The sequence below is a fragment of the Streptomyces sp. NPDC093984 genome (assembly GCF_044764595.1).
GTDB lineage: Bacteria > Actinomycetota > Actinomycetes > Streptomycetales > Streptomycetaceae > Streptomyces > Streptomyces cynarae.
In genome coordinates this window covers 1-51,027 of record NZ_JBIWIM010000023.1, presented here as the reverse complement: position 1 = coordinate 51,027, position 51,027 = coordinate 1, and the positions used below count along the sequence as shown (strand labels likewise).

At 68.7% G+C, this 51,027-nt stretch carries 30 protein-coding genes, 1 tRNA gene and 12 pseudogenes; 16 read left to right on the top strand and 27 right to left on the bottom strand.

Features of this window, described 5'->3' with window-relative positions:
* The 4 genes and pseudogenes from ACIRC0_RS37270 to ACIRC0_RS37255 form a co-directional block, all read left to right on the top strand.
* A pseudogene (locus tag ACIRC0_RS37270) lies at positions 1 to 198 on the top strand (carbohydrate ABC transporter permease); the annotation flags it as partial.
* 156 nt (positions 199 to 354) lie between these two features.
* Positions 355 to 2,569 (top strand): annotated as a pseudogene (locus ACIRC0_RS37265) (1,4-beta-glucanase).
* Between the two features lie 18 nt (positions 2,570 to 2,587).
* Positions 2,588 to 2,803: pseudogene (locus ACIRC0_RS37260) on the top strand (beta-galactosidase); the annotation flags it as partial.
* Positions 2,804 to 2,832: 29 nt separating this feature from the next.
* Positions 2,833 to 3,939 (top strand): ricin-type beta-trefoil lectin domain protein, encoded by a 1,107-nt coding sequence (locus ACIRC0_RS37255; RefSeq protein WP_403625796.1) that lies wholly within the window; start codon positions 2,833 to 2,835, stop codon positions 3,937 to 3,939.
* A gap of 557 nt (positions 3,940 to 4,496) precedes the next feature.
* On the opposite strand, the gene ACIRC0_RS37250 is transcribed toward ACIRC0_RS37255, so the two are convergent.
* From ACIRC0_RS37250 to ACIRC0_RS37200, 11 genes and pseudogenes are all read right to left on the bottom strand, one after another.
* On the bottom strand, positions 4,497 to 7,325 hold the full coding sequence (locus tag ACIRC0_RS37250; protein WP_403625793.1) for a glycoside hydrolase family 2 TIM barrel-domain containing protein: 2,829 nt from the start codon (positions 7,323 to 7,325) through the stop codon (positions 4,497 to 4,499).
* Between the two features lie 764 nt (positions 7,326 to 8,089).
* On the bottom strand, positions 8,090 to 9,445 hold the full coding sequence (locus ACIRC0_RS37245; protein ID WP_403625790.1) for a PHB depolymerase family esterase: 1,356 nt from the start codon (positions 9,443 to 9,445) through the stop codon (positions 8,090 to 8,092).
* A gap of 362 nt (positions 9,446 to 9,807) precedes the next feature.
* Positions 9,808 to 12,459 carry an RICIN domain-containing protein gene (locus tag ACIRC0_RS37240; RefSeq protein ID WP_403625787.1) on the bottom strand — a complete coding sequence of 884 codons (2,652 nt, stop codon included), beginning with the start codon at positions 12,457 to 12,459 and terminating at the stop codon, positions 9,808 to 9,810.
* 291 nt (positions 12,460 to 12,750) lie between these two features.
* Positions 12,751 to 12,942, bottom strand: a pseudogene (locus ACIRC0_RS37235) (glycoside hydrolase family 6 protein); the annotation flags it as partial.
* A 291-nt stretch (positions 12,943 to 13,233) separates the two neighbouring features.
* Positions 13,234 to 14,233: pseudogene (locus ACIRC0_RS37230) on the bottom strand (family 43 glycosylhydrolase); the annotation flags it as partial.
* A gap of 340 nt (positions 14,234 to 14,573) precedes the next feature.
* A pseudogene (locus ACIRC0_RS37225) lies at positions 14,574 to 14,897 on the bottom strand (alpha-galactosidase); the annotation flags it as partial.
* Positions 14,894 to 15,046: a hypothetical protein gene (locus tag ACIRC0_RS37220; RefSeq protein WP_403625784.1), complete on the bottom strand. Its 153-nt coding sequence runs from the start codon at positions 15,044 to 15,046 to the stop codon at positions 14,894 to 14,896. The gene ACIRC0_RS37220 and the pseudogene ACIRC0_RS37225, both read right to left, overlap by 4 nt.
* Before the next feature lie 15 nt (positions 15,047 to 15,061).
* Positions 15,062 to 15,190, bottom strand: a complete 129-nt coding sequence (locus tag ACIRC0_RS37215) for a hypothetical protein (RefSeq protein WP_403625781.1) — start codon at positions 15,188 to 15,190, stop codon at positions 15,062 to 15,064.
* A gap of 15 nt (positions 15,191 to 15,205) precedes the next feature.
* Complete coding sequence (locus tag ACIRC0_RS37210) at positions 15,206 to 15,922, bottom strand: cellulase B precursor (RefSeq protein WP_403625780.1); 717 nt, start codon at positions 15,920 to 15,922, stop codon at positions 15,206 to 15,208.
* Positions 15,923 to 16,058: 136 nt separating this feature from the next.
* Positions 16,059 to 18,428, bottom strand: coding sequence for a xyloglucanase (locus tag ACIRC0_RS37205; RefSeq protein WP_403625778.1), 2,370 nt, complete (start codon positions 18,426 to 18,428; stop codon positions 16,059 to 16,061).
* The gene (locus ACIRC0_RS37200; protein ID WP_403625775.1) at positions 18,425 to 18,718 is read right to left on the bottom strand and encodes a hypothetical protein; all 294 of its coding nucleotides are present in this window, start codon (positions 18,716 to 18,718) and stop codon (positions 18,425 to 18,427) included. The genes ACIRC0_RS37205 and ACIRC0_RS37200 overlap by 4 nt, the downstream gene beginning before the upstream one ends.
* Before the next feature lie 458 nt (positions 18,719 to 19,176).
* Between ACIRC0_RS37200 and ACIRC0_RS37195 the strand changes: the two genes are divergently transcribed.
* Positions 19,177 to 22,119, top strand: coding sequence for a glycoside hydrolase family 3 C-terminal domain-containing protein (locus tag ACIRC0_RS37195; RefSeq protein ID WP_403625772.1), 2,943 nt, complete (start codon positions 19,177 to 19,179; stop codon positions 22,117 to 22,119).
* A 206-nt stretch (positions 22,120 to 22,325) separates the two neighbouring features.
* On the top strand, positions 22,326 to 23,708 hold the full coding sequence (locus tag ACIRC0_RS37190; RefSeq protein WP_403625769.1) for a condensation domain-containing protein: 1,383 nt from the start codon (positions 22,326 to 22,328) through the stop codon (positions 23,706 to 23,708).
* Between the two features lie 277 nt (positions 23,709 to 23,985).
* Here ACIRC0_RS37190 and ACIRC0_RS37185 read toward each other — a convergent pair.
* The 7 genes and pseudogenes from ACIRC0_RS37185 to ACIRC0_RS37155 all read right to left on the bottom strand — a co-directional run.
* Positions 23,986 to 24,540: pseudogene (locus ACIRC0_RS37185) on the bottom strand (transposase); the annotation flags it as partial.
* Positions 24,531 to 24,653 carry a hypothetical protein gene (locus ACIRC0_RS37180; protein WP_403625766.1) on the bottom strand — a complete coding sequence of 41 codons (123 nt, stop codon included), beginning with the start codon at positions 24,651 to 24,653 and terminating at the stop codon, positions 24,531 to 24,533. The gene ACIRC0_RS37180 and the pseudogene ACIRC0_RS37185, both read right to left, overlap by 10 nt.
* A 76-nt stretch (positions 24,654 to 24,729) precedes the next feature.
* Complete coding sequence (locus ACIRC0_RS37175; RefSeq protein WP_403625763.1) at positions 24,730 to 26,160, bottom strand: glycoside hydrolase family 43 protein; 1,431 nt, start codon at positions 26,158 to 26,160, stop codon at positions 24,730 to 24,732.
* A gap of 843 nt (positions 26,161 to 27,003) precedes the next feature.
* Positions 27,004 to 28,650 (bottom strand): glycoside hydrolase family 27 protein, encoded by a 1,647-nt coding sequence (locus ACIRC0_RS37170; protein WP_403625760.1) that lies wholly within the window; start codon positions 28,648 to 28,650, stop codon positions 27,004 to 27,006.
* A gap of 87 nt (positions 28,651 to 28,737) precedes the next feature.
* Complete coding sequence (locus tag ACIRC0_RS37165) at positions 28,738 to 30,156, bottom strand: non-reducing end alpha-L-arabinofuranosidase family hydrolase (RefSeq protein WP_403625758.1); 1,419 nt, start codon at positions 30,154 to 30,156, stop codon at positions 28,738 to 28,740.
* A 156-nt stretch (positions 30,157 to 30,312) separates the two neighbouring features.
* Entirely contained in the window at positions 30,313 to 32,619 is a 2,307-nt protein-coding gene (locus tag ACIRC0_RS37160; protein ID WP_403625755.1) for a beta-L-arabinofuranosidase domain-containing protein, read from the bottom strand.
* Between the two features lie 190 nt (positions 32,620 to 32,809).
* Positions 32,810 to 34,774, bottom strand: a pseudogene (locus tag ACIRC0_RS37155) (family 43 glycosylhydrolase); the annotation flags it as partial.
* Positions 34,775 to 35,216: 442 nt separating this feature from the next.
* Here ACIRC0_RS37155 and ACIRC0_RS37150 point away from each other — a divergent pair.
* A complete protein-coding gene (locus ACIRC0_RS37150; RefSeq protein WP_403625752.1) occupies positions 35,217 to 36,575 on the top strand; it encodes a glycoside hydrolase family 43 protein in 1,359 nt (452 codons plus the stop codon).
* Here ACIRC0_RS37150 and ACIRC0_RS37145 read toward each other — a convergent pair.
* Positions 36,559 to 36,837 carry a hypothetical protein gene (locus ACIRC0_RS37145; RefSeq protein WP_403625749.1) on the bottom strand — a complete coding sequence of 93 codons (279 nt, stop codon included), beginning with the start codon at positions 36,835 to 36,837 and terminating at the stop codon, positions 36,559 to 36,561. The genes ACIRC0_RS37150 and ACIRC0_RS37145 overlap by 17 nt on opposite strands.
* 58 nt (positions 36,838 to 36,895) lie before the next feature.
* On the opposite strand from ACIRC0_RS37145, the gene ACIRC0_RS37140 reads away from it, so the two are divergent.
* Positions 36,896 to 37,234: a DciA family protein gene (locus tag ACIRC0_RS37140; protein WP_403625746.1), complete on the top strand. Its 339-nt coding sequence runs from the start codon at positions 36,896 to 36,898 to the stop codon at positions 37,232 to 37,234.
* A gap of 92 nt (positions 37,235 to 37,326) precedes the next feature.
* Here the strand turns inward: ACIRC0_RS37140 and ACIRC0_RS37135 are convergent, their stop codons facing one another.
* Both ACIRC0_RS37135 and ACIRC0_RS37130 read right to left on the bottom strand, forming a co-directional pair.
* Positions 37,327 to 37,521 (bottom strand): hypothetical protein, encoded by a 195-nt coding sequence (locus ACIRC0_RS37135; RefSeq protein ID WP_403625743.1) that lies wholly within the window; start codon positions 37,519 to 37,521, stop codon positions 37,327 to 37,329.
* A 478-nt stretch (positions 37,522 to 37,999) separates the two neighbouring features.
* On the bottom strand, positions 38,000 to 38,620 hold the full coding sequence (locus ACIRC0_RS37130) for a hypothetical protein (protein WP_403625740.1): 621 nt from the start codon (positions 38,618 to 38,620) through the stop codon (positions 38,000 to 38,002).
* Between the two features lie 238 nt (positions 38,621 to 38,858).
* On the opposite strand from ACIRC0_RS37130, the gene ACIRC0_RS37125 reads away from it, so the two are divergent.
* The 7 genes and pseudogenes from ACIRC0_RS37125 to ACIRC0_RS37095 form a co-directional block, all read left to right on the top strand.
* Complete coding sequence (locus tag ACIRC0_RS37125; protein WP_403625737.1) at positions 38,859 to 39,200, top strand: hypothetical protein; 342 nt, start codon at positions 38,859 to 38,861, stop codon at positions 39,198 to 39,200.
* A gap of 119 nt (positions 39,201 to 39,319) precedes the next feature.
* On the top strand, positions 39,320 to 39,583 hold the full coding sequence (locus ACIRC0_RS37120; RefSeq protein ID WP_403625734.1) for a hypothetical protein: 264 nt from the start codon (positions 39,320 to 39,322) through the stop codon (positions 39,581 to 39,583).
* A gap of 90 nt (positions 39,584 to 39,673) precedes the next feature.
* Positions 39,674 to 39,955, top strand: a pseudogene (locus ACIRC0_RS37115) (transposase); the annotation flags it as partial.
* Between the two features lie 847 nt (positions 39,956 to 40,802).
* Entirely contained in the window at positions 40,803 to 42,362 is a 1,560-nt protein-coding gene (locus ACIRC0_RS37110; RefSeq protein ID WP_403625730.1) for an alpha-L-arabinofuranosidase B, read from the top strand.
* Positions 42,363 to 42,509: 147 nt separating this feature from the next.
* The gene (locus tag ACIRC0_RS37105) at positions 42,510 to 44,066 is read left to right on the top strand and encodes an alpha-L-arabinofuranosidase B (RefSeq protein ID WP_403625727.1); all 1,557 of its coding nucleotides are present in this window, start codon (positions 42,510 to 42,512) and stop codon (positions 44,064 to 44,066) included.
* A gap of 699 nt (positions 44,067 to 44,765) precedes the next feature.
* A tRNA-OTHER gene (locus ACIRC0_RS37100) sits at positions 44,766 to 44,885 on the top strand.
* Positions 44,886 to 45,156: 271 nt separating this feature from the next.
* Positions 45,157 to 45,345 (top strand): annotated as a pseudogene (locus ACIRC0_RS37095) (transposase); the annotation flags it as partial.
* A 131-nt stretch (positions 45,346 to 45,476) separates the two neighbouring features.
* Here the strand turns inward: ACIRC0_RS37095 and ACIRC0_RS37090 are convergent.
* The 6 genes and pseudogenes from ACIRC0_RS37090 to ACIRC0_RS37065 form a co-directional block, all read right to left on the bottom strand.
* Positions 45,477 to 46,598 carry a Gfo/Idh/MocA family protein gene (locus ACIRC0_RS37090; RefSeq protein ID WP_403625724.1) on the bottom strand — a complete coding sequence of 374 codons (1,122 nt, stop codon included), beginning with the start codon at positions 46,596 to 46,598 and terminating at the stop codon, positions 45,477 to 45,479.
* Positions 46,568 to 47,278: a ThuA domain-containing protein gene (locus ACIRC0_RS37085; protein WP_403625722.1), complete on the bottom strand. Its 711-nt coding sequence runs from the start codon at positions 47,276 to 47,278 to the stop codon at positions 46,568 to 46,570. Before ACIRC0_RS37085 ends, ACIRC0_RS37090 begins: the two co-directional genes overlap by 31 nt.
* A 171-nt stretch (positions 47,279 to 47,449) precedes the next feature.
* Positions 47,450 to 48,037 (bottom strand): annotated as a pseudogene (locus ACIRC0_RS37080) (DNA-binding response regulator).
* Positions 48,007 to 48,645, bottom strand: a pseudogene (locus ACIRC0_RS37075) (DUF4118 domain-containing protein); the annotation flags it as partial. The pseudogenes ACIRC0_RS37080 and ACIRC0_RS37075, both read right to left, overlap by 31 nt.
* Positions 48,646 to 48,699: 54 nt before the next feature.
* Positions 48,700 to 49,194: a hypothetical protein gene (locus tag ACIRC0_RS37070; protein ID WP_403625719.1), complete on the bottom strand. Its 495-nt coding sequence runs from the start codon at positions 49,192 to 49,194 to the stop codon at positions 48,700 to 48,702.
* Between the two features lie 139 nt (positions 49,195 to 49,333).
* Complete coding sequence (locus ACIRC0_RS37065) at positions 49,334 to 49,801, bottom strand: NAD-dependent epimerase/dehydratase family protein (protein WP_403625716.1); 468 nt, start codon at positions 49,799 to 49,801, stop codon at positions 49,334 to 49,336.
* Between the two features lie 367 nt (positions 49,802 to 50,168).
* Here ACIRC0_RS37065 and ACIRC0_RS37060 point away from each other — a divergent pair, with 367 nt between their 5' ends.
* Positions 50,169 to 50,639: a TetR/AcrR family transcriptional regulator gene (locus ACIRC0_RS37060; RefSeq protein ID WP_403625799.1), complete on the top strand. Its 471-nt coding sequence runs from the start codon at positions 50,169 to 50,171 to the stop codon at positions 50,637 to 50,639.
* Positions 50,640 to 51,027: the final 388 nt, after the last annotated feature.

The following is a 51,027-nucleotide window of genomic DNA, read 5'->3' as shown; positions in this document are numbered from 1 at the left end:
AACGTGCTCATCCAACTGGTCCAGAAGAACACCGAGGCCCCCACCGGCCTCCAGCAGGCGGTGCGTACGGGGCAGCTCTCCGCACTCGGACTGCAGATGGCGGTCATGGTCCTCGCCCTGATCCCCGTCGCGGTCGCTTCTCCGTTTGTCCAGCGGCATTTCAAAAAGGGCATGCTCACCGGAGCCATCAAGGGCTGACGCCCTTGCCCCGGCCCGCGGCGTGAAGCCGTCGGTCGCCTATCCGTGGCTTCGTTGTGGCTGGTCGCGCCCACGCGGCGGAGCCGCACATCGATACCGCCCCGCGCCCCTGAGGGCGTCACCTTCCCCTCTGTCCCGCGCAAGACGAGGAAAGTCATGCACGCATTCCACATCAGCGGAAGAGCTGTACTCGCCGGGACCGCTGCCACCGCCACGGTCGTCACCCTGCCGGTCCTGCAGGGACGTGCGCAGGCCGCCGGTAGCGGCGCCGAGACTGCGGCCCCCGTCTACCGCTGGCGCAACGCCGTCCAGGGCGGCACCGGATTCGTCACCGGCGTCCTCTTCCACCCTTCCTGCCGCGGCCTCGCCTACGCTCGCACGGACATCGGTGGCGCCTACCGCTGGGACGACCGGACCGACCGCTGGATCCCGCTGACCGATCACCTCGGCTGGGACGACTGGAACCTGCTCGGCGTCGAGGCCGTGGCCGTCGACCCGGCCCACCCGAACCGGCTGTACCTCGCCCTCGGCGCGTACACGCAGTCGTGGGCCGGCAACGGGGCCGTGCTGCGGTCCGAGGACCGCGGTACCACCTGGAAGCGCACCGACCTCACCGTGAAGCTGGGCGGCAACGAGGACGGGCGGGGTGCGGGGGAGCGGCTTCTCGTCGATCCGCGGGACAGCGACACGCTGTGGCTGGGAACCCGGCACGACGGGCTGCTCAGGTCGACCGACCGGGGCGGCAGTTGGCAGGCCGTGAGCTTACCGGCCACACCGGCCGCCACCGGCCAGGGCGTCATGCTCCTGGTCGCCGCGGGCCGTACGGTCTACGCCGGCTGGGGCGACTCCGACGGCACCGCCGGCAATCCCAACCTGTACCGCACCCCCGACGGCACGACCTGGGAGGCCGTCCCCGGACAGCCCACCGGCACCGCGGCCAAGGTGCCGATCCGCGCCGCGTACGACAGACACACACGCGAGCTGTACGTCACGTACGCCAACGCGCCCGGCCCCAACGGCCGGTCCGACGGCAGCGTGCACAAGCTGCGCAGCACCAACGGCAAGTGGACCGAGGTCACCCCCGCCAAGCCGGGCGGCACCGCGAGTGACGGTTCGGCCGACACCTTCGGCTACGGCGGGGTCGCCGTCGACGCCCAGCGCCCCGTCACCGTCGTCGTCTCCACCAACAACCGCTGGGCCGAGGTCGACACCCTGTACCGGACCACCGACGGCGGCCGCACCTGGACGTCCCTGAAGGACAAGGCCGTCCTCGACGTCTCCGAGACCCCGTTCCTCACGTTCGGCGCTGGCAAGCCGAAGTTCGGCTGGTGGATCCAGGCGCTCGCTCTCGACCCGTACGACTCCCGGCACGTCGTGTACGGCACGGGCGCGACCCTCTACGGCACGCGCGACCTGAAGAACTGGGCCCCGCAGATCCGCGGCCTGGAGGAGGCGTCCATCCGCCAGCTGGTCTCGCCGCCGACCTGTGAGGCGCACATGCTCAGCGGGTCCGGGGACATCGGTGTGATGTACCACGAGCGGCTCACGGCGTCGCCGTCGCGCGGCATGGCGTCGAACCCGGTGTTCGGCACCTCCACCGGCCTGTCGCTGGCCGCGGCCAAGCCGTCGTACGTGGTCCGGGCGGGCTGGGGCAACGACGGCAACAGCGCCTACTCGGGCGACGGCGGCAGGACCTGGGCCCCCTTCGGGGCGCAGCCCGCCATCGCCAAGGACGCGCCGGGACCGATCGCAACCAACGCCGACAGCAGCGTGCTGCTGTCATCCTTCGGCACGGCGAACCCCGGATACGCTCGGCCGACAACGGCGCCACCTGGTCCGCGGTCGCCTCCTTCCCGAAGGGGTGCCGCCCCGATCGCGGACCCCGTCGACCCGACCCGCTTCTACGCCTTCGACACCACGACCGGCACGGTGTTCGCCAGCACCGACAGCGGCCGGACCTTCACCGCGCGGGCCACCGGCCTGAGCACGGGCGACAGCGAGTTCCAGCTGACGGCTGCTCCGGGGCCGCACTGGCGACCTGTGGCTCAGCCTCAAGGGGAACGGCCTCTACCGCTCGACCGAGGCAGGCGCGACCTTCGCCAAGGTCAGCAGCTGCCACGCCGCACACACCCTGGGCTTCGGCAAGGCCGCCAGGGGTGCTTCCTACCCGGCGATCTACATGGTCGGTGCCGTCGAGAGCTTCAACGCCGTCCACCGCTCCGACGACGAGGCGAAGACCTGGACGCGGATCAACGACGACCAGCACCAGTGGGGCTGGACCGGAGCCGCCATCACCGGTGACCCGCGCGTGTACGGCCGGGTCTACGTCTCCACCAACGGACGCGGAGTGCAGTACGGGGAGCCCGCCTGATACCCGACCTGGTCGAAGCTCGAACCTCACCCAGGCGCACGGGAGTTCGGCTGGCTGGGCAGGCTCCCGGAGCTGATGCAGGCAGGCGGCATCGGCGTGGTCCTCGCCAACCCACCTCGATCGCCCCGCCCTGGATGGGCCGGCTGCACGTGTTCGGAGAGCCGGATGCCGAGAGGGGCGTCGTCACGCATCACACCCTGGTACGGCCGGGCGGCGATCAGCCCCGCTGATTGAGCAATCACTCGCAGAACAGAGGAAACTGCATGAGAAAGTCTTGGATTCTACCCCTGATCACGCTTGTCGCTGTCGCGCTCGGGGTGACGGCCACAGGTGTGGCCCCTGCCTCCGCCGCCTCCAACACGCCCCTGCGGGTCATGCCGTTGGGCGACTCGATAACCTGGGGCGTGGGAAGCAGTACGGGCAACGGCTACCGCGCGCCGTTGTGGAACCGGCTCGCGGCGGACGGCCATCCGCTGGACTTCGTGGGCACGGTGCGGAACGGTTCGATGTCCGATCCGGACAACGAAGGCCACTCCGGGTACCGCATCGACCAGATCGCCGCGCTCGCCGACACCTCGCTGACCCGCTACCGGCCCAACGTCGTGACGCTGCACATCGGCACCAACGACCTCCAAGGAGCCTCCGAGGTCGACAGCGCCATCGCCCGGCTGAGGTCGCTGGTCAACCAGATCACCGCCGACGTCCCCGACGCCACCGTCCTCGTCGCCTCCCTGGTCGTGTCCACCAGCAGCTCGGAGGAGCGGTTCCGGGGCACCTACAACCAGGCCACCCGGCAAATCGTCAGCGACGCGCAGGCCGCGGGTAAACGCGTCGCGTTCGTCGACATGAGCAGTCTGACCACGGCCGACCTGGCCGACCCCCTGCATCCCAACGACTCGGGCTACCAGAAGATGGCCGACGCCTTCCACCGTGGTGTCCAGTCCGCGGACAGCGCCGGGTGGCTGAAGAACCCCGCCCCCGCGCCCGCCCACGTGCAGTCCGGCGTGGCCGGCAAGTGCATGGACGTCAACGGTGCCAACAGCGCCGACGGGACCGCCGTCCAGACGTGGAGCTGCGGCGACAGCGCCAACCAGTACTGGTCCGCCTACACCGACGGCACCCTGCGCTCCCTGGGCAAGTGCCTCGACGCCGCCGGCGGGGCCACCGCCAACGGCACCAAGGTGCAGCTCTGGGCCTGCCACAGTGGTGCCAACCAGGTCTGGCAGCCTTACAACGGCGGTTACCGCAACCCCGCCTCCGGCCGCTGCCTCGATGTTCCGGGCTCCTCCGCGGCCGACGGCACACAGCTCGTGCTGTGGGACTGCAACGGCGGCTCCAACCAGAAGTGGACCATTCTGACCGCCGGATGAACCCCGAGCCCGGGATCTGAGCCCTCTCCGGGCTCAGATCCCGGGAGGACACCGGTGCCGGGTCCCGCTGGGGACAGCACCGGCTGCGGTCGGCTCATGCATGGCAGGACAGCGAGGATAAGCATCGTACGACTGTGCGCAGAGTCGATCTCGGCGCGCTTGACCAGGTAGGCGTCGACTCTCTTCCAGGCGCAGTCGGCCCGGGGACCTCGACGGTCAAGGCGGTGTTGAGCGGAACGTCTCCAGGCCGTTCGCGACGCGGGGCCCGTCCGAGTTGCTCCCCGACGGCTCGCCATGAGTGTCGTTCCGCTTCGGGCCCACCGTCCTCGCGGCCCAGGGCGGCCTACAACAACCTGGTCGAACTCTGCCTGGTCGGCGTCCACCAACTCGCCAGGCACCGGGCTCCTCCTGGGCGGACCAGGCGCATATCGGCACTGGCCGTCACGGTCGTGGGAGCAGGCGCAGGCCTCGGGAAAGTGAGGTCGAGTACCTGTGTGCAGCGCCGGTCGGCAGGGGGCCGGCCGCATGGTGCGGCGTCGGCGAGGGGGGTGGAGGCGCTACTGGGAGAACGAGAAGTACAGGGTTCGACCGTAGTCGCCCGTCGCCGTGGTGGGGCCGCCGCTGGGGCCGAGCGCGGACGGTGCGTCGAACTTGGTGCCGATCGCCGGGATGGCGTCGAGGAACGACAGGTCTCCCTTCGGGAAGGGCGGCGCGGTATGGCGCGGGTCGGGTCCGAATCGGGGTGTGAAGAGGCGCAGGTAGAGGTTCTCGTCCTCGGAGACCATGGTGAGACGTCCGGCGGTGGTGTGCAGGGACGCCCAGCGGACGCCTGCGTGGTAGCCCTTGAACTCCGGGTACACCCAGCCGTCGGCACCGGTCGCGGTGTCGTTGTACTGCTTCGTCCAGACGTCCGTTGCGACGCCGCGCAGCCGGTTCTTCCACACCCTGTGGGGTCCGTGGCCGAGCCATGTCACGCCGGTCACCTGCGATTCGGGATGGTCGAAGCCGACGCCGAAGAGGTCGTGCTCGCCGGTGAGGTGGTAGCGGTAGTCCATCTGCAGCCAGCCGCTGGGGTGCAGATGCCACCGGACGTGCCGCAGCACGCCGGAGTACTCGGCCTCCACCGTGTAGCCGTTGCCGTCGGGCCCGTGCGTCAGGCCGGTGAGGTCGGCCGTTCCGGTGGTGGGCAGCGGGCCGCGAGACAGCGCGAAGTCCCTCCCTCGGTGGGTGACGCCGGCCAGCATGCCCGTCGTGGCGTCGAGCGTGACCGTGGTGTGGCGGGATGCGAGGGTGAGCCTGTCGTCCGCGAGCCGGCCGCGTACGGCTGGTCCCGGGCCCGTCCGTATCAGTCGTCGGGCCTGGTCGGCGGCGGATGTGATGGTCCAGGTCCAGCTGCGGATCTCGCGGCCGTCGGCATCGGTGACGGTGAGCGCCAGGGCGTCGGCGCGTCGCCAGCCGTACGGCAGGGGAAGGTGCAGTACTCCTTGCGCGCCGGGCTCGATGTCCGGCGCGGAGGCGGTGCCCTGAGCGCGTACCGTGTGGCCGTCCCGCCGCTGCGACGGGGTGCGGAAGTCCAGCAGCCGCCAAGTGAACTGGCAGGTACGGGTGTTGGTGAAGGCGTAGTGGTTGGTGAGGTGGATCCGTCCGTCGAAGTCGTCCGGCAGGCCGGAGGTGAACCGCTCCGGCTCGGCGAGTTGTACGGGAGACCAGATGTCCTTGATCGTGTAGAAGCTGGCCTCCTTCTCGCGGAAGGGGCCGAGGATGCCGTCGGGTGCGGCGTTGCCCGCCACGTCGATGGCGCCGCCGAGGTCGTCCCGCACGATGCCCTCGTCGACCAGTGACCACAGGAAGCCCCCGGCGGAGAGCCGTTCGCGGCCCATCAGCTTCCAGTAGTCGTCGAGCCCCGCGCCGGCGCCGCCGTCGTAGAGGCCGTGGAGGAACTCGGTGGGCATGAAGACGTCGTTGCCTTCCTGGAGGATGCGGCGCGTGCTGTCGTACGTCTCGTAGTGGTCGGTGTTGATGCCGCCGAAGTTCGCCCAGGGGTGGAGAACGGTGCGCTGCTGGGGGTCGTGGCGGGCGTAGTCGCCGTCGAGGGCGGTGTTCCAGCCGCCTTCGTTTCCGTTGTCCCAGAACAGGATCGACGGGTGGTTGACGTCACGGGTGACCATCTCGGCGACGAGGGGCCTGCCTGCCGCTTCGTCGTAGGACTTCTGCCAGCCGGCGAGTTCGTCGAGCACGTACAGCCCGAGTTCGTCGGCCAGGTCGAGGAAGTGCGTGTCCGGCGGGTAGTGGGACATCCGGACCGCGTTCATGTTCATCTCCCGCATCAGGAGGATGTCCTTGCGGCTGATGCGGGCGCTGGTCGCCCGGCCTGACGTGGGCCAGATGGTGTGCCGGTTGGCTCCCTTGAGGAGGATCTTGACGCCGTTGACGTACACGCCGTCGCCGGGGCGCACCTCGACGGTGCGGAAGCCGAATCTCTCGTCGACGCGGTGGACGGTGCGGTCGTCGCCGGCGCGGAGCGCGACCTCGACGCGGTAGAGGTGCGGTGTCTCCGCCGTCCACTGCCGGGGGGAGTCGACAGTGGTCCTGAGGGTCACCGTCGTGTCGCCGGGAGCGACGGCCGCGGTGAACGGGGCGCCGACCGGGCGCCCGGAGAGGTCGATGATCCGGGCGACGAGACGGTCGGCGGAACCGGTACCCGACAGATGGGCGTCGATCCGCAGCGTGCCGTCGGCGCGGGCGTCGACGGCGATGCGTTCGATGTGCTGGAGCGGGAACGCCTCGAGATGGACGGGGCGGTAGATGCCGCCGAAGTTCCAGTAGTCCCCGAGGCGTTCGGCCCGGTTGACGGAGTCGTCGGTGGACTCCTTGCTGACGGTCACCTCCAGGAGGTTGTCCTGCCCCGGATGCAGCTTTCCGGTCACCTCGTGCCGGAACCGGTAGAAGCCGCCGCGGTGGACGGGCCCGGCCGACTCGCCGTTGATCCACGCCTCGGTCTCGGTCATCGACCCCTCGAAGACGAGGAAGACGCGTCTGTCACGCCAGTGGGCGGGCGGCGTGAAGGTGTGCCGGTAGCGGCCTTTCTCCTCCGGGCGCAGATTCCACCCGTAGTTGTACGTGCCGTATCCGTGGAACTCCCAGTTGGACGGAACCGGGATGCTGCCCCAACTGCCGCTGCGCCGCCCGCTGGTGCACAGGAAGTCCCAGTCGACCGGGTTGTCGGCGTCCTCGCCGGACAGATACAGGCGCTCGGTGCGCGTGGAAGCGTCCGTTCCGTCGGCCGTCTCGACCTCGGCGGCCCGGGCCGAGCCCGTGGGAAGGCCTCCGGCAAGGGCCGCGCCGGCTGCGCCCAGGATCAGAACGCCACGGCGTGACAATTGCATGACATCTCCAGCCTTCAGAAACCATCAGGAGGGAACGGCGGGGACGTGCGCGTAGTCGACGGGTCCGGGTCGGCACACGGTCGTCGAAGCGCTTGCGTCGGCAATCCCGGAGATCAGAGCACATCCGCAGGGGCGATGACGACATTAGGAGTCGAATGAATCGAACACAAGGTGGCAGCAGCCGGCAGGTGCCTCGGAATCACATGGTAAGCGTCGGCACTGCAAGCCTTGGCGCGGCGAGCTTCAAGGGCGGCCCCGTGCCATCGACTCCAAGGTCAAGCAGGTCTACGGACCGGCCAAGCAGGGTCTCGACGACAGCCGAATGGTGACCCTCTGACGGCGGAGCAAAGTGACCCACCAGCTTCCTGCCCGGACGGCACTTCACCGGCCCGGACGACTTCAACCGCCAGCTTGCCGCCTGGCTGGCCGTCGCCAACCGCCGCGTTCACCGTGTGGGCACCCGTCCGGTCGACCGGTGGGAGGACCTGCATTGAAGCCCTGGTGTCGACCCCCGCCGGGGCCGGGGGGCGTGCCGTCCGGAGATTTGCGGGAGGGGGTGACGGCCGGCCGAGGGGCGGATTCGGTTCGCGAAGTGGCGCAGGGGCAGATGGTGTGCTGGGGCGGGCTGTCACGGTCTGGTACGGGTCGCTCGTCTGCCCGCGGTGCGCGGGCGGGAAGGAGAGCAGTATCGGGGGTGTGAGCTTGGAGGGCTTCTCGAAACCGAGGGTGGTTTCGAGAAGCCCTCTCAGCCCTGGGCGGTGGTGTCAGCCGAGGCGCCACTGCTGGTTGCTGCCCCCGTTGCAGTCCCACAGTTCGACCAGTGCGCCGCTGGCGGTGGAGGCACCGGTCACATCCAGGCACAGGCCTGACTGGACGCTGGTGATGGTGCCGTTGGAGTTGAGGTTCCATTGCTGGTTGGTGCCGCCGTTGCAGTCCCATATCGCGACTTTGGCGCCGGCCGTGGTGCCGGTCGCGTCGAGGCACTTCGCACCGCCGTAGACGGTGAGCTGCTTGGTCGACGTGCTCGTCCAGGTCTGGTTGGTGCCGTCGTTGCAGTCCCAGATCTGCGTCTGGGTGCCGTTGGTCTGCGAAGAGCCGGGCACGTCCAGGCACTTGCCGGAGCCGGTGGCGTGGACCGGACCTGTGGCGGTCCCGCCGGTACCGCCGGAGCCATCGAGTCCGAAGAAGGCGATGGCCCGGGCCGCCATACCACTGGCGGGCAGGACATGCTTGGCGCCCTGGATGCTGATCGCCTCGACCGGTGCCTGCGTGGTGGCGGAGCCGTAGCGGGTGCGGGTCCAGCCGGACTGCGGGGAGTCGGTGAAGACCGGAGTCTGGCTCACTCCGAGCACATTGGTCCACTGCTTGATCTCTTCACCGAAGTTCACGTAGTTCAGCGCTTCGTCCTCGGTACCGTGCCACAGCTGCATCCGCGGCCGGGCGCCGATGTACCCCGGGTAGGCGCCCCGGACGAGGTCGCCCCACGCCTGCGGGGTCTTGGTGATCTGGCCGGTGGCGCAGTCGCTGTTCCAGCCGGAGCCGTCGGTGGTGGCGAAGCAGCCGAACGGCACGCCCATGAACGCCGCACCGGCCTTGAACAGGTCGGGGTAGTCGCCGAGCAGGACATTGGTCGTCATCGCGCCGGACGAGGCGCCGGTGACGTAGACCCGGCCGGCGTCGGCGTTCATGTTCTGCACGGTGTATCGGACCATCGAGGCGATGCTCGTGGGGTCACTGCCCCCGTCATGCTTGAGCGCCTGGGGCGAGGAGACGTCGAAGCACTGCCCGCTGACGTTCGCGTCCGGGTAGACGACGATGAACCCGTACTGGTCGGCCAGGTGGGCGAACTCCGTGTTGGTGTAGAAGGTGGGCGCCGTGCCGGTGCAGTAGTGCACTGCCACCAGCACGGCCGGGCGTGCCGGAGCGTTGTCGGGCCTGTAGACGTACATCCGCAGGTTTCCGGGGTTGCTACCGAAGTTGGTCACCTCGGTCAGTGACGCGGCCGACGCGGTGGTGGCCGAGGCGCCGGTCAGTACGAGCGCCGCGATCAGCGGCGAGATCGCCATCAGCAGGGCTACCAGTACATCTGTGACGCTTCTCTTTTTGGACTTCCGGGACATGACGGTGTCCTTTCTGGAATCCGGCGCGGCCGGGGAATGGCCGGGTGGTGAAGCGCTTCGACGCTTCGACGCTTCCATTGTCCTGGGCTGTCAATGCCCGGCGGGAAGCAAGGCCGCGTCGCCTCCTCCTCTGTTTCAGCAAGGAATTCTCATTGACTCGAGTTATCAAGTGAAGCGCTTCGACACTCGCTGAATGCTACCGGCCGACCTTGATCGCTTTTTCAGGTGTGGACCATGACCGTGTTCGGGAACGCTGCGGTGAGCCGATCCGCCGCCGTCTGACCGCGACGGGAAGAGCCGTTGTCCTCAGCCATGGCGGGGCCGCCGGCCGTTGTGGCTGCGGCCCCGCTCGGGTGTGTGGGTCAGGACGGGTCGCCGTACTGGAGGCCGCGTCCGTTGGTGCCGACGTAGACGCGGCCGTAGGTGTCGGGGTCGCCGGTGATGACGCCGACGCCGCCGATGGCGCCCCACTGGTGGGCGTCGTCGTTGACGCGGAGCCAGGTGGCACCCTTGTCGGTGGAGCGGAAGACTCCGGTGACGTCCTTGACGGTGCCGATCAGGTACAGGGCCTGGTAGCTGGTGCCCGGCTTGGCCTTGCCGAAGCCGAGGGCGGAGGCGGACTGCACCGACCTGAGCGTGGTGAAGGTACGGCCGCCGTCGGTGGAGTGCAGCAGCCCCTTGCCGCCGCCGGCGATCCACAGGTCCCCGGCGACGCCGGGGACGGCCGCGAGCCGGCCGGCGGGCAGGTTGCCGGCGCGGGCGGTGAAGGTCGCGCCGCCGTCGGTGCTGGCGTAGAGGGTGCCGCCGGACAGCGAGTAGAACGTCCTGGCCGAGGAGCGGTCGGCGACGACCACGGCGCCGGTGCCCAGACCGCTGACCTTCGACCAGCTCGCGCCCTTGTCGGTCGAGCGGTACGGGGCCTGGCCGGCCTGGGTCCAGACGATGGTGGAGCCGTCCGCCGCGAGCGCGACATGGCCGCTGTCGGCGCTGCCCACCGGCTCCGTCTTGAAGCCGTTCCAGGTGCTGCCGCCGTCGGTGGAGTAGGCGCCGTCCTGCTCGCCGCCCCGGCCGACGCGGACCATCATCGAGGGCTTGGACTGGGCGAAGTCGATATCGGTGCTGTTGGTCATCATCGGGTTGTTCAGCCGGCCGGAGGGCACCTTGGTCAGGGAGTCGTGCCGGAAGCCGCCCTGGTCGCCCATGGCGGTGATGACGGAGGCGCCGCCGGGAGGGGCGATCGCGTCCAGCAGCGAGGTCTCCTCCAGCCCTCGGGCGCCCATGCTCCAGTGGCTGGTGCCGCCGCTGTCGGAGGCGTTGGCGTCCTTGCTGCGCAGGATGCCGTTGCCGGTGCCGTACAGCACGTGCCCGGAGTTGAAGGGATCGATGGCCAGGGCGGTCATCCAGTGCCCGGTGTGGGTGCCGACGTAAGGAGCGGCGGAGGCGCTGCGCACGGACTTGTCGGCCAGGGCCTTCCAGGTGGTGCCGCCGTCGGTGCTGCGGTAGATCTCGTCCTCGGGCCACCAGCGGCCGAGGGTGGTGACCATCACCGTGGAGGGCTTGCGCGGGTCGACGGCCAGACCGGAAAAGCCGTAGTTGCCCTGGGACGGGGAGATGTTCTTCCACGCCCCGCTGCCCGGCGCGTACTTCCACACCGAACCCGCCGTCACCCCGTTGGGTCCGAGGTTGTTGGTGTACGTCAGGTACAGCGAGCCGTCACCGGAGAGCACGCCGTGCTGCGGCAGCTGTCCGGTGGGCTGCCCGGCGACGGCATGCCAGGTGCTGCCGCCGTCGGTGGAGCGGTAGAGGGAGGTGGACTTGTCGGCGACGCCGACGTAGATCGTCTCGCTGCCGGCCGGGCCGTACGTCACGAAGGAGATGCCGGCGCCGCTGCTCGCCCCGTCCTTGACGGGGAACGAGGAGAGCTGGCGCCAGGTCTTGCCGTAGTCGGTGCTGCGCCACAGACCGTTCTTGCGGGTGCCCAGCAGCAGGGTGCCGTTGTCCGCGGGGTCGATCACCAGCCGTTCGCCCGCCCCGCGGCCGTCCTCGTTGCCGCCCAGCTTGAAGGGCAGATCGGTGCGCTGGAAGGTGCGGCCCCGGTCGGTGGAGCGCAGGATCGCGCCGTTGCCGGCCCACTCGTTGGTGTAGGTGCCCGCCCCGAGGTAGAGCCGGCGCGGGTCGACGGGGTCGGTGGCCACCGAATCGATGCCCAGCAGGTTCCAGTCCTTCTCGCCGATCCAGTCGGTCAGCGGGATCCACTGCTCGGCTGCGGTGTCCCAGCGGTAGGCGCCGCCCATGTCGGTGCGCGCGTACAGCAGGCCCTTCTCGCGCGGGTTGAACACCAGCCCGGTGACGTAACCGCCGCCCACCACCTGGGCGTTCTTCCACACGTACGGTCCGGCCGCGGCCGTGGTCTGCCCGCTGCCGGTCCGGGCCGCCGTGGTCGCGGCCGTCTTCACCAGCTTCCACTGCTGGTTGGTGGTGCCCCTGTTCGGATACTGGATGACTGCCGCGCCGTCGGCCGTGGAGCCCCCGGAGATGTCCAGGACCTGGCCGCTCCTGCGGGAGGTGAAGGTGACGGCGTCGGAACCGCTCACCTCGTCGATCCGCCACTCCTGGGAGGGGGAGGAACTGTCGGTCTGCTGCTCGGCGGCGGCCGCCTGAGCCGTCGAATTACCCGCTATGCCCAGCACTTTGCCGCTGTTGCGGTTCACCAGCTCGTAGTAGCCGTCCCCGGTGGGCTTCAGCTTCCACTGCTGGTTGGCGGTGTGCTGGTCGGTCCACTGCTGGATACGGGTGCCGTCGGCGGTGGAGAAGCCGTTGACGTCCAGCACCTTGCCGCTGCGTATGGAAACCAGCTGGTAGTAGGCATTGCCGTCGACCGTCGCGGCCTGCGAGTCCTCCTGGGCGAACAGGAAGTACGGCACGACGATGGCGGGCACGCCGACCAGCAGACCGGTGGCGGTCCAGCGACGACGATGACGCCCGCGGCGCCCGCCGTGCGTGGGGTGGTTCATGAGGGGGTGTTCTCCTTGCATGCCGTTCACCAGAGGAAAGCCGGATCCGGCCACCGGAGCTGGCCGGATCCGCTTCCTTGTGGTCACAGGAGCCCCACAAGGTTGCCGCGAGCCGGGAACTTTTTCAGATCACCTCGTGGCGCGGTAGGCGCTGATCAGCGTCTGGGTGACGCTTTTCCGGGAGTTGGCGGTGTGCCCCTCTTGGCCCACGCCGCCTCCTTCTGATCAGCTGGCCGGAGGAAGGCTCTCGCCCCTGATCCGGTGCCGGAACCGCGCCCGAGCGGCCCCGGATCAGTAGCCGTAGATCACCTTGCAGGCGACCTCCGGGAGGAACTGGCCGGCCGAGGAGCCGGCTCCCACGCCGCAGTTGCCGTCGGACTCGCCCGGAACCTTGATCCACAAGAGCATCTCGACGCCTCCGCCCAGCTGGCTGGGGGTGCCGATACGGCGGCCTGAAGGGTTGCACCACTGGCCGTTGGAGGGGTCTGTACGGTGAGCGGTGTAACTCCCGGGGTGGAAGCGACAGTTGATGACTGACGTGACGAGTGACACCGAGGCCGGGGAGGCCGCTGTGGGTGCGACGAGCGCCGTGGATGACGGGCTGGTCGCCGAGCTGGTGGCCTCTCGCCGAGGTGTACGGCGCGGAGATCTACATGACGGTGAGGACCAGGAACAGGGGGGCCAGGCGGCTGGTGCCGCGGCTGCGGTGGTGCGAGGGTTGCCGTAGGTCCTGCATGTGTGGGCCCTTTCGGTTGGTCGTGCCCTTCGGTCGGTTCAGTCTTCGAGGGGCTTGTCGTCGAACCAGTCGAAGTGGACGGTGCCTGCAGCCGCGTACATGCCGATGACGCGGCCGGTGAAGCCGCCGGCGACCTCGATCGACAGGTAACGGCCGTCGAGGGCCGCGAGTTCGGTGAACGCGCCGTCGGGTTGCTCGATGCCGAGGGAGACGATGTCGGGTCCGGTGCACGGCCCGTTCGGAGGCGGTGGGTCCGAGATGGTGAGGGCGAGGACCAGCGGCCCGGCGGGTACGGCTTGTTCGGCCACGACCGTGCGCAGGGAGCCGACGCGCGCGATCACCAGTACCTCCGTCCCGGACGCCTCGATCGCGTAGTGGTGCCGCTCGTCGAGGCGGACAGCGAGGCCGCCGCGACCTTGCTCCGGGTCGACCAGGGTGCGGGCCCGGCAGGTGAGGTGCTGCTGGCGGCGGCCGGTGAACACCGCGTCGGGCTCGTCCAGGGAGCCGCCCCGCGCGTGGAGCGTCAGCCATCCGGGACGCTCCTTGGTGGTGCAGAGCTCGGTGGGGCGGTCCCGCACGGAGATCCAGGTCGGCCCGAGTGCGCTGAGCTCGAAGTCGTCGCGCCCTTCCTCGACGGGGGCGGGGGAGAGCGGCCACGGGAGCGTGGAGAGGTCCGTGGTGACCTCGCCGACGACGGGCCAGTCGTCCTCCCAGGTCACGGGTGTCAGAAAGGTCTCCCGACCGAGCACGTGCCAGCCGGGGGGTGCCGCCGCACGGCCGTACGCCGAGGAAGACCATCCACCACGAGCCGTCAGGCCCCTGTACCAAGTCGGCGTGGCCGGTGTTCTGGATGGGGTGGTCGGTGCCGCGGTGGGTGAGGACGGGGTTGGCCGGGCACGGCTGGAAGGGGCCGGTCGGCGTGCGGCCGCGGGCGATGGACACGCCGTGGCCGCGTTCGGTGCCGCCCTCGGCGCTTGAAGATGACGGGCAGATGCCGGTGGTCGGCGTGTGGGCGGCGGGCGGTGCGGCGGTAGCGGGTCAGCGCGGCGAACGCGGCGTCGGGTTCCAGGGGCTGGCGCCAGCCGTGGTGGGCGTCGGTGGGCCCGAACAGTGCCGCGTAGGCCGCCCGGTCGTGTTCTTGGCACTCCCAGCGCCAGCCCCCTCCGTTGTGCTCGATCTGCCACACCCAGGTGCGGCCGGTACGCCGGTCCGTCAGTCCGCCCAGGGGCAGGTGTCCGCAACTGGACCAGGAGCCCTGGCCGTTCAGGGCGAAGCCGGACTTGCCGTGCCCGTATTTCACGCGTCCGTTGACGCCGGGTGTGGTCCGGCGCATCGGCTGCCGCTGCCAGCGGCACTCGGCGAGCCAGTCGTTGTCCGCCCATAGCAGGTCGGCGGCGTCGACGGCCGCCGGGTCCTGCGGGGTGAGGCAGCCCACCGTGAGTGAGCTGACCGACTCCAGGTGCAGTGTGGTCTGCCCTTCGTTGCACAGGATCACTTCGCTGCGGAGCACGGGGATGCCGTCCGGCGACCGGTAGGTCACCTCCGCGGCCAACCCGGTTTCCGGGTCGTGGAGATGCACGGTCAGCGTGTGCCAGTCGCCGTCGCGGGCCGCGCGGTGGGCCCGGTGGCGCAGCCGCCCGCCGAGAGCGGTCCCGATCAGACGGCTGGCCGACCAGTCACGGCCGTGACCCGCGGCCGTCATCTCAACCAGCGGCAGGGACGCACCGGGGTCGCTGCCCGCTTCGCCGGCAGTCCGAGATGCGTCAGGCGGGCGCCGCCGTCGTCGCCGAGGACGAACTCGAGATGCAGGGCGTCATGACCCCAGCGGAAGCTCCGCTGTTCGTTCTCCATGATGTCCTTTCCAGGTCAGTGGCCGCACGCGACCGCGCAGCCACCGGGCGGCAGTTCGTGGGCTGTGGGGCCGGTGTCTCGGTTCAGGACGTGCTCGCCGACGAACTCGACGGCGAGCACGGTGGTGTCGGCGCGGTGACGCACAAGGGCAGCGCGGCGTCAGAAGCCCACGGCGCCCCAGGAGTGAGCCGTATAGTCGCCCGGCCCGAATTCCCAGCCGGCCATGACGCTGTTGAGGTAGTGGTCGTTGGTGTAGAAGCCCCTGTTCAGGCCGTAGTTGAAGAACGGGGTGAGGCTGCCGGACCACCAGCCGGACTTGCTCCTGTCCAGGAAGCTGAGGGTGTGGCCGCCATTGCTCCAGGTGTACTCGTAGATGTCCCAGGTGCGGCCGCCCAGGCTGACGTTGGTCGCGGCCGGGATCGCGTTGCCGTTCGCGTCGTAATGGTCGGCCAGCGGCTTGGTGTTGTACCAGTTGAGCCAGATCATCAGCTCGGTCTTGGAGTTGCGGTCGGTCGGCGCGGGGGTCGGGTCGATGAAGATGTCGTACGTGGCGTCGTAGTACGAGCCGGACTTCGGGTATGCCGACTGGCTGAACCACGTAGTGTGGTTGGGGCTTATGTCGCGGATCTTCTTGGGGAGTGTGGTCACCGGGGAAGTCCAGCCCCAGTCCTTGCCGTTGACCATGGCGACGAAGCCGGTGCCTGTCGAGGAGTTCACACCCCAGGAGTTGTCGTTGCTGTACCACGTCGAGGCGTTGCCGCCGGTCGCGTAGTGCTTGAACCAGTACGTCTGTGACGCTGCCACTGCCGAGTTCGGCAGGGTGAAGACGAGAGCCAGAGCCGTGAGAAGCGCGGCCCAGCCGATACGGAATTTCATCAGCCCTCCGGAATGTGTGCTGAGTGGGGGGATCACACTGGAGAGGAGAAGTCGGTCGTCCTGCCCTGGCGGCAGGGCCATGTCGGTCTCCCCTTCGGGACGGCGGGTGCGGAGCGGGGCGGCCGGGGGCCGAACCTCACTTCGGGTCGCCGTAGATGACTCCGCGTCCGTTCGTCCCGAAGTAGACGCGACCGTAGATCCGGGGGTCTCCGGTCATGGTGTTGCCGGTCCAGGCGTACTGGTGCCGGTCGTCGTTGATGCGGATCCAGGTCCGGCCCGCGTCGTCGGACCGGAAGATGCCGCGCACGCCGTGGATCTTGGAGCTGGTGTAGACGGCGGGGTACGGGGCGCCGGGTGCGGCCTTGCCGAATCCGACGACGTCGCCCTGGTCCACCATTTCGAACCTGGTGAAGGACGATCCGGAGTCGGTCGACCGCCACAGCCCGTAGGGTGTGGGGGTGGTGGGCTTGGTGGTGCCGCCGGCCAGCCAGATGTCGCCTTCATGGCCCGGTACCGGCTTGAACCGGACGTTCCCCGCGGTGGGCAGACCGGTCGCCGCCGTGGCCGTGAAGCTCTTGCCGCCGTCCGTGCTGAGGTAGAAGACGCCGGAGTCGTAGGCGTAGAACTTCGCGGGGTTCACCCGGTCGGAGCGCACGGGGGCCCCGGCCGGCAGCCCCTTCGAAGCCGTCCAGGTCGCTCCGTGGTCGTCGGACCAGCTGACCGGAGCTCCGGCCGGTGACCAGACGATGCGCCTGCCGTCGGCGCTGATGGCGACGGCCTGGTCTTCGGCTCCGGGCCCGGTGACGCCGGCCGGCTCACTGCCCGACGGCGTCCAGGTGTCGCCGCTGTCGGTGGAGATGGCGAAGTGCTGGGTCCAGCCGCTGGTGGGGTTGCCGACCCGCACGATCGTGTGGGGCGCCAGCTCCGCGTAGTCCAGGGCCGAGGTGATGCCGAAGGTCGGGCTGTCGTACATCTTCGGCGCCTTGTGGAAGTCCGTGTGGCGGAAGCCGCTGACATCGCCCACGCCGGAGAAGAGGTGCGCGCGGCCGACGGGCGGGCTGATCACACAGAGGACAGAGGTTTCCTCCAGGCCCTGGGCCCGCACGGACAGGTGTACGGTGCCGCCGCTGTCCCAGTCGGTCAGGTTGTCGGAGCCGTAGATCGTCGCGCCGGTTCCGTACATGAAGTGGTCGGAGTCGAAGGGGTCGATCTGGACGGACTCCATCATCCAGCCCAGCTTCGGTGCGATCTCGGGCAGCGACGGCGAGGCGTTCCAGGTCAGCCAGGGGGCGGCGGAGATGTCGATGTCGTAGCGCAGGGTGCGCTCGGAGTTCGGGCCCAGGTCCCACGCGCGGGTCCAGCTCGCGCCGCCGTCGGTGGAGCGGAAGAGGATGCAGTCGGGGTACCACTTGACCTGGGTGGACACCATCAGGGTGTCCGGGTTCTGCCGGTCGATGGTCAGGCCGCTGTAACCGTACTGGTTGTCGTCGCTGGTGGACGGGACCGGGCTGATGCGGGTCCAGGTGCCGGTGGCGGTGTCCAGCTTCCACACGTCGCCCTTGGACCCGTCGTAGGGGCCGGCGGTGTTGCTGGTCGCCAGGTACAGGTAGCCCCCGACGTGGTCGAAGACCGCGTGGTGCGGGATGAAGCCGGTGGGCTGCCCGGGTACCCGTTCCCAGGTCGCTCCCGCGTCGGTCGACCGGTACAGGATGTTGTCCTTGTCGGCGACGGTGACGTAGAGGGTCCGGGTGGCCCTGCCCGCTCTGCCGGTGCGCTTGTCGAAGACGACCTGCAGCACGCCCAGGTTGTCGCCGTTGTAGCCGTCGGGGTCGGTGGGGTCGGGCACGAAGTTGCCGACGTTGGGGAAGTTGGTCACCTTCGCGAAGGTCTTGCCGTGGTCGGTGCTGCGCCACAGCCCGTGGCCCCCGCGCACTCCCAGGTAGAGGATCCTGTTGCGGTTGGGGTCGATCACCAGCCGCTCGCCGATGCCCCGGCCGGGCATGTTGCCGCCCAGCCGGAACGGCAGAGGGGTGGTCTTCCAGGTGCGGCCGCGGTCGGTCGAGCGCAGGATCGCCGCCATGCTCGGGTCCCAGTCGGGGAGGGTGTAGGTGCCCGCCGCCAGGTAGACGCGGTCGGGGTCGACCTCGTCGGTGGCGATGCTGATGATGCCGGTGTGTCCGTACTCGTCCCAGCCGATCCAGTCGGTGAGGGGTATCCACCGCCGGGACGCCGTGTCGAGGCGGTAGGCGCCGCCGATGTCGGTGCGCGCGTACACCAGTCCGGGCTCGCGCTGGTTGAAGACGATGCCGGTGACGAAGCCGCCGCCGACTATCTCGGCGTTGCGGAAGGTGTAGGGCGTGTGCCGGACCTTCTTGGACACGCGGGCGGATGTGGCGGATGTGACGGGTGCGGCGGAGGCACCGGAGGGGGCGAGCAGGGGGAGTGCGGCCGTGGCCGCGCCTGCGGTCAGCAGGCCTCGGCGGGAGAGGTGCGGGGCATGGGTCATGACGGGTCCTTGCCTTTCGGGTGCGGGTCCGTACGGGGCCTGCGCACAGGCCGCGGTCCGGCCGGCCGGCTCCAGGGGGCGATTCCGTAGGCCTCGTCCGGCGCGTCGAGGGAGCCGGACGTGCCGTAGGTGTTCCCGCTGGCGGGCTGCATGTTGATCGTGGTGCCCAGCGCCCGGGACACGGCCTGGTAGTCCTCGTTGCCGGCGGGCGGCAGCGGTGAGAGGGAGACGGCGCCCGCCACGCCGGCGGCTGTTCGCAGGACGACTCGGCGGTTCATCTCACTGCTCATGTCGTTGCGGCCCTTCGTTTGCGTCGAATCCGACCGGCGGGCGGGCAGACGCTGCGTCGTCCGGTGGTCTCATGTCCGGAGGGCGGCAGCCAACCGAGTCGACGCGCTTCGACATTTCGGTGAGACTAAGGCCGTGTTTCCGGCGGCGACAACGGGCCGCCAAGGTCACTTTTCGATAACAGGCACGGTCGGGCGTGAGAGCACGCACTGCCCTCCATGCGGCTTTGCCCCTGTGAGCTGGGCTTCTAGGTGAACTCTCCAAGAGGAACGCCGACGCCGGGAGAACGGCTTCCGACGGCTGGGCGACCTGTGATTGACACACGACTCAGCGTCATGTCAACGTCGAAGCGCTTCGACTCCACGACATGCGATCGACAAAAGCCGTACGCCGCCCGGCTCCGCAGTCGCCCACGCTTCCCACGCCTTCTCCCGTCGACCTCCTGCAAGGGACTTCTCAGGTGAGTACCGCCGCCACATCCCCCGAGCCGCCCACCACCGACCTGCCGTTCCGTGACCCCGCGCTACCCCTCGCCCGGCGGGTCGACGACCTGATCTCCCGGCTGACGCTCGACGAGCGCATCGGGCTGCTCTACCACTACTCACCAGGAGTCCCGCGCCTCGGACTGGCCCCCTTCAGGACCGGTACCGAAGGGCTGCACGGCGTGGCCGGGCTGGGGCAGGCCACCGTGTTCCCGCAGGCGGTAGGCCTGGGAGCCACCTGGAACGAGGAGCTGCTGCACGAGGTCGCCACGGCCGTCGGCACCGAGGCCCGCGCCATCCACCAGCGCCCCGCCGCCGACGGCCACCGGCACAGCCTCCAGATCTGGTCCCCCGTGGTGAACCTGCTGCGTGACCCCCGCTGGGGCCGCAACGAGGAGGGATACGCGGAGGATCCGCTGCTCACCGGCCGGCTCTCCGTCAGCTTCTGCCGCGGGCTGGCCGGGGACCACCCGGTCTATCTGCGCACTGCACCGCTCCTGAAGCACTTCCTCGCCTACAACAACGAGGACGAGCGCGACACCACCTCCTCCGTGGTGCCGCCCAGGGTGCTGCACGAATACGACCTCGCCGCCTTCCGCCCGGCGATCGCGTCCGGCGCCGCCACCGGCGTCATGCCGGCCTACAACCTCTTCAACGGCCGCCCCTGCCACGTCAGTCCACTGATCGAGACCGAGGTACGGCGCTGGGCCGAGCCCACCGGCCACGAGCTGTTCGTCTGCAGCGACGCCGGAGCGGTGACCAACCTCGCCGAATCGGAGCACTACTTCGACGACCACCCCACCTCCCACGCGGCGGCGGTACGCGCCGGCGTCGACAGCATCACCGAACTGGACGAGGACGGCAGCATCACCCTCGACCGGCTCCGCACGGCGGTCGACCGCGGGCTGCTCACCGAGGACGACATCGACCGCGCCGCGCGACGCCACCTGTCGATACGCTTCCGCCTCGGCGAGTTCGATCCGGACCTCGACCCCTACGCCGGCATCCGCGACGACGTCGTGGACAGCCCCGCCCACCGGGCGCTCGCCTTGCGCGCCGCCACGGAGTCGGTGGTGCTGCTGAAGAACGACGGCGCACTGCCGCTGTCACCGGCCCCCGGCGGGCGCGTCGCGCTCGTCGGTCCGTTGGCGGACACCCTCTTCGAGGACTGGTACAGCGGCACCATGCCGTACCGGATCACCATTGCCACCGGCCTGGAGGCGGCCCTTAAGGAGCGCGGCGTCGAAGCGGTCCGCGCGGAGGGGGTCGACCGGATCACGCTGCGCGCCGCCTCCACCGGAGGCCTCCTGCGCGTGCCGGCGCTCGACCCCGGCGGGCCCATGGTGGCCGGTGCTCACTCGGGCGAGCAGGAAGCGGGCGACAGCGCCTGCCACGACCTGTTCGACTGGGGTGAAGGTGTGCTGACCCTCCGCAACGCCTGCACGGAACGCTACGTCACCCTCAAGGACGGCGACCTCACTCTCGCCGCCGACCAGACGCAGCCGAACGGCTGGTTCGTCCACGAGACCTTCCTGCTGGAACCCCAGCCGGACGGCACGGAACTGTTGCGCAACATCAGCAACGGCCGCTACGCCGCCGTGGACCCCGCCACCGGCCGCGTCACCCTCTCTGCCCAAGCCCCCGAGCAGGCGGAACGCTGGACCCGAACTGTCGTCAGGGACGGAATCGCCGAAGCCGTCGCGGCCGCCGCCTCGGCGGACGTCGCCGTCGTCGTCCTCGGAAACGACCCGCACATCAACGGCCGCGAGACCGAGGACCGTGCGGGCATCTCGCTGCCGCCCGCGCAGGAGGCCCTGCTGCGCGCCGTCGCCGCCGAGCGTCCCGAGTCGGTACTGGTCGTGATGAGCAGCTACCCGTACGCCGTCGACTGGGCGGACGAGCACCTGCCCGCCGTGGTGTGGACCTCCCACGGCGGGCAGGAGACGGGCCGGGCGCTCGCCGCGATCCTGCTCGGCGAGGCCGACCCCTCCGGACGGCTCCCGCAGACCTGGTACCGCGGCGACGACCCGCTGCCCGGCCGCCTCGACTACGACATCATCAGCGCCGGCTGGACCTACCAGTACCACAAGGCCGCACCGCTGTACCCCTTCGGACACGGCCTGTCCTACACCAGCTTCGCCTACTCCGGCCTGCGGCTGTCCGCCCGGGAAGCGGCGCAGGACGACACCCTGACCGTGAGCGTCGAGCTCACCAACACCGGGGCGCGCACGGGCACCGAGACCGTGCAGCTCTACACCCGCGCGCTCGCCGCCCGCCACCGCGCGCCCAGACGCAGACTGACGGACTTCCGCAAGGTCTCCCTCACCCCCGGTGAACGGCGGCGGCTGGAGTTCGACCTGCCCGTCGCGGCCCTGGCCCACTGGTCCGTCGCAGCCGGCGCCCTCGTCGTGGACCCGGGGCCGTACGAGATCCTGATCGGGCACTCGGCCGAAGCCATCGCCCTGACAGCGCCCCTCACGGTGACGGGGCCGGCCCTCCCCGCCCGCGCTCTCCTCGGCGGACGACTGGAGGCCGTCGACTTCGACGAGTGCGAGGGCGGCACGCTCGTCGACGCCACCCGGGAGAAGGGGGAGGCGGTCACCCCGGCGACCGGTGACATCCACTGCGCTCTGCGCTACGACTCAGTCGACCTGGGCACCCCGGCAGACGGGCCGCGGGTCATCACGGCCGAGGTGTCGTGCGCGACGGGGGAGGACGCGACCGTCGAGATCTACGCCGACGGCGCTCCCGGTGCCGGAACCTTGCTCGCCGCCCTCCGTGTCACCGCCGGCACCGGCGGCCGGTACGACTGGCGCGCGGTCAGCGCGCGGATGCCGGAGGAGGTGACCGGGGTGCACGATCTGCACCTCGTTCTGCGGGGCGGTGTCCACCTGGCAGCGATCGCCGGCGGGACGTGGTGAGGAGCGGCGGGACGCGGTAAGGAGCGGTGGGACGCGGCAAGAAGACAGTCCGCCGCCGCGTTCCACACTCTCCGACCATTGACGCACGCGGCCCGCGCGGATCTATCCTCTGCCTGAACAGGGGGCGCCCGGGCTCCGGCCGCGTCGTCGTACCGCCGGACGGTGTGGAGGATCGGGGTCCGTACCGGAGGAGGGCCGGGGCGGGTATGCGACAGACCGCACGCCATGACGTCGTCTTCGTCGCCGGCACCGCCGGAGAGCATGAACTGACCTGGTCGCAGAAGGCCCATGAACGCGAAGGATGCCACCCCCATCTCCACGGACCCCGCAACAGGAACGTACGGATGGGGCGGGCACTGGACGGCCGGCCCGACATGTCCGCGGTGCTGCATGCCTTCGCCGCGGTCATGGCTCACTTCGAGGCGCTGCGCACGCTCTATCCACGTGACGCGGACGGGCACCCGCGCGCGGTCGTCGTGGCTTCCGGCGTGCTCCAGATCGACGAGTACGCCTCCGACGCCCCGCCGACCCACGACGAGCTGAGCGCCTTCACGCTCCGACTGGCCGAGCCCGGATTCGCCCCGGACGACCTGCCGTTGCGGGCCGCCGTCATCACCGTGGACGGCAGACCCATCCACATCGCGCTGTCCTTGCACCACTTCTCGGCGGACACGACGGGCGCTCGGATCGCGGCCGAACACATAGCCCGACTGGCCGCCGATCCGGGCGCCGACCTCGGCTCGGGGTGGCAGCCGCGGCAGATCGCGAGCTTCGAAGCCAGTCCCTCGGGGCTGCGGCACGCCCATCGTGTCGACACCCATGACCGGGCCATGCTCCGTCGGTCCGCCATGCCCGAACTCCGGACTCCCCAGAGCCACAGGGACGCCGTCTACAACTTCGTATGCCTCGACTCGGCGGCGGTCGCCCTCGCGGCAGCCCGTCTGGCGAAGCAGTACCGCACATCCGTGGCCGCCGTCCTGCAAGCCGCGTACGCGCGCACGCTCGCCGAGCACCTCGGCATCGGCACCTGCGTGTTCAACACCGTGATGCCCAACCGGCAAACCACCTTCGCCCGCGAGGCGGTGGCCCATATCGCCGGCAGGGCCCTCATCCCGGTCGACACGTCCCTGGGCAGCGACCGGTTCCCGGCGCTGTGCCGAGCCGTCGACGCGGCACTCGTCAGATCCTCCTCCGTCAGCCTGCGAGAGCCCGACCGCTACGCCAGATCCCTGGACGAGGTCTCCGCCGAACTGGGCCGCTCCGCACACAACCCGTACGTGGTCAACATCCGCCCCATAGCGCCACGCACGCTGATCCGGGCTCGCGCGGAAAGGGCACCGCAGGACCTCGACCGAGCCATGGCATCCAGCCGTTACCGACGATTCCCCAAACCCGTCGACGCGTACTCCGGAAACCTCTCCTTCGATGTGTGGGGCATGTTCGAGACGGCCGGAATCAGTCTCGGGACGGATGCGACGTCGTTCGACGCGACGGACCTCGAACAGATACTGCGGTCCTTCGAGAGCCGTCTGGTCGGAGCCGCGATCGGCGGTCACGCCGCAAGGAGCGGCTCCTTCGCCGGCGCATAGAGCGCGGCGGAGCGCGGATGATCGGCGTCGAGATCACTCACGACGCCGGGTGTGCTGCCTGATGCTAGCGGCCTGCCTCTCTGACTGAGCATGTGGTGCGGTTTTCCGGGCAACGGTGCCGTCGCCGGTGCAACGCGTCCCACTTTCGGATGGTCGGAGTCCGGCCTGTCGGCGGGGGTGGTCCCGCTGGTCGGGGGAGTGAGCGGCTTCGGGCGCCGCGATTCGCTCTGCGCCCACGAGTGTAGACGGGCTTGAGCAGCCTGGTGATCTTGTCCTAGTTCTGGCGGGCGGCATCATGGAAGGAGTTCCGCAGCAGGTGGACCACGCAGGTCTGCGCGATCGTCTTCGGCCAGACGGTCTCCACCGCCTCGGGCAGGCCCTTGAGCCCGTCGCAGACGAGCATGAGGACGTCGTTCACGCCGCGGTTCTTGATCTCGGTGAGGATGTGCAGCCAGTGCTTGGCGCCCTCGCAACCGTCCCCGGCCCACAGGCCGAGGATCTCCCGTCGGCCCTCGGCCGTGACGGCCAGCGCCACGTAGATGGGCCGGTTGGCGACTGAGCCGCCACGGATCTTCACGTGTATGGCGTCGATGAAGATCACCGGATAGACGGCATCCAGCGGCCGGCTCTGCCATTCGGCCATGCCCTCGAAAATATTTTCGGTGATGGTGGAGATCGTCTGCCGGGAGACCTCGGCGCCATAGACTTCGGCGAGGTGGGCCTGGACCTCGCCGGTGGTCAGGCAGTGGTCGGTGATCTCGCCCTCGAGGGCAGACTCCAGCAGCCGCTCGGTCAACTGCTGCAGCAGCCCGCCCTCGCCGGTCAGTTGCAGACGGCCTGAGCCCGGCCTACCAGCTCGTCGATCAACTGGTCGTCCACTGACTTCGCCGGCACTGCCTCCGTCGGCTCGACAGCCTCACGCTCGGCCACGTTCTCACTGGCCATCGATGCATCTTCCATGATCGGGAGTTACACCGAACGATTTACAGTCCCGAGGCGCCGGCGTCCCTGTCGGTGCGGGTCAGTTCGTCACGCGGAAGGTGGCGTCGCTGCGTCCTGTCGCGGTGGTGATCGGGTCGAGGCGGAGTTGGTAGGCGTAGTGGCGGATATAACGGTCGGGGTGGTTGTACGACTGGAAGGACGACCAGCTCGCGTCGGCGAGCCCCGCGACCTGCCGGAAGGTGGCGTCCGCGGCGAACTGGGCGGTGCCGTCGTTGCGGACCAGCTGGAAGTCGTATCCGGAGTGCCGCAGGAAGTACCCGCGGTAGTTCACCGATTCGAAGGAGACGGTGCCGGAGCCCGCCAGGCCGGGCCGCAGCCGGAACTGGGCGTCCGGGCCGGTGATGTTCTGGTCGATGCGCACGTCGAAGTTGGCGTGCCGCACGTACCGGTCCTGGAAGTTGTACGACTGGAGCCGGTTGGCCGGGATGTCGCTCCAGCGTGCGAGCACGCGGGACTCCTCGGCGGCCGTGAGGTTCAGGATCGAGCCGTGGCGCTTCTTCGTGACGCCCATGGAGTAGGTTCCCGACGCCGGAATCCGGTAGGTGCCGGGGGCGGAGGGGTTGGTCGTCGTGACCGGCATGTACCCGCGTCCGGAGGAGTACTGGTCGAGGTAGAGCGCCCACTCGTTGCGGTCGCGGAACTTCATCCACATCGGGCCCTCGACCTGGGCACCGGTCAGGCCGATGCCGGAGAGGTTGCCGAGATTGGTCCAGGTTCCGAGGATCGAGTTGCTGCCTTCGAGGGTGATCTGCCCGTCGCCGGAGGCCCGCACATAGCGGTAGTTGCCGACGCCGGAGGGCATCTCGACGATCTGGGTGTCGATGATCTCCTGGGTGCCGGGGCGGTCGATGTAGAGCTGCGGGGTGGTGATGGAACGGAAGTCGCTGGTGTGGGCGTAGTAGATGCGGTGCTTCTTTACGCCGTCGACCGGCTTGTTCGTCGCCCAGTACAGGACGTAGTCGTTGGAGGCCGGGTCCCAGATCGCTTCCGGCGCCCAGGCGTTGCGTCCGTCGGGGATCGCGCCGGCCACGTTGAGCAGCCACGGCTCCGACCAGTTGATCAGGTCCGTCGACTCCCACACCACGAGGTTGCGGCTGCCGTTGTACACGGCGGCCTCCCAGTTCTGCCCGCAGCTGATGCACAGGTCGGTGGCGATGATCCAGTACTTGCTGCCGTCGGGGGATCTCACCAGTGCGGGGTCGCGCACCCCCTTCGTGCCGACCGTGGAGCGAAGGGCAATTCCGCCGCCGTTGAGCTCAGTCCAGTTCAGGCCGTCCGTGCTGTACGAGAAGTAGATCTGCTGACCGTTCGACCCCTCCCCGACGAAGTGCGTCATCAGGTAGCCCGGGTCGGCGGCGGCCGCCCGGTCCGGTGTGATCAAGGCTTGGCCTGTGAAGAGCAGGCACGCGGCGAGCAGTATCGCCGACAGCCGGGCGCGAAGCGCGGACATGTATGTCTCCTGTCGTTCTGCAAAGGCCACCACCGGGCGCGTGGAAGGGGCCGACTGATTCCGGGTGACGCATGTCTCCCGTGTGCGGTGTGCTTCGCCGTGGTGACGGCTCGCTTGTCACCCGAGTGGGGCGGTCGGGGTGCGGGGGCCGACCGAGCGGTTGTCGATGCGAGCGGGGTCTCGGTCTCCACTGCCGGGGAGGTGGAGCCTCCGTATCCGACTCCCTGTCCGCCGAGGTGAGTTGTCCGATAAATCGAACGGCGTTCGTAAGGTCGGGCAGACGCTAAGTGCGAGGAGCGGGATGCGTCAATACCTCCGGCAGCAGTAGCCCGTGGGACCTGAAAAGGTGTCGCAGTCGGTCAGCATGGCGTTCCGCCGGAGCAGGCCTGGCTGACGCCCAGCGTGCCCCGGCTGCCGAAGCCCCGCTCGATGAAGTTCACGTCGGCCGGCCGCCCACCCGGTGGTGACCGCGCCACCAAGGTGGCCGAATGGCCCGCCGGTAGCGTGGGGTTCGTACGGATCCGGGCCAACGCGGCCACCGGCGGGGTACGCCAACATGGGCGGCGTCAGGATCGGAGGCCGGACGGCCGAGCCGGCCCCACCACGCTGCCCGGCGACGGCACCGTCTAGCGACCTTCACCAACACCGGCGATGGCTACTACAAGAGCAAGGGTGTGGGCAGCGGCAAGCTGCTGGAGGTCGCAGTGCAGACCGTGGAGATGCCCGCTTCCTCCACGGTCTGCCGTTCGCGCTCGAAGTCCCGGTCACCGGTGCAGGAGGGGCAGTCCCCGCAGCTTGGTCCGCTGTCGTGGGACTGCCCTCTTCCGGCCGGACGTCTGCCTGTTACGGGAGCGTGGTCCACTTCTGGTTGTTCTGGCCGTTGCAGGTCCACAGGATGACCGGGGTCCCGTTGGCGGTCCCGGCCCCGTTGACGTCGAGGCACAGCCCGGCATGGACGTTGCGGATCGACCCGTCGGAACCGACGGTCCACTTCTGGTTGTTCTGGCCGTTGCAGGGCCAGATGATGACCGGCGTGCCGTTGGTGGTGCCCTGGTTGGAGGCGTCCAGGCACTTGTCGCCGTAGACGCGGATCTCGCCGCCGGCCCAGGTGGTCCACAGCTGGTCGGCGGCCGTGTGGCAGTCCCAGATCAGCGTCTTGGTCCCGGCCGCCGTGGCGGCGCCGTCCACGTCCAGGCAGCGGCTGGACCCGGTACCGCGCAGGCGTGCGGTGGTGGAGGCCAGGGGGCTGCCGCCGGTCACCTTGAACACGGCGACACCGTGCGCGGGGACGCTGGCCGAGATCTGCCCGGAGGTAGTCGACGTGCCGCCGGTCCACAGGTCAGTGAGGGTGAACGAGCCGCCGGACAGGCCGACTTGTGCGGCCGTGGTGGTGACGGTCGCGGTGTTGCTGCCTCGGTTGAACAGGCCGACCGCGACGGAGCCGTCGGACAGGGGCTTGGCGAACACCTCGGTGTCGCCGTCGTCGCGGACTCGGCGTCCGCCCGCGCCCAGCGAGTCCTGGTTGACCGCGAGCAGGCGCGGGTTGCGCAGGATGGCGCTCACGTCGGCGGACATGGTGCGGATGTCGTTGCCGGCCATGAGCGGGGCACTCATGAGTGCCCACAGGGCGAAGTGGGAGCGGGACTCGGTCAGGGACAGGCCGGGGCGGCCGACGACCAGCATGTCGGGGTCGTTCCAGTGTCCGGGACCCGACTGCGCGGCGAGCGGGGCGGTGACGTCGAGGACGTTGCCGACGCCCATCGGGTAGCTGTTGGTGTTGTTGTTCTGCCAGATGTCGAGCAGGTCCTCGGTCGTCCGCCACAGGTCGGCGACCTCGCCCCAGTTGTACTTGTCGCCGGTGGGGGAGTGGAAGCTGTTGGGGTTGATGCTGTAGACGATCGGACGGCCGGTGGCGCGCAGGGCGTCACGCATGATGGTGAACTGTGCGATCTGCTCGCTGAGGGTGCCGCTGCCGGAGCACCAGTCGTACTTGAGGTAGTCCACGCCCCAGGAGGCGAACGTGGTGGCGTCCTGGGCCTCGTGTCCCTTGCTGCCCGTGGAGCCGGGGTAGGTGCCCACGCCCTGGGCGCACGTTTTCTCGTTGGGGGCCTGGTAGATGCCGAACTTCAGGCCCTTGCTGTGGATGTAGTCACCGAGCGCCTTCATGCCGCTGGGGAACTTGGTGGGATTGGCCCGCAGGTTGCCGGCCGCGTCACGCTGCGGGTCGAACCAGCAGTCGTCGACCACCACGTACCGGTATCCGGCGTCCCGCATACCCGAGGACACCATCGCGTCGGCGGCCTCGCGGACCTGCGCCTCGGTAATCCCGCACCCGAAGCTGTTCCAGCTGTTCCACCCCAGCGGAGGGGTGAGCGCGGGGCTGCCCGGTGCGGCCTCGGCGGTCGTGCCGACGGAGGCGGTGACGGTGGCGGTGAGCGTCAGTGCGGTGGCTGTGAGGAGACGCAGCAGTCGTCTGTGTATGGGAACCATGGGAGGTCCTTCCCGGGAGGCAAAGCGGAAGCCGCTTTGCCTCCCTCAAGCGGCAAGGTCACGAGCGTGTGATCATGTGCGCGCAGGTCAGCGCTGAAGGGTGAGCAGGCCCGGCCGGTACGGCAGCTTCAGGTAGTCGGTGCTGGTCGCGTTGGGATCCCTGCCCTGGTAGAGGAACTGCAGGTTGCAGGGGTCGATGGTCATGGTCTGGTCGGGGTTGTTGCGGACCAGGTCACCGTGGCTGATGTCGTTGGTCCAGGTCTGGTTGGTGTTGGCCTTGCCCGCGAAGGGGTTGCTCTCGCTGCCGGCCTGGACGGTCCACGGACCGTTCAGGCTGGAGGCGGTGAACGAGCGGAAGTAGCGGCCGCCCGCACCCTTCGCCTCGACAATCATGAGGTACTGGTTCTGGCCCTGGACCTTGTAGACCTCCGGCGCCTCGAACAGCTTGTCCTCCGTGTCGCTCATGACCGTCGTGTACGACGAGCCGAAGCTGCTCGGGAAGTTCCCGATCGGCATGGTCGACTTGAAGATGGTGCCCTTGTCATTGGCGAAGAACAGGTACATGTTCTGGTCGTCGGCGATCATGGTCGGGTCGATCGGGCCGCCTGTGGGGAGGCTGCCGGTGAACAGCTCCTGCGGCGCGGACCAGCCGTTGGGGTTGGTGGGGTCGCTGGACGTGCGGTAGGTGAAGGGCCAGGCGGTGCCCCACCCATTCGAGACCAGCACCCATATCTTCTTGGGCGCGAAGTAGAAGAGTTTGGGCGCCACCGCGGACCCGCTGATCCCGGTCTGGCCGGCCGAGGCCATGTCCGACCAGTTCGTGAAGGGCCGGAACGTCATCGCGCCCCACGACGATCCGTCAGAGGTGGTCGCGTAGACCAGGTGCTGGCCGTTGTACGTCACGGTGGTGAAGTCCTTGAGCGCCACCCAGCCGTTCGCCGGCTGCGCCAGCGGACCGGTCGACGACCACCGGTATGTCGACGGAAGAGAACACGAGTTGGGCGTCCCGGACAGGCCGGTCCACTTCTGGTTGCTGCCGCCGTTGCAGTTCCAGAGCTGCACCGCCGTGCCGTTGGCCGTAGCGCCGCCGCTGACGTCCAGACACAGCCCGGACTCCACGGCGACGATCGTGCCGTCGGCGTTCACCCGCCACTGCTGGTTCGTACCGCCGTTGCAGGACCAGATCACCGGCCGGGTACCGGCCGTGGTCGCGTGGCCCGGGACATCCAGGCACTTGTTGCCGTACACGGTCAGCTGGTTGTTGTCCGTCAGCGTCCACTGCTGGTTGGTCCCGCCGTGGCAGTCCCAGATCTGCAGGTTCGTGCCGTCGGTCTGGGCGGCACCCGGTACATCGAGACACCGGTTGGAACCGACACCGCGCACGGCGCCGGTGGTGGCCGCCTGAGCCGGATTGGCGACGAGCGTCGCCGCCGACGCGACCAGGGCCGCGAGCACCACGGACAGATGTCTGCGGCTGAAACGTAGTCTGCGCAATGCGGGCCTCATTCGTTGAGTGAGCGTTTCCGGTTCGGCCCCGTCAGAGGCTGTCCGGACTGTCGATGTGCTGCGCCTCGACCTCTTTTGTTCTCGATATCGAACGAAGGTCGAAAGGTCGAGCGCGGTGGAGGATGGAGACCGACCAGGATGTGCTTCCGCGGCGGCCTAGTTCCTCACGATGCGCCACCGGTTGTCGGCAGTGCCGTCGTCCGAGTCCTGGACTGCGAACGCACCCACAGCGGTGGAGTTGTTCGCGATGGCGAGCAACTTGCCGCTGTTCTCGTTACGGATCTTGTAGGTTCCGTCTCCCTGGTCGAGCAGCGTCCATCGGTGGTCGGCGGTGCCGTTGTCCGACCACTGCAGGACGGTCGCGTCGTCTGCCGTGGACATGCCCTGGACCCCGAGCACCTTGCCGCTGTGGGTGTTGCGGAAGCGGAACGCGGTTCCATCGGCGATCATGTGCCAGTCGTGGTCGGCGGTGCCGTTGTCCACCCACTGCAGAGCGCGGCCGCCGTCGGCCGTGGACATGTTCTGGATGCCCAGCAGGAGACCGCTGCCCACGTTGACCAGACGGAAGGTGCCGCCGGCGTTCCAGTAGACGGTGTAGTTGTGGCCGTGCGCGTCGTAGAACGGGCCCAGGTTGACGGTGGAGCCGTTGGCGGTGGCGGTGAAGGCGAGCGAACTGCTGCTGGTCCGTGTGATCGAGGACGTGTTCAGCGTCGGGAGGGAGCTGAGCGAGGAGTCACCGTAGTTGCCGGACAGGACCACCGGGCCGTAGGTGATCGCGGAGACGTTCCTGTTGTCGTTGGCCGCTCGCATGACGATCCGCATGGGCAGGCGGACGGTGACCGTGTCGCCGGAGACCCACGAGCGGCTCAGGGTGGCGTAGCTGCCGGGGTCGGTGGCGATGTTCTGCGTGACGCCGTTGACGCTGATGGTGGCCCCGCTGGTCCAGCTCGGGATGCGGATGCGCATGGCCCAGGTTCCGCTGACGTTGCCGGTGACCTGCAGGGTCGTGGTGTCGCTGACGGGGTACGTCGTGGTCTGGGTGACCGTGATTCCGCGCTCCGACCAGTTGAGCACCGAGGGCACGAACAGGTTCACGATCAGCGTGTCGTCACTGCGGAAGTAGATGGAGTCCATCAGCCTGGTGTGCATCTCCAGGCCCGTGCCCTGGCAGCACCAGAAGGTGCCGTAGTCGGTGCTCCAGGTGCCGCCGCCCCACGCCGGGCCCACACCGCGTCGGCCTCCCGGGTTGAGCGGGGTGAAGTAGGTGACGTGGCCGTGGTCGTCGGCCGGGTTCTGCTGGCCGATCATCTGGTTGAGCCACGCCTGCTCGTAGTAGTCGAACAGCGCGACCCGGTTCGGGTCCAGCGCGAACAGCTCCCGGGTGAGGCTGAGCATGTTGAAGGTGTTGCAGCTTTCGCACGTGTCCTTGTTCAGGTAGCCGGCGATGGCGTTCGGGGCGCGGAAGTGCTCCGCCTGGCTGTTGCCGCCGATGGCGTAGGTGTGCGCGTTGACGGTGAAGTTCCAGGCGTTGGTGGCGATGTCCCGGTAGCGGGTCGTGCCGGTGGCCTTGTACTCCCGGGCGGCCCCGATCCACTTGGGCACCTGGGTGTTGGCGTGCAGTCCGCTGAGCTGGTCCTGGCCGGACGCCAGGGGGTCGAACACCGCGGCGTGGTCGAACCGCTGGGCGACGGTGAGCCACCGCGCGTCGCCTGTCTGCTGGTAGAGGTCGGTCAGCACGGTGTTCATGCCGCCGAACTCGGTCTGCAGCATGGCCTGCATCTGCTGGCTGCTCAGCCTGCCTGTGCGCCAGTCGACCCATCCGGCCAGGGCGAGCAGCACGTCACGGGCCTGTGTGCTGCCGATGTGGCGCCATACGTCCAGCAGGCCGGCGAGGGTCTTGTGGATGGTGTAGTACGGCACATTGCCGTTGCTCAGGGTCCGCTGTTCGAGAGCGGTGAAGTCGGACTCGGGGTAGCCGGAGAGGTACCCGGCGTTGAAACCGGCGGCGCTGTTGTTGGCCTGGCACTTGGCCAACTCCGCGACCATGTGGGTTGCCCTGTCCCGGCAGGTGGTGTCCCCCGTCACGGCGTACAGCTGTGCCCAGGCCGTGAGGAAGTGCCCTTGGACGTGGGTGCGGAAGGGGAAGTTCGGTGCGTCCCAGCCGCCGGGGGCGGCGGCGCCGTTGGTGGAGAGCCGGTGGTTGGCGCGGAAGTTGTACAGCAGCCGGTCGACATCGACGAACCGCAGATAGTTCTGCGTTCGGTTCTGGTTGTCCAGCCACCGGCTTGCGGTGAGCCGGACCTGGCCGAGTTCGAAGGGGTGCGCCAAGACCCCTATGTCGGCCCTTGCGGGAGGAACGGCCGCCTGCGCGGGAGATGCGCCCATGAAGGATCCCGTGGCAGATGCGGCGACCGTGGCCCCGGCTACTTGCAGCAGGCGCCGTCTGCTGACGAAGGAAGACATCTTGCACCTTTCGCTGACGAGAGTGCGATTGCTTGGTCGTTGACACCCGGCGAGACTTCCGCCTCCACCCCTCAGGGTCCCTAGGCGGTGACACGATGGAAGGTCCATCGCTGGTTGAACTGCCGACGTCGCGGTACTGGATCAGCGCGACACCGTCGGCCGTACTGCCTCCCTTGACGTCGAGCACCTTGCCGCTGTCGCGGTTGACCACGACGAACTCGCCCCCGGTCTGCGGGCGCAGCTGCCACTGCCGGCTCGTCCGGCCGTCGGCGGTCATCTGCACGACCGCCGCGCCGTCCGCCGTCGAGGACCCCGCCACGTCGAGCACCTTGCCGCTGCGGACACAGGCGATGGTGTGGTAGCCGTCCCCCGTGGACTGGAAGGCCCACTGCTGGTTCGATGCGCCGGTGTCGGGGCACTGGATGACGGCGGCGCCGTCCGCGTTCGACGCACGGTAGACGTCGGCGACCTTGCCGCTGCGCACGCTGACGCACGTGTAGACCCTGGTGGGCGCGATGGCGTACTGCACCGAGTCGACGTCGGCGTAGCCGGTGCCGTTCGGGTTGTAGGTGTAGAGGCCGACCCGGTCACCGCGGTATCCGCCCCAGGTGAGCTGGTAGGTGCCGCCGAACGAGGAAAATACGTTTCCGTCGAGGCTGTAGGAGAACCGGCTGACTCCGTTGACGTCCCAGGTCGTGCGCAGCCACACGGCGTTCTGCGTGATCGCCGGACCGTAGGTCAGAGTGCCGCCGGCGTTGTGCGCGATCGTGGTGGTGGTCCCGGAGCGCCGGACGCCCAACCCGGCGTAGGTGGCGGCGTAGTGGCACAGCCCGGCGTGCTGGCCGTCGGCGACGCCGGCCAGTTCGAGGCGGACGGTCACCGTCGCGCCGCCCGCCGTGCGCAGCACCCGCTGGGTGAGGGTGTTCCCCACCTTGGTCAGGTTGTCGGCCACCAGCGGGGCTAACGCCTGCAAGCGCAGGCAGCCGGGGCGTTCGGTCAACGACCAGTGGTTCGCGCGCGGCTGGTGGTTCCACTCCCACTGCGGCGCCAGGCGGGTGTCGGTGAACAGGTCGCTGGTCACCACGGGGGGCAGCGCGTCGACCGGCATACCGGGCGTGCCGCCGGCGGGCACCCGGCCGGTCCACACCATGGTGCCGATGCCGTCCGCGCCCACCTCGCCCAGGATCGGCCAGCCGTCCACCCAGGTCACCGGCAGCAGGGAGAGCACGCGCCCCGCCCAGCGTCCGATGCCGTGGTGGGTGATCCAGTACCAGGCGCCGTCCGGAGCCTGCACCAGCCCGCCCTGGTTGGGCTCGCGGTCCACCGAGGGGGAGACGTGCTGCAACTGCCGGGTCCCGAACGGGCCGTAGAGGCTGGAGCCGCGGTTCATCATGACCACCCGGCCTTCGGACTTCACCTCGCTGAACAGGTGGTGGTGGACACCGCTGATCTTGTACAGCTTGTTGGCCTCGCTGCCCCGCGACTGGTGGATGACCGTGGACGGGCCGACCAGCGACTTGCCGTCCTCGGACAGCTTGAACAGGTGCACCTTGTAGCTGTCCGCGTAGTGCGTGGTGACCAGGTAGCCCTGACCGTCGTCGTCCCAGAACGGGCACACGTCGTTCCAGCCGGAGATTCGCCACAGTGAGTGCAACGGCTCCCACGGCCCGGTCGGCGACGAGGCCGACGTCATGAAGAAGCCCTCGTCCGGCGTGTTGAAGTACAGCCAGTACCGCCCCGCGTGGAAGCGGAGGGCGCCGGCCCACACGCCACGGCCGTAGCGGTTCATCCGGTCCCAGTTCAACTCCGGTCCGACCCGGGTGACATCGTCGACCGCGCCGCCGAGCGTGCGCCAGTTGACCAGGTCCTTCGAGTGCAGGACGGCCATGCCGGGCGAGTACCCGAACGTGCTGGTGATGCCGTAGTAGTCGGAGCCGACCCTGATGCAGTCCCAGTCGCTGAAGTCGCCCGGGAGGATGGGATTGACGTAGGTGCCGTCGCCCTGGGCGCCCCACGTGCCGGCCGGAGGTATGGCCGCCGCCGCTCTGCTCCGGGGCAGCAGGCCCGGCAGCACGAGCGCCCCGGCGCCGACCGCGGCGAGCTGGCCGAGCTGTCGTCTGGTGATGTCCAAGAACCCTCCCTTTCCAGAAGTCATCGCGTGGACGGGCGGTTTTCCCACGCGAAACACCGCCTGGACCTCGAGGGCGTCGAAGTCCGGAGTCCAGGCGGCGGGGTTGGGGAAGGGATCGTGCCTAAAAAGCGCACGGTTCGGGGCATGGGGGGTGGGTTCCTTCCGGAGGCGGGACCGCTCTCGCACCGCGAATGACCGATATTCCGAACGTAGGTCGAATTGCCGGACGGGGTCGGCGCCGAACGTAAAGGGTGTCCCGTACGGAAGTCAACGTCTGTGACAGTGCGGCTTCTTCGATATCCGGGCGGCGCGAAATGCACCGAACGGTACTCGTCGGAAACATTGACGGAACCACGGCCCAAACCTATCTTCTGCTCGAAGTTCCGCACGCCGGTCGTTATTTCGAACAACCGCATCCCTCGTCACGGCGATCGGCCCAGCGGACTGGCCGAGCCCGGAGGAAGAGTTGAACAGAACCGTAAGAAGGCTGCTCGCCCTGCTGGGCCCGCTGCTGCTGGTCCTGCTGGGTGGCGCCGTCTTCGAGGGCACCGCCTCCGCCGCCGCCCCACCGGCCGGGCAGGCCACGCGGTACACGATGACCGCGTTCACCAACAGCAGTGAGTCGAACCTGTATGTGTACGACTCGCCGGACGCCACCGGATTCACCCTGCAGAGAGGCCCCGCCTACACCCCGCCGTCCGGGCTGATCCGGGACCCCAGCATCTTCAAGCACACCGACCGCTACTACTACCTCACTTACACCACCGACTGGACGGGGAACACGATCGGTTTCGCCCGGAGCACCGACCGGGTGAACTGGACGTTCCTGTACAACTACACGATCCCGATCAGCGGGCTGACCCGCACCTGGGCACCTGAGTGGTTCATCGACACCGACGGCAGCGTCAACGTCATCGTGTCCCTGACGGCGGCGAGCACCGCCACCCACTTCACCGCCTACAAGATCACGGCGACCAACGCAGCGCTGACCACCTGGTCCGCGCCCACCCAGCTGTCCGGTATAGGCCCGAACCACATCGACACCTTCATCGTCAAGGTCGGCTCCACCTACCACGCGTTCACCAAGAACGAGACGACGAAGTACATCGAGTACGCCACGGCCTCCAGCCTCACCGGCCCCTACACCCTGCTTAGGACGGGCGACTGGGCCGGCTTCGGCGACTGGGTCGAGGGTCCGGCCCTGGTCCAGCTCGACAACGGCGGCTGGCGGATCTACTACGACGGCTACCGCGCCGGGAAGTACTGGTACAGCGACAGCTACGACAACTTCGCCACCTGGTCCGCGCCCACCGAGGTGCCCGGGCTGTCCGGCTTCATCCGCCACGCCACCGTGCTGAAGGAGACAGTCCCCGGCGGTGTCACCCTGCCCACCAACGCCACCAGGTCGCTGCGGTCGGTCAACTACCCCGACCGGTACGCCGTGGTACGCTCCGACAGCCTCGGCTACATCGACCCGGTGAGCACCTCCAGCAGCACCGCCGTCAAGCAGAACGCCACCTTCACCGTCGTACCCGGCCTCGCCGACGCCAACTGCTACTCCTTCCGCGACTCCTCCGGCCGCTATCTCCGCCACTGGGACTTCCGGGTCCGCTTCGACAGCAGCAATGGCACCGACACCTTCAAGAAGGACGCCACCTACTGCGCCCGCCCGGGCAGCGCCTCCGGCTCCGTCCGCCTGGAGTCGTACAACTACCCCGGCCGCTACATCCGCCACTACAACTACGCCCTGCGCGTGGAGCCCTACCAGAACACCGACACGTTCCGCGCCGACAGCTCCTTCACGGTGGTCAGCCCCTGGGCCTGACCTGTCCGCGATGTTCTCCAGGGATCTGAGCGAGGGCGGCGTCCTCACCGCGGTAGTGAACGGTGGTGGCGGGCACGGGCAGGTGCCGGCGCAGGGCCTGTGAGCCTGTCCGCTCCCGTTCGACGAGCAGGCGGCCGCGGCCGAACTTGACCACCACGAGGCCGGCATCGTCGGTGCGGGCGGTGAACACCGGGGTGCTGCTCCGGCGCAGCTGCTCCAGCCGCCCGTCCGCGGACCGGAAGCTGGAATCCGAAGCGCTCACACTGATGCGGGCTGGCGCCACCGTGAAGGCGACTGGCCCGATCCACACCGCCAGCTACATGCGGCAGATGCTGCAAGAAGTGATCGGGCGGGGCTGGGAAGACTGGCTGGCCAAGCGGTTGGCCGTAGAGCAGGACAGCGCGGCCGACGCCGATGCCTCGTCAGCGATGCTCGGGAAGCTCCAGAAGCGGTGGGCGGAGCTGCTGGGGCCGGTTGGCGAGTACACCACTCCAGTCGGCTACGACAGTCACGACCTGGTGCTCGAGGTTGAGTGCCAGCCCGGTGGCTGGTCCCTCCAGATGAAACTCCTCGCCGATCAGGTGATCCCCATCCTGAACTCGGACCTCGGGTTCGACGCGATCCAGAGGCTGTCCATCACCCCAGACCCGGATCGCTGACGGCGTGCGCCGGCCGCGAGCCCTTGAAAGGGGCAGGCGTACCGGGCGGCCGTACACCGCCCGCGCCGGGGTGGGGGGTGCCCGATACTGTCTCACAGGCCGCCATGTGTGCCGAGGTAGAAGAGCACCAGGAGCGTGATCCCGAAGAAGGCGAGCCAGAACAGGGCGAGCTTGTCTGAGTTCTTCTGCTGGTAGGCCCAACGGGGACCGAAGTCGCGCTTGTACTTCTGCTCATGCCCCTTGCGCACGACACGCTCGTACTCGGTCTCTTCTCGGTTCTCGTCCATGGCGTCCCCTCTCCCCTCGCCACTATGACGAGAAGAGAGAGAGTGGACAAATGTCCTTGCTACGCGGGCAAGAACGGCTTCTGAAGGCTTGCGAGCAGGGGCAGACCCGTCACGGGGGCAAACGAGCCTGCCCCTGCACGCTGGCGCCCGCGTACCTCCCCCAAGAGGACAGGCGCCGACCCCACTGGGGTCACTCTGTCCAGCGCCCCGTGCAGCGAGAGTGTCACAGGCAACAGCTCACGGTTGCTAGATCAACACCTCTGTGTAGAGCAGCACTTACATGCATCACGTCCACGTCGCAGCCACTCCACGGTAGGTGAGGAGTCCTCCCAAGGGGCATCCGTACCCATGCGCCCAAGAGAGGGCGCAGCCCGGCCTCCCACCGAAGATCGACGTCACCCCACAGGCTTGAACGTCCCGCACTCGTTCTTGAACAACTCCCCAGGCCGCAGAGTGACCGTAAGCGTCGTCGCCTGTGTCACGAACTTGTTCTCGATGATGTCCCCTGACCGCGACGTCCGCTCCCAATAGCACTCCGAGAAATGCCCGGTCGCACGGTATGTACCCGGGGCGATCTCCTGTACGTCCGAATCGGACGACGGGTGTACGGCTTCGGGTTGGCCGTCACCTCGTACTCGCCCCCCGACAGCCACCGCTCGTAATGCCCGGACGCCGCCTGCTTCACCGTGGACGTCCACTTGGGGCACAGCTTCGGCACCCCGAACTCGAGGATTTTGACCCCGTCGCCGTCCATGTTCCCGCTCTCCGCTAGCCACTGTGGACGCGACGCGCCATCCTTGGCCGACACCGGCAGCGAGTCGCAGATGTCCTGTACGTACTCCGAGGCCGAGCTGTATGTGGAGTCGTCATACACCCAACCCTCTTCGTCGGCTTTCTTATCGATGTCCCCTTCCGAGGTGGGCGGATACTCCGTCGCCGTGTCCTCCGTCGGCACTGCATCCGACTCAACTGCCGAAGCCGACGTGGCCGGCGCGCTCGCCTTCGCGTCCTCTGTCCCCGAGCTGCCCCCGCAGCCCCCAACCAACAGCACCGCGGCCACCGCAGCAGCCGCAGCCCCCACCCTGCGCATCTCACTCATGCCGCGCATCGTCCACCCCAACACAGGCCAGGGGAACCCGAATGCGAATATCAGCGAACAGTTGTGGAGCGGACCGGCACCACAAGCGGAGCGGTAGAACCCGGCCGGCCCAGGGACAGCCCAGGGCTGCAGTGGCTACATCAGTCACAGATGAGACACGAAGCGTGCATGGAGGCTACACAGGTTTCTAGGGCACCTCCACAATGGCCCCTCCGTGCAACAACCTTGGGGGCAAACCATGGCCTACAACCAGAACCCGTACATCAACGCGCCCATCACCCCGACCCGGCCGCGCATGTTTGGATCGACCGTCGCACGCGTCATCTGGACGATCGTGCCCGTGGTCAGCATGACCCTGCTCGCCGCGCTGCCCTTCGTCGTGGCCGCCGTAAAGGGCGTCATCAAGCCCTGGCTGGCAGCGGTGTATGTGATCGCCGAGGTCGCCGTCCTCGTCTTCTCCACGGCTGTATCCGGCAACGACCCGCAGAACTGGACTGGGCTCCTGCTCATCCTGCTGATGGTCGTGTCGGCCACTCACACCGCCCTGCTCGACAGCGAGAAGATCCGGATCGGTAAGTAGTCAGGAGTGATCGGCGCCATGCCGACCTACGGATGACGAACGCGCTCAACCGCAAAGCCGAGGCAGCGCGCCAGGAAGTCTTCGGCGACTCGTAACGCGACTGACCGAAAGGACACACCGTGCGGCTGCGCTGGCGCATCCCCCTTCCGGGTCCGTTCTCCATCGGCGGCAGCATTCCCCTGACCGGCGGACGAGGACGCCGCGGCGGTGGCGGGGGCGGCTGCATCACTGCACCGTTCCTGCTGCTGTGGTGGTGTCTCGTCTTCGAGGTGTGGGTGTGCTGGTGGATGCTCAAGCCGTTCTACATCGTCGGTGTGCTGGCGCACCGCAGAGCCACAGGGCGGCACACGCCGATCTGGCGCAGCCGCAGCGGCTGGTGGTGACCGACAGGCATGGGCGTACGCTGACGTGAAGCCCTTGAAAGGGGCAGGCGTACCGGGCGGCCGTACACCGCCCGCGTCGGGGCGGGCCGCAACATCCACAAGGACCGCCGACTGCGGGAGTTCATCGACACCCACGACTGGATCACCTGCTACTTCCTCCCGGCCTACGCACCCGACCTCAACCCCGTCGAGGGCATCTGGTCCCTGCTGCGGCGCAGCAGCCAGGTCAACACCGCCTTCACCGACCCCGACCACCTCATCAGCACGCTCCGACACGGCCTCCGCCAGATCCAGTACCGCAGCAACCTCATCAACGGATGCCTCGCCGAAACCGGCCTCACCTTGACGACATCACGGCGACAACGTCAGTAGTTCCCGATAGGGATGTGACGTTTCGCCCAGCCCGTCGACCTGTCGCAGCACACCGTGACGGCCCCATACTCCAGGACCTGACGAACCGACGGGTGAACGAGCACGGTGAGCGCAGCAGCGGCAGCAGGGACCTGGAAGCTCGGGCACCGGCCGGAACCAACACCGCGCAAGGCGCCGCTGGTGGCCGCCTGAGCCGGGTTGGCGACGAGCAACGCCGCCAACGAGACCAGGCCGCAACCGCGGCGGCAGCCCCGCAGACAGGTGTCTGCGGCTGCACTTTCGCCTGTGCATGGGAACCTCGTAATCCTCGAGTGAGCGGTGCTGGTTGGCCCCGTCGGAGGCTATGCAGACTGTCGAATGCGATGGCGGCCGGCACGTTCGTTATGCCGAACAAAGGTCGAATTATCGAGCAAGCTGGATCATAGAGAACCGCTGAGCGGCGTCAATACCTCTCGCATGATTCGCGAGCCGGAATTTTCGCAGGGCTTGCGCCGTAGACGGGTCAACCTCCGGGCTCTCTGGTGAGCCGAGAGACAGGACTGGCACAGGCAGTTGGTGGCCGCCGCCTGCGGATGGGGTCCGTCGTTTCCACCCGTCTGGAACGAACGGTTCGAGGTCTTGACGCCCCTCTGGAGTTCGCCGATAGTCATGCCTTGATCCGAACGGCCGAGTGACAGCCGATGCGCCGCCGAATTGTTAGCGCTAACAATTCGGCGGCGACCCGTCGGCAGATCCGTAGTCCCGGACGTGTCCGCCCGCCCTCAGGCCCCATCAGCCCACCCTCGGCCCACCGCGAACCCCGTCGGGGCGCGGCTTGCCGTCCCCACATCGACGCACAAGGGAGTTCATGGTGCCTGTGTTGCACACTTTCCGACGACTGCGCCAGAGGCTCGTTGTCTCCTTGGCCGCGGTGGCGCTCGCCTTCGCCGGCCTTATCGCCTTCAGTGGAGCCTCGCACGCCGCTACACAAGGGCCCTGCGACACTTACGCGGCGGGCGGCACGCCGTGTGCCGCGGCGCACAGCACCACCCGCGCGCTGTTCGCGTCCTACAGCGGCCCGCTTTACCAGGTGCAGCGGGCCTCGGACGGTACCTTGCACGACATCGGGGTACTGACCGCCGGGGGTGTCGCCAACGCCGCGGCGCAGGACTCGTTCTGCGCGGGCACCACCTGCACCATCACCCGCGTCTACGACCAGGCCGGCGGCGGCAACACCCTGGTCTACCAGGGACCCGGCGGGACCGGCGGCGCCGACACGGCGGCCACCGCGAACACCGAAGCGCTCAGCGTGGGCGGCCAGAAGGCTTACGCGCTTTACATCAACCCGGGCAACAGCTACTTCGCCTACAACTCCTCTGGTGGGGTGCCGACCGGCAGCTCACCGGAGGGCGAGTACATGGTCACCAGCGGCACCCACGTCAACAGCGGCTGCTGCTTCGACTACGGAAACACGGAGATCGACCACAAGGCCGACGGCAACGGCGCCATGGACGCGATCAACTTCAGCACGGAATGCTGGTTCGGCGGCTGCAGCGGCACCGGGCCGTGGGTGCAGGCGGACCTGGAGAACGGCCTGTTCTCCGGCGGCAGCAAGACGTGGAACCCCAACCAGGTCTCCGAGACCAGCCACTTCGTCACCGCGATGCTCAAGAACAACGGCACCACCCAGATGGCGCTCAAGGGCGCAAGCGCCCAGTCCGGGAGCCTGACCCAGCTCTACAGCGGCGCACTGCCCACCGGGTACAACCCCATGCACAAGCAGGGCGCCATCATCCTCGGCAGCGGCGGCGACTGCTGCCAGACCAACCGCAACGCGAGCGCGGGCACCTTCTACGAGGGCGCCATGGTCAAGGGCTACCCCTCCGACGCCACCGACGCCGCGGTCCAGGCCAACATCGCCGCGGCCGGCTACAGCACCAACACCACCAACCCCTTCACCCCGGGCGCGAAGGTCTCGCTGCAGGCCACCACCCCATGCTGCACCACCGACTACCTGCAGCACGACACCAGCGACGACAACGTCGTGATCGCGCCGGTGACCTCCAGCAGTTCCGCCACCGACAAGGGCAACGCCACCTGGATCGTCCGCGTCGGCCTGGCCAACAGCAACTGCGTCTCCTTCGAGTCGGCCAACACACCTGGCAGTTACATCAGGCACTACGCGTTCCGGCTCCACCTTCAGCCCAATGACGGCACCAGCCAGTTCGCCGCCGACGCCACCTTCTGCGCCAAGCCGGGAAACAGCGGTACGGGCTACTCACTGCAGTCCTTCAACTACCCGACGAAGTACATCCGCCACTACGACTTCGCCGCCTACATCGCAAGCAACGGCGGTACCAACGCCTGGGACAACCCCACGTCGTGGGCCCAGGACACCAGCTGGCTCGCCGCCTCCCCCTGGAGCTGACGAGCAACCAGCCCCGGGTCCGGCGCGCAAGACGGCCGAAGCCGCACCGGACCCGGAGGCGTCGACCCAACCCGCGCCGTCCGCACGGCCGGACACCCGGGGTTCGTCGGCGCGCACCTCACACCCCACCCTGTGAAGGAGTTGTTCATGCCCAAACCACCGTGGATCCGCCGCGTCAGGCGCGCGCTTCTCGCGGCCGGTGCCACCGCCGCGCTCGCCGCCGGCCTGCTCACCGCCACGGCCACCACCTCGCAGGCCGCCACCCAGGGGCCGTGCGACATCTACGCCGCAGGGGGCACCCCCTGCGTCGCCGCGCACAGCACCACCCGCGCCCTGTACGCGGCGTACAACGGCCCGCTGTACCAGGTCAGGCGCGCCTCCGACAACACCACCCTGAACATCGGCCTGCTGAGCGCCGGCGGATACGCCAACGCCGCCGCGCAGGACTCCTTCTGCGCGGGCACCAGCTGCGTCATCACCGTCATCTACGACCAGTCCGGCAAGGGCAACAATCTCACCCAGGCACCCGCGGGCGGAGCCGCCGGCGGGCCGGACAACCTCGCCAACGCCTTCGAGGCGCCGGTCACCGTCGGCGGGCACGAGGCCTACGGCGTCTACGTCGCCCCCGGCACCGGCTACCGCAACAACAACACCAACGGCATCGCCACCGGAGACCAGCCCGAGGGCATGTACGCGATCTTCGACGGCACGCACTTCAACGGCGGCTGCTGCTTCGACTACGGCAACGCCGAGACCAGCAGCACCGACACCGGCAACGGCCACATGGAGGCCATCTACTTCGGCAACAGCAAGACGTGGGGCTACGGCAGCGGCAACGGCCCCTGGGTCATGGCCGACCTGGAGAACGGCCTGTTCTCCGGGGTCAACCGCGGGTTCAACGCGGGCGACCCCACCGTCAACAACCGGTTCCTGACCGCCATGCTCAAGGGCGGCCCGAACCAGTGGGCCATCCGCGGCGGCAACGCCCAGTCGGGCAGCCTGTCCACCTACTACAGCGGCGTGCGCCCCAACGTCTCCGGCTACAACCCGATGCACAAGGAGGGCGCCATCATCCTCGGCATCGGCGGCGACAACAGCAAGGGCGCCCAAGGCACCTTCTACGAAGGCGTCATGACCTCGGGCTACCCCTCGGACACCACTGAGAACGCCGTACAGGCAAACATCACCGCCGCCGGCTACAACAGCGGCTCGACCAGCACCGGCTCGCTGACGCCCGGCTCCCGGATCTCCCTGCAGGCCACCACCGCCCCCTGCTGCACCTCGGACTACCTCCGCCACGACGACGCCGACACCAAGGTCGTCATCTCCAACATCAACTCCTCCAGCTCGGCCACCGACAAGGCCGACGCGACGTGGATCGTCCGCGCCGGCCTGGCCAACAGCTCCTGCCTGTCCTTCGAGTCCGCCAACAACCCCGGCCAATTCCTGCGGCACTACAACTTCGAGCTCTACCTGAATACGGACAACGGCGCCAGCACGTTCGCGCAGGACGCCACCTTCTGCCCCACCACGGGCAACAGCGGGGTCGGCCACTCCTTCCAGTCCGTCAACTACCCGACGAAATACATCCGCCACTACAACTTCACGGCCTACATAGCCAGCAATGGCGGCTCCAACGTCTGGGACTCCACGTCGTCGTGGGCCCAGGACACCAGTTGGCTCACCGCATCTCCCTGGAGCTGACGAGCAACCGACCTCTCTGAGCGCCTCCAGCGCATGATGACCCACTCGACGAGGGCGTGGGGCAGGTCGAGTGCGGCAGGATAGGCGCCCAACGAAGCTCCTGTGCCGGTGGGTTGACAGTTGGAACACGTCTCTCAACGGCACGGGAGCCTCGTGCGTCGCGCACCCTGCCTGCATCACCCGATCAGTGACCAAGCTGAAAAGCTGAATGCGAGCTATTGCACCACCCTGGGGGCCGCCCACCACGAGGACTATTCGGATGCCGGCCTCCAGAACCTTCCCCTCGACGCGCTGGCCAGCCTCAGTCACGGTCATCTCGGTCGTCCGACGGTCGACGGATTCCTTGGCTCGTACCTGGAAACGGTCACCATTCGTTCCTGCAATCCGCGAACATCCACAGCGGTGGTCGACTTGTATGTCACGGTTCGTCGGTTCGGGGCGGCAGGGGAGGCGGTTACGGGGTGGAGGACTGAGTAGTTCGGCGAGTCGCACGAGCGCATCGCGGGAGCGGTGCTGGCTGATGGCAGCGAGCACAAGCCGGTGGACTCGGACGTCGGCAGCGGCTCCGCCGGGCACGAGACCAGCGAGTCCTGCGCCCTTGACCCGCGGGCCCCGGCGTACACGGAAAACCGGGTGGGATCACTGAGGCGAGGACGGCTATGGTCTGGGGACCGGGATCGCGCGGTCCCGGCAGGCTGCGGCGCCGTGGCAGAGCGGTCCATTGCAATCGTCGTGCGGAAGGCCCTCCGCGCGACGACTGATGAGGCCCGGGCGGGCCCTGTCCGTCCTCGTCCGCGGGTTCGAATCCCGTCGGCGTCTGCAGCCGGCCCTTCCAACTTCGGCTGCGCCTTGAGGAAGTCAGGAGGGCGGCGCGTGAGGCTCCCCGTCGACCAAGACATGGTCCAAGTGGGCTGCTCAGGGAGAGGACCAGCAGTAGCCCCCAGCGTCCTACGGTCGGACGTTGCCTGTTGCGGCACTAACTTGTCGGCCAGTCCAGGTACGGGGCTTCCGACCTGGAGCTTTGACCTCGACGGCTAATAGGACTCCGTTAGGTCTTCCGGTTCGGGCTGCTCCTGGGCATGGTGGATGTGTGGCTGCACACGAAGTGAACCGTGTACGGGCCAGGTTGGCGCTATACGTGGCTGATGTGTTCGCCTCGGTGCCGCGCAAGAACCAACGGGCCAAGGGCGACTGCTACCTGCGGGGACTGATGTCGGACGGCCGCCGCAAGTCGATCCAGGCCATGGCCGCTCGGCTGCCGGACGGCAACGAGCAGAACCAGGGGAGCACCGCCGACCGGACAGAGGCGCTGCGGCTGATGACCAAGACGTACATGGACTACATGCATCTGAACGCGCCCGCGCACACATGGGACGTGGACTGACACCCGCTCAGTGCCAGCCCTCAGCGCTATGCGGCCCGGCGGGCGTCGGCGTCCCTCCACTGCGCGGCGGCCGTCAGCGGAACGGCGACGGGCGGCTCCGCCGAGGTGGTCAGCTCGATGCGCCGTCCCTCGGCCGACGAACGCAGGAGGGCGCTCATCGTCTCCAGCACATGCAGGGCGAGGTCACCGTTCGCGCGGGGTGCCCGCCGCTCGCCCGCGGCGACGAAGTCGAGCAGGCCGAGGCCGCGTGCGCCGTCCACGTAGCCCGCGGACGGGGGGAGCGGGTGCCACTGGGTGCCGCCGAGTTCGAAGAGCCGTACCTCACCGTCGAAGTGGTTCGGATCCGGGACCGCCAGGGTTCCCGCGTCGCCGTGCACCTCGATCGGCGCGGCTGTGGCGGCCACCCCGTCGAAGCTCGTCGTGATCGTCGTCAGCGTCCCGTTCACATGCTCGAGCACACCGGAGACATGACTGTCCACCTCCACCGGTATCCGCTCGCCCGCGCGCGGGCCGGAACCGATGACGCGCTCGGTACGCAGCCGGCTGGCCGCCCCGATCACGGCCCGCACCGGGCCCAGGAGGTGGACCAGGGACGTCAGGTAGTACGGCCCCATGTCCAGCAGCGGGCCACCCCCGGCGGCGTAGTAGAAGTCGGGGTGAGGATGCCAGCGTTCATGCCCCGCGGTGACCATCACGGCGGACGCGAACTGGGGACGCCCGATGCTTCCCGCCGCCACCGCCGCGCGCGCCGTCTGGATTCCGGTGCCCAGCACGGTGTCCGGCGCGCACCCCACCCCCACACCGGCCTGCGCGGCGGCCTCCACCACGGCGTACGCGGCAGGCAGGTCGGCAGCCAGCGGCTTCTCCCCGTAGACGTGCTTCCCGTGGCCGATCGCGCCGAGGGCGATCTCGGAGTGGGCCGCGGGGACGGTGAGGTTCAGCACCGTGTCCACATCCGGGCTGCTCAGCAACTCCTCAACGGACACGGCCCGCACGCCGGGCAGTTCGGCGGCGACCGCTGCCGACCGGGAGGCGTCGAGATCGGCGACCGCGGTGACGCGTACCGCGGGATGGCCGACGAGCGTGTCCAGGTACGCGCGGGAGATGACGCCGAGACCTACGACGCCGATGCGGTGCGCGTCGCCCACAGCATGCCCCTTTCGATGATGGTGCGGACGTTCGGGTTCTCCAGCACGTCGAGACTGTGCCCCGGTGTCGTCACCACGATCCGCCCGGCACCCCACCGCCGGGTCCAGACCGCAGGCGAGGTCACCGGCCGGTGCCAGGGCTGCCACGGCCGGGCGGGATGGGTGGTGGTGGCCAGGACGTCGATCAGGTCGTCGTGGAGCACCCAGTACTGCTCGGTGTGCAGCTCGAAGTCCTCGATGCCCGCGGTGACGGGGTGCTCGCGGCCGAGGTCCGTGATGTTGACGACGTACGGCAGGTAGTTGTCCTCCTGAACGCCCCGGCGTTCACACGGCTCCTTGCCCGGGTGGGTCGCGAACTGCCCTCCCACCAGATGGAGATAGTCGGACGAGGCGCGGAACGAGTCGGCGATGCCGCCGTGCCAGCCGGTGAAGCCCGTGCCGGCCTCGACCGCCGCGCTCAGTCCCGCCAGCTGCTCGGCGCTGATCTCCGACATCGTGACGCACTGCACGACGAGATCGGTGCGGGCCATCTCGGCGGCGTCGGCGTAGACGTCGGTCGACTCCTCGACCCGGACGTCGTATCCGTTGCCGCGCAGGAAGGGCAGGAACAGCTCCGTGGCCCGGACCGGCTGGTGCCCCTCCCAACCGCCTCTGACCACTAGGGCCTTCTTCCGCGTCATCTCGTGCCTACTCGTCCCTTCTCGTCTCTCCTCGAGCCGCAGACTTGAGACTTGAGGCCGAAGAACCGCGCCCTCACTATGCGTCAGGCGCTCGCCCGCAGGGAAGAGAGTCACCGGATTCCGCGACACTTTCACTCAAGGGCGACTTCGGGCGTGGCCTCCGTCTCATATTCAGCCTTGTTCCCAGGCACGGTGGGCGGCCGCATGGCGGGTCGGGACGCCGAGCTTGGACATGGCCGCGGAGAGGTAGTTGCGCACCGTGCCGGGCGCCAGGTGCACATCGGCCGCGATCTCGGCGATCGACGCGCCCGTGCGGGCGGCGCGCAGGACCTACGGTTCCCGGTCGGTGAGGGGACAGTCGTCCTCGGTCAGCGCGGAGGCGGCGATGTCCGGGTCCACATAGCGGCGGCCGGCGGCGATGTCGCGGATGATCTCCGCCAGCCGGGCCGCCGGCGTCGTCTTGGGGACGAAACCGCGCACCCCGGCGGCCAGGGCCCGGCGCAGCACGGCCGGCCGGGCGTGCCGCGTCACCAGGACGACATGGGTGGGCAGTTCGGCCCGGATCTCGTCGGCGGCGCGCAGCCCGTCGGTCGGCGGCATCTCCAGGTCGAGGACGGCGATGTCGGGACGGTGTTCGCGGGCCAGCCGCACCGCCTCGGTGGAGGTGGCCGCCTCGGCGACGAGGGTGAGATCCGTCTCCAGCGCGAGCAGCGCGGCCAGGGCGCTTCCAGGAGTTCCGCCTGGTCCTGCGGCGACCACTCGACGTCGTCCGAGCGCAGGGACGTCACCGCGGCCTTGATGCCGGCGAGCGGGGTGCGCAGGTCGTGGCTGACGGCGGCCAGCAGGGCGGTGCGGATGCGGTTGCCCTCGGCCAGTTCCTTGGCTTGGTCGGCCTCCTGCTGAAGGCGCCGGCGGTCCGGGACGACGGCGGCTTGGGCCGCGAAGGCACCAAGGACCCTGCGGTCCTCGGCCGGCAGGACCCGGCCGGTGAGCGCCAGTGTCATGTGGTCGCCGGCCGGAACGTCCACGTCGGCCTCCTCGGGTGAGGCGCAGGGGCGGGGGCCCACGCTGCCGGCGCAGGTCCAGGGCGCAACGTCGCTCTCGCGTTCGAGCAATGCCACGGATTCCATACCGAAGGTCTCCCGGACCCGGTCAAGGAGGGCCTCCAGGCTGGTCTCGCCGCGCAGGACGTTGCCGGCGAGGAAGGAGAGGATCTCCGACTCGGCTCTCAGTCGTGCCGCCTGGTGGGTGCGGCGGGCGGCCAGGTCCACCACGGATGCCACGGACAGGGCGACTCCGAAGAACACCGCGATGGCGACGATGTTCTTGGGATCGGCGATCGTCCAGGTGCGGACCGGGGGAGTGAATTACCAGGTAACCCATGCCGGGTTCGGTGATGAGAGCCGTACCTGCCCCGGACTTCAGTGTGTGCGCCCGGCGAGGAACGCATCCTCGGCTGCATACTCGAAGAACCTGCTGAAGTACGGGTCCTCCGTCTTCGGCAGGATCCCCGCCCGGTCGCCGGCCCGGGCGGCGTCGAGCAACCAGTCGATCTCAGCAGCGACTGTCGTCGCGTAATCGCCGGCTGGCCGGTACCCGAGAGCTTCCGCGGCGGAGGTGTCGAGCACCACCGGGTGGGGCGAGTCCCATGGGGTTCGACCCAGGGTGTCCGGAGCCGTGTCGTCGAGGAGAACTTCTTCCCAGGTGTGCTTCAGGTGCCGGGCGATGGTGCGGAAGATCTCGAGTGCGCTCGGCGCGTCGGGGTCCGCGCAGTTGAGGATGCGCGCGCCGGGCTTGTCGGCGGCCGTTTCGATGAGAGCGGCGATGTTGGCCGCCGCCGTCGGGTGGACGACCCCGTTGCCCCGGTTGGCGAGCAGCACAACACCGCGACGGTCCAGGGCGCGTTTGACGACCACCTATTCCCTGGGGCGGGCCGCGCCCACACGGTGGATGCGGGAAGGGCGCACGACAGTGATGGGCAAGCCGCTGTCCAGGGCGACATGCTCGGCCGCGACCTTGTTGGGGCCATATCCCTCCCGTGACTGGTAGTCCATGTCACCGGGGGGCAGGGTGGGCTGGGGTTTCGCGGACAGGGCCGTCGTAGCGGGGCGGGGCGTCGGAGTTGGAGTGGTTGCCGTCGGCATCGACGTACACGGCCTTGCTGGAGATCAACACCGTGGAGGTGGCGTTCCTGGCCAGTGGCAGCAGGAGCCGGGCGTCGAAAGTGGTGTAGCAGATGCAGTCGACCAGTAGGTCGGTACTCCCTCCCAGGGCAGCGTGGAGCCTGCTGTCGTCAGACCGGTCCGGTGCGACGAAGCGGGCTCCTGCGGCAGCGAGTTCAGACGGCATGTGGGCAGGGTTCCGGCCGGTGAGGTCCACCTGCCATCCGGCAGCGAGCAACCGCAGGGCGGCAGCGCGACCGATCAGGCCGGTACCACCGAGGATCAGGGCACGGGTGCATAAGACGATCTTATGCACCCGTGCCCTGGGCCCTCTCCCCGCCGATCCACAGGTTTTGACCATTACTCGCAAGAAGAAGAGCTGGAGTTCATCTGATCAGTCATGGCTTCTTCCTCGTGGAGGCGCGTGGGTCGATCCGCCGAAGGGCTCTCTGCCCCCCCGACGCCATCAAAACATATACCCCCAAGGGGTATCTCCGGAGGGGTGCGGGCGTGTTGGCTCGATGTCCGCAGGTCCGTGCCGGGTTTCCCGTCGCCCCCGATTGCCGGCCAGACGGGAACGTGCACGGGGGCGTGGGGGCCGATGCGCTGCGCCACCATCTGCCGGAAGTGCGTGCATTGGGTGAAGTCCTCGTGATCGCAGCCGAGCGCGCACTCGATGAGTTCCAGGGACGCCTGAGCGGCCAGAGGACGGGCTGCGCGGCGTGACGATGTCCCGGATCGCCGAACAGAGCGGCATCGGCCGGGCCACGCTGTACAAGTACTTCCCGGACGTCGAATCGATCGTCATGGCCTGGCACGAGCGTCAGATCGCCGGACACCTTGATCAACTCGCCGAACTCCGTGACCGCGCCGGCACCCCTGGAGAACGACTCGCCTCGGTGCTGGAGGCCTTCGCGTTCATCCAGCAGCAGCAGCGGCGGCACGGCCACGGGGGAGAGCTCTCGACGCTCCTGCACCAGGGCGGCCATGTGGCGCATGCGGAGCAGCATCTCCGTCACTTCGTTCGAGACCTGCTGGTCGAAGCCGCGCAGGCTGGTGAGGTCCGGGACGACGTCAGTCCGGACGAGCTGACCGGATTCTGTCTGCATGCGCTGGCAGGGGCCGGTGCCCTGCCGTCCAAGGCCGCGGTCAAGCGGCTCGTGACCGTCACCCTGGCCGGACTGCGCCCGCAGAGTTGATATGCCCCCGGTGACACATAAGCGGGGGCGACCGGCCTCGGCTCAGTCCGCCTGATCGGCGAGCCGCCCGGGTCTGTCACCACCGGGGACCCGACGGCCGGTCATCCGGCCTTGACCATCCTCCTGCCGCAGCAACACGTTGGGGCTTGCTGCCCCTGGCAGCTCGCCGGGGCAGCCTTGGTCACCGTCAGCTTGCAGCCGCAGTTCTCGTCCCGGCGGCGACAGACCTCTTTTTGATGCTCGTCGCCACCGTGCTGCTCATCGCCTTCCTTTTTCCTCGGCTCGGTGTATCTCTAGTAGGACTCCGTTAGGTCTGTGTGTCGACCTTGTTCTGGGGCACGGTGAGTATGTGGATGCACATGAAGTGAACCGTGTTCGGGCGACGTTG

Coding starts and splice junctions, on each gene's coding strand:
- ACIRC0_RS37135 (WP_403625743.1), bottom strand. CDS start 37,521: ATGGACGAGAACCGAGAAGAGACCGAGTACGAGCGTGTCGTGCGCAAG.
- ACIRC0_RS37170 (WP_403625760.1), bottom strand. CDS start 28,650: ATGGTTCCCATACACAGACGACTGCTGCGTCTCCTCACAGCCACCGCA.
- ACIRC0_RS37140 (WP_403625746.1), top strand. CDS start 36,896: ATGCGGCAGATGCTGCAAGAAGTGATCGGGCGGGGCTGGGAAGACTGG.
- ACIRC0_RS37250 (WP_403625793.1), bottom strand. CDS start 7,325: ATGCAATTGTCACGCCGTGGCGTTCTGATCCTGGGCGCAGCCGGCGCG.
- ACIRC0_RS37065 (WP_403625716.1), bottom strand. CDS start 49,801: ATGGTCAAAACCTGTGGATCGGCGGGGAGAGGGCCCAGGGCACGGGTG.
- ACIRC0_RS37105 (WP_403625727.1), top strand. CDS start 42,510: ATGCCCAAACCACCGTGGATCCGCCGCGTCAGGCGCGCGCTTCTCGCG.
- ACIRC0_RS37125 (WP_403625737.1), top strand. CDS start 38,859: ATGGCCTACAACCAGAACCCGTACATCAACGCGCCCATCACCCCGACC.
- ACIRC0_RS37160 (WP_403625755.1), bottom strand. CDS start 32,619: ATGTCTTCCTTCGTCAGCAGACGGCGCCTGCTGCAAGTAGCCGGGGCC.
- ACIRC0_RS37205 (WP_403625778.1), bottom strand. CDS start 18,428: ATGACCCATGCCCCGCACCTCTCCCGCCGAGGCCTGCTGACCGCAGGC.
- ACIRC0_RS37190 (WP_403625769.1), top strand. CDS start 22,326: ATGCGACAGACCGCACGCCATGACGTCGTCTTCGTCGCCGGCACCGCC.
- ACIRC0_RS37245 (WP_403625790.1), bottom strand. CDS start 9,445: ATGTCCCGGAAGTCCAAAAAGAGAAGCGTCACAGATGTACTGGTAGCC.
- ACIRC0_RS37200 (WP_403625775.1), bottom strand. CDS start 18,718: ATGAGCAGTGAGATGAACCGCCGAGTCGTCCTGCGAACAGCCGCCGGC.
- ACIRC0_RS37165 (WP_403625758.1), bottom strand. CDS start 30,156: ATGAGGCCCGCATTGCGCAGACTACGTTTCAGCCGCAGACATCTGTCC.
- ACIRC0_RS37110 (WP_403625730.1), top strand. CDS start 40,803: ATGGTGCCTGTGTTGCACACTTTCCGACGACTGCGCCAGAGGCTCGTT.
- ACIRC0_RS37210 (WP_403625780.1), bottom strand. CDS start 15,922: ATGAAATTCCGTATCGGCTGGGCCGCGCTTCTCACGGCTCTGGCTCTC.
- ACIRC0_RS37060 (WP_403625799.1), top strand. CDS start 50,169: ATGTCCCGGATCGCCGAACAGAGCGGCATCGGCCGGGCCACGCTGTAC.
- ACIRC0_RS37175 (WP_403625763.1), bottom strand. CDS start 26,160: ATGTCCGCGCTTCGCGCCCGGCTGTCGGCGATACTGCTCGCCGCGTGC.
- ACIRC0_RS37255 (WP_403625796.1), top strand. CDS start 2,833: ATGAGAAAGTCTTGGATTCTACCCCTGATCACGCTTGTCGCTGTCGCG.
- ACIRC0_RS37240 (WP_403625787.1), bottom strand. CDS start 12,459: ATGAACCACCCCACGCACGGCGGGCGCCGCGGGCGTCATCGTCGTCGC.
- ACIRC0_RS37130 (WP_403625740.1), bottom strand. CDS start 38,620: ATGAGTGAGATGCGCAGGGTGGGGGCTGCGGCTGCTGCGGTGGCCGCG.
- ACIRC0_RS37085 (WP_403625722.1), bottom strand. CDS start 47,278: ATGACGCGGAAGAAGGCCCTAGTGGTCAGAGGCGGTTGGGAGGGGCAC.
- ACIRC0_RS37180 (WP_403625766.1), bottom strand. CDS start 24,653: ATGGCCAGTGAGAACGTGGCCGAGCGTGAGGCTGTCGAGCCGACGGAG.
- ACIRC0_RS37220 (WP_403625784.1), bottom strand. CDS start 15,046: ATGGAGAACGAACAGCGGAGCTTCCGCTGGGGTCATGACGCCCTGCAT.